Here is a 55780-nt window from a genome sequence, read left to right on the forward strand (position 1 = left end):
CTTTTTTTTCCCCCCTCCCCCCCCTCCCCCCCCCCCCCCCCCCCCCCCCCCCCCCCCCCCCCCCCCCCCCCCCCCCCCCCCCCCCCCCCCCCCCCCCGTCACCGGCAGCCGAACAGCCCCGCGCAGCGGCCCCGCCCGCCGCAGGCGAACCCACAACAACCCCCACGGCGGGAAAGCCGACAACGTGGGAGGCAGCCCAAGCGCACGCGTCACGGCGCCAGGACGTCCAGTTCCGCCATCGCCCCCGCCGTGATCTCGCGCGTCAATCGTTCCGCGCGGTCCGCGTCGCCCGTGCGGACCGCCTCGGCGACCTGGACGTGGAGGGTGACCGCGGCCGGGTCGGGGTCGGTGAACATCACGTGGTGCTGGGTGCGGCCGGTCAGGACGGCGGCGACGACGTCGCCGAGGCGGGCGAACATCTCGTTGCCGGAGGCGGTGAGGATCACCCGGTGGAAGGCCATGTCGTGGACGAGGTAGGCGTCGAGCTGCTGGCCGCGTGAGGTGGCGACCATGCCCATGGCGTGTTCGGTGAGTTCGGCGCACTGGGCGGGCGTGGCGTGCTGGGCGGCGAGCCCCGCGGCGACCGGTTCGACGGCCGAACGCAGCACGGTCAGCGAGCGCAGCTGCCGGGGGCGGTCGCGGCCGGCCAGCCGCCAGCCGATCACCCGCGGGTCGTAGACGTTCCACTCCTCGGTGGGCCGGACGGTCACCCCCACGCGGCGCCGGGAGGCGACCAGCCGCATGGATTCCAGTACCCGGATCGCCTCGCGGATGACCGTGCGCGAGACGTCGAAGCGCTGCTCCAGTTCGTCCGTGCGCAGGATCGTGCCCGGAGGGTAGTCGCCCGCGGTGATCGCGGGTCCGAGGGACTCCAGCACACGGGCGTGCAGCCCCTTCCCCTCGTTTTCCATGGGGCAAGCCTACGTTCCCGCACTCCGGCCAATTAAGTATGACGTTTGCGTCACAGGGGCTTGAATACGTCGTACCTAATGGGTTTCAGTGGGGCGCACGAGGTCGAGGAAGACAGCGAGGTAACAGGGGATGAGCACGCCCGACGCCACCCGCGACGTCATCGTCGTGATGGGTGTGGCCGGTACCGGCAAGACCACGATCGGCCCGCTGGTGGCCGCCGAGCTGGGCGTGCCGTACGCCGAGGGCGACGACTTCCATCCGCCGGCCAACATCGCCAAGATGTCGGCGGGCGTCCCGCTGGACGACGACGACCGGGGCCCCTGGCTCGACGCGATCGGCCGCTGGGCGCACGGCCGGGCCGGGCGGGGCGGGGTCGTCAGCAGCTCCGCGCTCAAGCGCGCCTACCGCGACCGGCTGCGCGCCGCCGCCCCCGGAATCGTCTTTCTGCACCTCACCGGCGAGCGCGCGCTGATCGAGGCGCGGATGGCCGAGCGCAAGGGCCACTTCATGCCGGCCGCGCTCCTGGACTCCCAGTTCGCCACGCTCGAACCGCTCGGGCCGGACGAGGCGGGCGTCGCCGTGGATGTGTCCGGTACCCCGCAGCAGATCGCCGGGCGGGCGGTGGCCGCGCTGCGCGCCGCCGCACCCGCCGGATAGCACCGGGCCCCGCCCGGACCCGCACCACCACCCCCCGCTCCTCCCCGTACGTCCAAGCAAGGGAATCGCCGTGACTCATCTCAGCGTGGAGATGCTCGCAGCGGACGCGACCGAGCCGATCACCTCGGCCGGTCACGCACAGCTGGGCATCGCCGTCCTGGCCGGCATAGCCGTCATCGTCCTGCTCATCTCCAGGTTCAAGCTGCACGCCTTCCTGTCGCTGATCATCGGCTCGCTGGTGCTCGGCGCGGTGGCCGGTGCGCCGCTCGACAAGGCCATCGCCAGCTTCTCCGCCGGGCTGGGGACGACCGTCGCGGGCACGGGCGTGCTGATCGCGCTCGGCGCCGTCCTGGGCAAGCTGCTCGCCGACTCCGGTGGCGCCGACCAGATCGTGGACACGATCCTGGCGAGGGCGTCAGGCCGTGCCATGCCCTGGGCGATGGTGCTGATCGCCGGGATCGTCGGACTGCCGATCTTCTTCGAGGTCGGCATCGTGCTGCTGATCCCCGTGGTGCTGCTGGTCGCCAAGCGCGGCAACTTCTCGCTGATGCGGATCGGCATCCCGGCGCTGGCCGGACTCTCCGTCATGCACGGGCTGATTCCGCCGCACCCCGGTCCGCTAGTGGCGGTCGACGCGGTCGGCGCGAACCTCGGGATCACCCTCGCGCTCGGCGTCGTCGTCGCCGTCCCGACCGCGATCATCGCCGGTCCGGTCTTCTCCCGTTACGCGGCCCGGTGGGTGGACATCCACCCGCCGGAGCGGATGCTCCACACCCCCGCGGACTCCGCGGACACCGCGGCCGGGCGCACCGGTGACGGCCTTCAGAAGCGGCCCGGCTTCGGGATCACCGTCGCCACCGTGCTGCTGCCGGTCGTGATGATGCTGGCCAAGGCGCTGGTGGACATCGTCGTCGACGATCCCGAGCACACCGTCCAGCGGGTCTTCGACGTCGTCGGCTCGCCGCTGATCGCGCTGCTGACCGCCGTGGTCGTCGCGATGTTCACGCTCGGCCGGGCGGCCGGGTTCACCCGCGGCAAGGCCGCCGCCACGGTCGAGCGGTCGCTCGCCCCGATCGCCGGTGTGCTGCTGATCGTCGGTGCGGGCGGCGGCTTCAAGCAGACCCTGGTGGACGCCGGCGTCGGCCAGATGATCCTGGACGTCTCCAAGGGCTGGCACATATCCACGCTGCTGCTGGCCTGGCTGATCGCGGTCGCCATCCGGCTCGCGACCGGCTCCGCGACGGTGGCCACCATCTCCGCCGCCGGGCTTCTCGCCCCGCTCGCCGCGGAGTTGAGCACCACGCACGGCGCGCTGCTGGTGCTGGCGATCGGCGCCGGCTCGCTCTTCTTCAGCCATGTCAACGACGCCGGCTTCTGGCTGGTCAAGGAGTACTTCGGCATGAACGTCGGCCAGACGCTGAAGACCTGGTCGGTGATGGAGACCCTGATCTCGGTGGTCGGGATCGTCTGCGTGCTGCTGCTCTCCCTGGTCCTGTAGGGCGGACCACCGCCCCGGGCGCCCCACCCCCCTCAGGCGCCCGTTCCCGGCACGAGGCCGTACGAGCGGATTCCCGCTGGTACGGCCTCGTGCGCATGTCGGGTCAGGCGGCGGGCCGGGCGGCGCCGACGTACGACGCCAGGGCCGCGGTCAGCTGCGCGGTGGCGTCCCCGGCCGGTGCGGCGAGGGCGACGTAGCCGTCCGGGCGGATCAGGAACACGGTGGGGCCGGCACCGTACGCGTCGCGGACATGGCCGTCGGTGTCGACCAGGTCGGGCGACGGGCCGCCCACGCGGACGACGCGCAGCAGGTCCGGGTCGGCCGGCAGCGCACCGGTGTCCAGGCCGGTGTCGCCCAGCGTCAGCACGGTGAAGTGCGGGCCCCGGTAGGCCTCGAAGAGCCGGATGGGCTTTCCGTCGGCGGTGTGGCACGGGGCGTCGGGGGCGCGGTGGCCGGCGCGGAGCGCGTCCTGGTCGAGGTCCGTGCGCAGCTCCCGGGTCAGCGGGCCGTCGGGGTAGCCGAGATCGAGCTGGTGCAGGTCCCGGCCGCGGCGCATCTCGCCGGAGCGGTGCAGCCGGGTGCTGGTCTGGAGGATGTGCTCGGCTATCGGGCGGCGCTCGGCCTGGTAGCTGTCCAGGAGGGTGTCGGGCGCGCCGTGGCGCAGCACCTGGCCGAGCTTCCAGCCGAGGTTGTAGGCGTCCTGGACGCTGGTGTTCAGGCCCTGGCCGCCGGCCGGGGAGTGGATGTGGGCCGCGTCGCCGGCCAGGAAGACCCGGCCCTCGCGGTAGGAGTCGGCCATCCCGGCCTTGGGGCGGTAGACGGAGGACCACAGGACCTCGCCGATCTGCTCGACGGCCAGGTGGGTGTGCCGGGCGAGCGCGGCGCGTACGGCCTCGGGCGCGGTGTCGGGCTGCTCGGTGAACGCGGCCGTGAGGGTCTGGAAGTAGTCGGTGCCGACAAGGGGGAGGGCCGCCGCGAAGCCCCCGTTCGGCAGCTGCCAGCGGTGCCAGTGGTCCCGGTCGAGGCCGTCGATCCGGACGTCGGCGAGCAGCGCCGCGCCGGGCTCCAGTGCCGGGCCGCTCATATTCGTGCCGAGGGCCCGGCGGACGGTGCTGCGTCCGCCGTCGGCGGCGACGAGGTAGCGGGCGTGTACGGTGCGCGCTTCGCCGTCGGGGCCCCGGAGTTCGGCCGTCACCGCGTCCGAGTCCTGGTTGAACGCGGTGAGTTCGGTGCCGAAGAGCACCTGGCCGTCGAGCTCCCACAGCCGCTCGTGCAGCAGCTCCACGTTGCGGAACTGCGGCAGCATCAGGGCGTTGGAGTGGGGCGCGGAGGGCGTCGGGTCGACCCGCTCGATCATGTCGTGGACCTGGGTGATCCGCCCGTCCTCCCAGAGCGCCATCCGCGGGTAGCGCCCGCCGGCCGCCCGTGCGGCGTCCAACAGGCCGAGGTCCTCGTAGACCTCCTGGGTGCGCGGCTGCACTCCGGTGCCGCGGGCGCCGAGGGAGAGGTGTTCCTGCCGCTCGACGATCAGGGCGCGCACCCCGCGGCGGGCGAGGTCGATGCCGAGGGCGAGGCCGGTCGGGCCCGCTCCGGAGACGAGTACGTCGACGTCGGTAACACCGGCACTGTCCTTAACGTTGTTAAGTTCCATGGCTGGGAGGATGCCCTTAACGGTGTTAAGTTGTCAACATGGTTTCGCGTATCGATCGCCGACAGGTCGTGGACACCGCCCTGCGGCTGCTGAACGAGGTGGGTCTCGACGGGCTCACGCTGCGCCGGATCGCCAAGGAGCTGAACGTCCAGGCGCCCGCCCTCTACTGGCACTTCAAGAACAAGCAGGAGCTGCTGGACGAGATGGCCACCGAGATGCTGCGCCGGATGACCGCGCCGCTGATCGGGCCGGGCGGCGAGGCGGCGGGGATGGGCGACACCTGGCAGGAGGCGCTGCTGACCACCTGCCGCAGGCTCCGGCGGGAACTGCTCGGCTACCGCGACGGCGGCAAGGTCTTCAGCGGGACGCGGATGACCGACGAGAGCTACGCACTGCCGCTGCAGAACCTGTTGGGCCGGCTCACGCGGACCGGCATCCCGCTGGGCATGGCGGCGCGGGCCTGGTGGACCGCGTACAACTTCACCATCGGGCTGGTCATCGAGGAGCAGTCGGTCTACCCGGAGCCGGGCGAGCCGGAGGCCCGCGGGCCGGAGAGCCGCGACCCGGCCTACGACCTGGAGCGTCGCGAGCAGCAGCTGGGTGCGCGCTATCCGCTCGCGGCGCAGGCGGGCCAGGAGATGTTCGGCGACCTGGAGCGCAGCTTCGAGGACGGGCTGCGGTTCATCGTCGCGGGGATCGAGGCGACGGCCGCCAGGGCATAGGCCCTGGCGGGCCGTCTTCGGTCAGCGGGGATCGATCGCCCGCTTGAGGCGTGGCGTCAGCGGGCGCTCGACGAAGCGGTGCAGCAGCCAGGCCAGCAGCAGCATCAGGCCCACGGTCAGCGGCAGCGTCGCGTACGACGGCAGGCCGAGGGTGCGGTGCAGGGCGCCGACGACGACCCAGCCCAGGTGCTCGTGGACGAGGTAGAAGGGGTAGGTCAGCGCGCCGGCGACGGTCAGCCAGCGCCAGTTCGCCCAGCGGAACCTGCCCAGGGCGACGGCCGCGACCAGCGCGAAGCCGACGGTGACGACGGCGACGATGCCGGCCGCCGAGCGGTAGGAGAACGCGGTGGCCGACGGCACGTGCCACAGTCCCGCGACCGCGTAGTGCTGCCCGATCAGCCAGCTGACCAGCACTGTCGCCCAGGCGATCGGATCGCGGGCGCCGTAGCGGTGCAGGAGGTACAGGCCGATGCCGCCGATGAAGAAGGGCGCGTACTCGGGCATCAGGACGGTGTCGAGGAACGGCTCGTGGGCTGCCTGCGCGAGCGCGGCAGCCAGCGTCCAGCCGGCGCAGAACAGCACGACGCGGCCGCGGGTGGCGCCCGGCAGGACGACGCAGAGCGCGAAGAGGGCGTAGAAGCGCATCTCCGCCCAGAGGGTCCAGCACACGCCCAGGACCCGGTGGACGCCCAGCGGCTGCTGCAGCATGGTCAGATTCGTCAGCACCTCGCTGGGCGAGAGCGCCTTGTAGGCGACCCAGGGGAGCGCGAAGACCGCGGTGACCAGGAGGATCGCCGCCCAGTACGCCGGATAGAGCCGGGAGATCCGGCCGGCGACGAACGCGCGCAGGCTGCGGCCCCAGCCGCTGAGGCAGATCACGAAGCCGCTGATCACGAAGAAGATCTGCACGCCCAGGCAGCCGTAGGCGAACAGCGGCGCGGCGGTGGGGAACTGGTGGGCGGGGGAGCCGCCCCAGGCCTGGGCTATCTCGCCGCCGCGCCCCGCGTAGTGGTACCCGGCGACCATCAGGGCGGCGAGCAGCCGCAGCCCGTCGAGGGCGCGCAGCCGCGACGGTCCGCCGCGGCTGCGCACGCGTATGACGGGCTGCGGCGCGGGGGCACCGCGGTCCGGTGCTGGGGCGGGCGCACCGGCCGTCAGCTGGGGGGTGGTCATCCGAACGCGGCCCGCTTCTTCAGCCGCCGCTGTACCGCCCGCGCACTGCGCGCGACCCTGCGGACGGTGGCGTTGCGCGGGATGAACGCCAGCTGGGACGGGATCGCGCCGGGCAGCGCCAGCGCGGTCAGCCGCCGGCGCTTGAAGTAGCGCCAGGTGACCTGGTCGAGGTGGGCGGCGAGATAGCGCTCGGCGGCCGGGCGCAGCTGCGGGTAGATCTGGTGCTGCATCGCATAGCCCACCGCGGTGAGAAGCCCCTCGATCTCCCGGGGGGTGGCCGGTGTGCGGGGCCCGCCGTCCGCGCCGCGCTCGTCGAGGCCCGGTACCAGGGCGTCCACGATCGTGACCGGGATGCGATTGCTGTTCTGGTACGGGGTCAGGCGCTCCAGCAGCAGACCGGTGCCGGTGCGGGCGGTGTCCAGACCGTAGAAGGTGGCCGCGGTCAGCAGCGCGGTGGAGAAGCAGCCGACCACCAGGGCGGGCCGGACCCGCTGGTAGAGCACCTCGGCCAGGACCGGGCTGTCCAGCACCGTCAGCGCGATGTCCAGCTTCTCGGCCTCCCGCTCCAGCATCCGCGACCAGCGGGCCGGCGCGGACGGGTGCGGCTTGAAGACGATCTCGCGGTGGCCGCGCTCGGCGGCGCCGCGCACCATCCGCACATGCAGCTGCTCCTCCTCCTCGGGTGTGAGGATGCCGAGCGCGGAGAGGTACTGGCCCAGCAGCAGCGCGGCGCCCTCGGGGACGTCCAACGGGCCGCCGGCGTCGGAGATCTCGCCGAGCACCTTGGTGAAGGCGTCGGTCGGCACGGTCTGCGGCTCGACGCCGAACTCGGTCAGCAGCAGCGGCGTCAGCCCCGGCACCAGGTCCAGGTGCAGCAGCCGGTCGATCCGGGTGCCGACCAGCGGGTCGAGCTTGTTGCGGGTGGGGCCGTAGCTCATCAGGCCGTCGGCGTAGACGTCGATCGGTGCGTCCGGGAACAGCTGGCAGATCGCCAGCGCCGGGTTGACCTGGATGGACTCCACGACCAGATGGACGTGGTCGTCGCCAAGTCCCCACAGCAGGCGCAGATACCGCTCCCACAGGGGGACGTCGTCCGCGCGCGGGGACCAGCCGCCGGGGTGGAAGGGGCTGATCGTCTCGTTCCAGGACAGCACGCGGTCGAAGCGGCCGCGCAGCCGGTCGAAGCCGGGCATGGTGTCCAGCGACGCGGTGGTCTCCGGGGTCGTGGCGTTGTTGCTGAGCAGCAGCAGCCTGCGGTCGGCCGGTGCGAAGCAGTCGGCGTCCAGCGCGGCGGCGAGCGTCGCCGCGCCGTAGAGCGTGGACGCCACGAAGATCTGGGTACGCGGTCGGGTGGGCATCAGGCGGCGACCTCCGCCGGGACCGGGCGACGGCGCAGCCGCCGCAGCCGGGACGCGCGCTGCACATCCATCGAATCCAGGGCTTCCTTCAGTACGTCCTGCGGCATGCGTTTCATGGCCGCGGCGCTCATCGAGCGCAATTTACGGGCGACCTGCGGCTCGAATCTTTCGATCGAACCGAGATGGTGGGAAATGATCGCGCAATAGGTGCGCACCGCCTTGGGCAGCAGTACATCCGCATCGCGATCTTGCGCGGTTTCCTCGATCACCTGGTCGAATGCGCGGATGAAGTCCAATTGGCGCACGTCGCCGATCTGTGTGAGCGAGGAGGCCACCCCGCGCCGGTAGAAGACGCCGAGCAGCCCGACCACCGCCATGGACCGCGTCTCGCGGTGCAGCCGCCAGATCCACGGACGGTCCTCCGCGGTACGCAGCCCGTCCCGGAAGTGCAGCACCCCGTCGTCCAGCAGCCGGCGGTGGTACATCCCCGCCCACGCGAAGGCGTAGTCGACGGAGGTGGAGCGGTCGGCGGGCAGGATGACGTCGCGCGGGTTCATCACCACACCGCGCCGGCCGTGCGGCACGCGGTGCACGGTGCGGGCCCGCGCGGTGCACTGGACATGGTCGGTGCGCACGAAGTCACACCCCAACTCCTCTATAGCGGCCAGGAGTTCGGCGAAGTAGCCGGGGGCGAGCCAGTCGTCGCCGTCCAGGAACGTCAGATACTCGCCGCGGGCCGCGTCCAGACCCGTGTTGCGGGCGGTGGCCAGACCGCCGTTCTGCTCGTGCCGCAGCACTCTGGCGCCCGGCAGCTCGCGCTCGGCGCGCGCGAGGATCTGCGGGGTCTCGTCGCGCGAGCAGTCGTCGACGAGCAGGAATTCAAAGTCCTCACGGGCGTTCGCCGCCAGGCTTTTCAGGGTGTCGGGCGCGTATGTCTGCACGTTGTAAAACGGCACGATGACGGAGAGCTTAACCACCCGGGTGACGTTAGGTGCGGAGCCGGCATTCGTCTTTACGCGGTGCGGGCACCCAGGTGAACGAAGAATGGCGGGATGGTTAACCAGGCCGGTTATCGGGCCGGTTCGCCATTCGTCGACCCGCTGTTAACCCTTTGTTGCGGCCCAGTTGGCCCGCCAAACGGAATGCCTTCCTAGCGTCTTCGACGTGCCATCACGTACCACTTCTTCGCCGCGAGTCGCCGTGCTCGCCGACTCGGATACCCGATGGAAATGGGGCGCTTTGACAGCGTACCGGATCCAATCGGACATCCGACTCGACGGGTATCTGCTCCGCGGCCGCGCCACGCCCACGGTCCGCCAGCTCGACGAGGTCGGCGCCCGTGCGGATTCGCTGCGCGAAATCAGGGGAGTCGACTTCGTGCGGTCCGTCGACCGCACGCGGTACGACGTCGTCGTGCTGGCCTGCGTGGGCGGCGCGGTGCAGGCGATGCTGCACGGCCTGGCCCGCGCCTGGGACGCCGCCGAGCGCCGCCCCGTCGTCGTCACCGGCTATGTCGGCGTGGTCTACGAAAAGCTCGCCGACGGACTGCTGCTGCGGCACGGCGCGGACGTCGTGCTCGCCAACTCCCGCCACGACGCGGACCGTTTCCGCGAGGTCTACCGCGGCGTCGGCGCCGACGACGACAGCGTCGTCGAATGCGCCCTGCCCTTCCTCGGCGGCGACCGCTACACCGGCGAGGGCGACCCCTACACCGTGGTGTTCGCCGCCCAGCCCTCCGTCCCGGAGAGCCGCGCGGACCGAACGTACCTGCTGCGCCGTGCCGTTGAGCACGCCCGCAGGCACCCCGACCGCGAGGTGCTGATCAAGCTCCGCAGCAAGCCGGGCGAGCACACCACGCACATCGAGGAACTGCCCTACCAAAAGCTCGCCGCCAAGGCCCCCGGCGGACTGCCCGCCAACTGCCGCCTGGTGTACGGCAACATGGGCGAGGTCCTGGACCGCACCGACCTGATGGTCACGGTCAGCTCGACCGCCGCACTGGAGTCGCTGCACCGCGGCATCCCCACCGCCGTCCTGACCGACCTCGGCATCCGCGAATCCCTCGGCAACCACCACTTCCTCGGCTCCGGCTGCCTGGCCTCCTGGGACGAGCTGGACGCCGGACACCGGCCGGAGCCCGACCGGGAGTGGCTGGCCCGCCAGGGCGTGGCCGCGGACGGGGCATACGAGAAGGCCTTCGACGCCGCCCGCGCCCGGGTCACCGAGCTGCGCGAGGCCGAGCAGCTGCCGGCGATCGCCCCGTACTACACCCCCCGCACCGCACCCGGCTACCTCCCCGGCATCCTCGCCCGGCACGGCCTGGACCCGCAGGGCGAGCCGCTCCCCGGCTACGCCGACGCCCCCGAGGAGACCGGCGGACTGCGCCGGGTCGCCCGCGAGACCGTGCGCGAGGCCGCCCGCGGCGCCTATCGCCACGGCGTCCAGCGCGTCGCCCCCGCCATCCGCCGCTGGGGGCAGCTGTGACCGGCCCCGGTGCGACCTCCCCTGTGACCTCCCCAGGCCCCCGCCTCCCCAAGGAGCCCGCAATGCCACCCACAGTCGTGGCCGTCATCCCCGCCCGCGGCGGATCCAAGGGCGTCCCCGCCAAGAACCTCGCCGCCGTCGGCGGTGTGCCCCTGGTGGCCCGCGCGGTCCGCGAGTGCCGCGCCGCCCGCCTGGTGACCGACGTGGTGGTCTCCACCGACGACGCCGGGATCGCGGCCGCCGCCCGCGGCGCCGGAGCGGTCGTCGTACGGCGCCCCGGCGACATCGCCGGCGACACCGCCACCAGCGAGGCCGCGGTGCTGCACGCCATGGACGCCTACGAGGCCGAGCAGGGCACCACCGTCGACGCGGTGCTGCTGGTCCAGTGCACCAGCCCGTTCATCGTCCGCGAGGACATCGACGGGGTCGCCGCCGCGGTCGTCGAGGGCGGCGCCGACAGCGCGCTGACCGTCGCCCCCTTCCACGGCTTCGTCTGGCGCGACGCCGAACCGGCCGACGCCGGCACCGCCCCCGCCGCCGACGGCGGCCACGGCGTCAACCACGACAAGTCCTTTCGGCCCCGCCGCCAGGACCGCCCCCAGGACCTGCTGGAGACCGGCGCCGCCTACGCCATGGACGCGGCCGGCTTCCGCACCAGCGGCCACCGCTTCTTCGGCCGCACCGAACTCGTCCGCACCGACCCCGCCCGGGTGCTGGAGATCGACGATCCGCACGATCTCGCCCGCGCCCGCGCCCTCGCGCCGCTGCTGGACGCCCCCCGGCCCGGAGCCCTGCCCACCCGTGACGACATCGACGCGGTGGTACTGGACTTCGACGGCACCCAGACCGACGACCGGGTGCTGATCGACGCCGACGGACGGGAGATCGTCGCGGTGCACCGCGGCGACGGCCTCGGCATCGCCGCCCTGCGCAAGGCGGAGCTGAAGCTGCTGATCCTGTCCACGGAGACCAACCCGGTCGTCGCCGCACGGGCCCGCAAGCTGCAGGTGCCCGTCCTGCACGGCATCGACCGCAAGGACCTCGCCCTCAAGCAGTGGTGCGAGGAAGCGGGCATCGAGCCCGAGCGCGTGCTCTACGTCGGCAACGACGTCAACGACCTGCCGTGCTTCGACCTCGTCGGCTGGCCCGTGGCGGTCGCCGGAGCACACGACGTGGTGCGCGGCGCGGCCCGCGCGGTCACCGCGACGCCCGGCGGCAGCGGCGCGATCCGCGAGATCGCCGCCTGGCTGCTGGGCCCGTCCCTCTGACCCCACCCCTCTGACCCCACCCCCGCACACCCCCATATCCACACGAAGGAATCTCCCCATGAGCAGCAACTCCCGCCTCCGCACGCTCGGCGACCGTGAGGCCGGCCCCGGCCGCCCCGTCTACGTCACCGGCGAGATCGGCATCAACCACAACGGTGACCTGGAGAACGCCTTCGCGCTGATCGACGCCGCCGCCGACGCCGGCTGCGACGCGGTGAAGTTCCAGAAGCGGACCCCGGAGATCTGCACCCCGCGCGACCAGTGGGACATCGAGCGCGACACCCCCTGGGGCCGGATGACCTACATCGACTACCGCCACCGCGTGGAGTTCGACGAGGACGGCTACCGCGCCATCGACGACTACTGCAAGAAGCGCGGCATCGCCTGGTTCGCCTCCCCCTGGGACGTGGAGTCCGTCGCCTTCCTGGAGAAGTTCGACGTGCCCTGCTACAAGGTCGCCTCCGCCTCCCTCACCGACGACGAGCTGCTGCGCGCCATGCGCGCCACCGGCCGCACCGTCATCCTGTCGACCGGCATGTCCACCCCCAAGCAGATCCGGCACGCCGTCGAGGTCCTGGGCAGCGACAACATCCTGCTCTGCCACGCCACCAGCACCTACCCGGCCAAGGCCGAGGAGCTCAACCTGCGCATGATCAACACGCTGCAGGACGAGTACCCCAACGTCCCGATCGGCTACAGCGGCCACGAGACCGGCCTGCAGACCACCCTCGCCGCGGTCGCCCTGGGCGCCACCTTCATCGAGCGCCACATCACCCTCGACCGCGCCATGTGGGGCTCCGACCAGGCCGCCTCCGTCGAGCCCGGCGGCCTGTCCCGCCTGGTCCGCGACATCCGCACCATCGAGGAGTCCCTCGGTGACGGCGTCAAGAAGGTCTACGACAGCGAGCTCGGCCCGATGAAGAAGCTGCGCCGGGTCGCCGGCGTGGTCGCCGAGGCGGAGACCGCCGGCGCCGAGCCGGCGGCGGTCTGACGGCCCACGAGCCACACACGGGAGCCATGGTGAGCTCACCTGAAGGGACCCGCGCCGCGCCCGTCACACCCGGCGCAGGGATCCCGCCCCAGGAGACGACGGGTACTCCCGCCCGTCGTCTCCTGGGGGTGCCGCGGCAGCGCCACCGCACCGCACCCGCGGGCGACGGGCGGCGATCGGCCGCCCCGGACTCCGCCACCCTCGCCTTCGTCGAGAGCCCGGTGCAGCTGCTGAACGTCCTGGAATGGGCGCACGCGGCGACGGCGGAAGACGGCCGCGGCGGCACCGCCGACACCGGCCGGGCCACCGCGGCCCCGCTCGCGCTCACCGTCGTCGTGCTCTCCCCGCACGACCCGATGACCCGCGGCCAGCTGCGCAGGATGGCCGAACTCGCCCGCGACGAAGGCCATACGGTGCGCTGGGAGGAGGCCCGCGGCGGCCCCACCGCCCCGATGCGGACCGTCGGCGGACTCACCCCGCTGCTGCGCCGCGCCCACCGGGTCGTCATCGGCGACCCGTTCTCCCGCTACGTGCAGTTGCTGCTCACCCTCACCAAGGCACGCGACCTGGTGGTGGTCGACGACGGCACCGCCACCATGGAGTTCATCTCCCAACTCGCCCGCGGGGAGCGACTGGTGCGCTGGCACCGGCACGGCAGCGGCCGCGGCCCGCGGGACCTGGTCTTCGCGCCGTTCTCGGCCACCGCCCGCCGCCGGCTCACCCCAGCACCCGAGGGCGGCCGGCGCACCGTCGGGCTGTTCAGCTCGATGCCGGTCGAGGCCCCGCCGGGCGTGGCCGTCACCACCAACGAGTTCGCCTGGACCCGGGCGCGCTTCGGACCGCCCCGGGTCATGGGCGCCGCCGACATCGTCGGCACCTCGCTGGTCGAGACCGGGGTCGTCGACGCCGACCGCTACCTGGAGGCGGTCGGCACACTGGCCCGCCGGCACGGCGCCAGCCGCTACTTCGCGCACCGCCGCGAGAGCACCGAGAAGCTGCGCCGGCTGGCCGGTGAGACCGGCCTGGAGGTCGTACGGCCCGATCTGCCGCTCGAACTGATCGCCCGGCGCGGGCCCATCGGACGCCTGATCGTCAGCTTCCCCTCCACCGTCGTGCACACCCTGCCGCTGGCGCTGGTGGGTACACAGGTGAAGGTCGCGGTCTGCGACATCGATCCGCAGTGGCTTACGGCCAACGCCTCACCGCGCGCACAGGGGTTCCTCGACGGCGTCACCGGAACCGCCCGTGACGTGCAACGACTCCCGTTCACCCAGCGGATGGCCGCCGGATGACCGCTGCGCGAAGCCGTACTTCATACCCTTCCCATAAACCGTCCATGCGCCGAGCGGGCTAGATTTTCTTCCCCTAAGGGGCTGAACTTTTGTTGATCGAGGGACAGTTGCCCCATCGGGACCCGTAACCTTCAACAGGTGAACCAACTGATGTCCCGCGATACCGACGACGCCGACGCCCCCGCCGACACCGCCGGAGGGGCCTCGCTCCCCGGCGCCCTGCCCGACGCACTGGGCGCCGAACTCATCGCCTTCCGCCGCGACTTGCACCGGCACCCGGAGCTGGGCAACCAGGAGTTCCGGACCACCGCGGCGATCAAGGAGCGCCTGGAGCGGGCCGGGCTGCACCCCCGCGTCCTGGCCACCGGCACCGGCCTGATCTGCGACATCGGTACGGACACCGCCGCCGACGTCCCGCTGCTGGCCCTGCGCGCGGACATCGACGCCCTGCCCATCCCGGACACCAAGACCGTCGAGTACGCCTCCACCGTCCCCGGCCGCGCCCACGCCTGCGGCCACGACGTCCACACCACCGTCGTCCTCGGCGCCGGCCTGGTCCTGGCCGAGCTGGCCCGCGCCGGCGCGCTGCCCCGCCCGGTACGGCTGATCTTCCAGCCCGCGGAGGAGGTGCTGCCCGGCGGCGCCCCCGACGCGATCGAGTCCGACGTGCTCGAGGGCGTCGGCCGGATCCTCGCCGTGCACTGCGACCCGCGCGTCGACGCCGGCCGGATCGGGCTGCGCACCGGCCCGATCACCTCGGCCTGCGACCGGCTGGAGGTCGTCCTGGACGGGCCCGGCGGCCACACCGCCCGCCCGCACCTGACCACCGACATGGTCACCGCCGCCGCCCGGGTCGCCCTCGACGTGCCCGCGCTGATCGCCCGCCGGGTCGACGCCCGCGCCGGGCTCGCCGTCACCTGGGGCCGGCTGGCGTCCGGGCACGTCTGCAATGTGATCCCGCAGCGCGCCGAGCTGGCCGGCACCGTCCGGTGCCTCGAACTCGACGCCTGGCGCAAGGCCCCGGACCTGGTGCACGCGGCGATCGACGAGGTCACCGCCCTGTACGGCGCGAAGTCTCAGATCAACTACGTCCGCGGGGTGCCGCCGGTGGTCAACGAGGCGGACAGCGCCCAGCTGCTGATGGACGCCATGGCCGCCCGGCGCGGCATCCACAGCGTCGAGACCACCGAGCAGTCCCTGGGCGGCGAGGACTTCTCCTGGTACCTCGAACACGTCCCCGGAGCCATGGCCCGCCTCGGCGTCCGGCCACCCGGCGACCTCAGCCGTCACGATCTCCACCGCGGCGACTTCGACGTCGACGAGCGGGCGATCCAGGTCGGCGTGGAGCTCTTCACGGCCGCCGCGCTGCTGTCCCGCGGTTGAGTCAGACCCGACAGAATCGAACATTTCCGGCCGCCGTCGATCGCCTCGACGGCGGCCGTGGTGCTCGTCCGGGCGTCGTACGCCTCGAATCGATAACGGCTTTCAACCTGCCCTTTACCTGGCATCTACGCGCGTTACGATTCCGCGGAATCAGCGCCAATGGAGGCGCTACGAGTCGAAGGGGCCCCTCGTGCACCGGGTATCCAAGATCGTTGCCGCGGGCATCGCCACCGCGGCCCTCTCCGTTTCACTGACCGCCTGCGGCGAGTCCTCCACCGAGGCCGGTGGCAAGGACAAGGGTGTCGGGCTCGCCTTCGACGTCGGCGGCCGGGACGACCACTCGTTCAACGAGGCGGCGGCTCGTGGCGTGGACAAGGCCGAGAAGGACCTCGGTGTGAAGTCCAAGATGATGACCGCCAAGAACGGCGAGACCGAGGCGGACCGCGAGCAGCGGCTGTCCTCGCTGGCCGAGGCGGGCTTCAACCCGGTCATCGGGGTCGGCTTCAACTACGGCAAGTCCGTCAACAAGGTCGCCAAGCAGTTCCCGAAGACCACCTTCGGCGTCGTCGACTCCCCCTCCCAGGCCAAGAACGTCTACGGCATGGTCTTCGCCGAGCACGAGGGCTCCTACCTCGCCGGTGTCGCCGCCGCGCTGAAGAGCAAGACCCACAAGGTCGGCTTCATCGGCGGTGTGAACAACGCGCTGATCCAGAAGTTCCAGGCCGGCTTCGAGCAGGGCGTCAAGGACACCGACCCCAAGGCGAAGGTCACCTCCGAGTACCTCTACGCCAACGACGACAAGGGCTTCAACGACCCGGCCGCCGCGAAGGGCAAGGCCAAGGGCATGCTCGACGGCGGGATCGACGTCATCTACACCGCCGCCGGCCAGTCCGGCAACGGCTCGATCGAGACGGTCGCCGGCAAGAAGGGCGCCTGGGCGATCGGCGTCGACTCCGACCAGTACCTGCAGCCGGGCCTGGCCAAGTACAAGAACTCGATCCTCACGTCGGTGATGAAGAACGTCGACGTGGCGGTGTACGACCTGGTCAAGAGCGTCAAGGACAAGAAGCCGCTGAGCGGCGACAAGGCGTACACGCTCAAGGACAACGGCGTGCGGCTGTCCACCTCGGGCGGCTTCATCGACGACATCCAGGCCAAGATCGACGCGGCGAAGAAGAAGATCGCGTCGGGCGAGGTCAAGGTCAGCGACACGCCCGCCAAGTAGCTCCACCGCGGGGGGGGGGGGGGGGGGGGGGGGGGGGGGGGGAGAGAACCCCCCCCCCCCCCCCCCCCCCCCCCCTCCCCCCCCCCCCCCCCCCCCCCCCCCCCCCCCCCCCCCCCCGACCCGTTCGCCGGACCCAGCCGGCGTCCAGGCGATGTTCCGGCGTCAACGCTACGCGCGTAGCGAGGAGTTGGCGCGATATCGTCACCTCCCCGCTCCTCCTTACCACTCCCTGCTCCCGAGGAGAGTGCGCCATCAAAGCGTCCAGCAGTCCCCAGGCAGACAGCGCCCCCGCCGCGGCACCGGCGGTGGAACTCCGCGGGATCACCAAGCGGTTCCCGGGTGTCGTCGCCAACCACGACATCGACATCACCATCCGCCGCGGCACCGTGCACGCGCTGGTCGGCGAGAACGGTGCCGGCAAGTCCACGCTGATGAAGATCCTCTACGGCATGCAGAAGCCGGACGAGGGCACCATCAGCATCGACGGCGAACGGGTCAGCTTCCACAGTCCGGCCGACGCCATCGCCCGCGGCATCGGCATGGTGCACCAGCACTTCATGCTCGCCGACAACCTCACCGTCCTGGAGAACGTCGTTCTCGGCGGCGAGAAGCTGCACGGCATCGGCGGCAGGGCCCGCGCCGAGATCCTCAAGATCTCCGACCGCTACGGCCTCGGCGTCCGCCCCGACGTCCTCGTCGAGGACCTCGGCGTCGCCGACCGCCAGCGCGTGGAGATCCTCAAGGTCCTCTACCGCGGCGCCCGCACGCTGATCCTCGACGAGCCGACCGCGGTGCTGGTCCCGCAGGAGGTCGACGCGCTCTTCGACAACCTGCGCGAGCTCAAGGCCGAGGGCCTGACCGTCATCTTCATCTCCCACAAGCTGGGCGAGGTGCTCTCGGTCGCCGACGACATCACCGTCATCCGGCGCGGCACCACCGTCGCCTCCGTCGTCCCCAGCGAGACCACGCCCAAGCAACTCGCCGAGCTGATGGTCGGCAGCGAACTGCCCTCGCCGCAGACCCGCGAGTCCACCGTCACGGACGTGGAGATGCTCCGGGTCGAAGGGCTGAGCCTGGCCACCGCCGACGCGGAGGGAGTCGAGCGCACCGTCCTGAACGACGTGTCGCTGACCATCCGCAAGGGCGAGGTCCTGGGCATCGCGGGCGTGGAGGGCAACGGCCAGGCCGAATTGGTCGAGGCCATCATGGGCATGCGCGACCCCGACAGCGGCACCATCACGCTGGACGGCATCGACATCAGCCATCTGCCCACCCGCACCCGGCGCGAGGACGGCATCGGCTACATCCCCGAGGACCGCCACCGGCACGGCCTGCTGCTGGAGGCCCCCCTGTGGGAGAACCGCATCCTGGGCCATGTCACCGAAAAGCCCAACGCCAAGGGCCGGCGGCTGGACCTGAAGGCCGCCCGCGCCGACACCGAGCGGATCGTCCGCGAGTACGACGTCCGTACGCCCGGCATCGAGGTCACCGCGGCCTCGCTCTCCGGCGGCAACCAGCAGAAGCTGATCTTCGGCCGCGAGATGAGCCACCACCCCAAGCTGCTGATCGCCGCGCACCCCACCCGGGGAGTGGACGTCGGTGCCCAGTCGCAGATCTGGGACCAGATCCGCACCGCCCGCCGTGAGGGCCTCGCCGTACTGCTGATCTCGGCCGACCTGGACGAGCTGATCGGCCTGTCCGACGGCCTGCGGGTGATGTACCGCGGCCGGCTCGTCGCCGACGCGGACCCCGCCACCATCACCCCGGAGGAGCTGGGCTCGGCCATGACCGGCGCCGCCAGCGGCCATCTGACCCATTCCGACAGCGACACCGCCGCGGACTCGGAGCCGCGCCCGTCCCAGGAGGGAGAGTCCGAGTGAAGAAGCTCGACAAGAACAAGCTGATCCTGGGCATCGCCGCGCCCGTCCTGGCGATCGTCGCGGCGCTGGCCATCACCTCGGTGATCATCCTGGCCACCGGCAAGGACCCGATCCACGCCTACACGGTGATGGCCGACTTCGGCTCCAAGAGCGACAGCCAGGTCTGGATCATCAACAAGGCGGTCCCGTACTACCTGTCCGCGCTGGCCGTCGCCATCGGCTTCCGGATGAACCTGTTCAACATCGGCGTCGACGGCCAGTACCGCATCGCGGCGTTCTTCGCCGCGGTGGTCGGCGGTGCGCTGACCCTCCCCGGCTTCCTGCAGATCCCGCTGATCATCATCGTCGCGATGCTGGTCGGCTCGGTCTGGGCCGGTATCGCGGGCCTGCTGAAGACCACCCGCGGCGTCAGCGAGGTGATCACCACGATCATGCTGAACGCCATCGCGGCCGCCGTCATCGGCTACTTCCTCCAGGACGGCCGGCTCGCGATCAAGGACGGCAACCTCTTCCACACGCCGAACCTCCCGGCCTCCAGCCACTTCTTCACCATCCCCACCCAGCCCGCTCCGCTCGACGGCTTCCTCGTCGTCGCCGTCGTCGTCGGCTTCGCCTACTGGTTCGTGCTGGGCCGCACCCGCTTCGGCTTCGACCTGCGCACCGTCGGCCAGTCGGAGTCCGCGGCCGAGGCGGGCGGCGTCAACGTCAAGCGGATGATCGTCACCTCCATGCTGCTGTCCGGCGCCGCGGCCGGTCTGATCGGCATGCCGACGCTGCTCGGCGTCTCGTACAACTACGGCACCGACTTCCCCATCGGCATCGGCTTCACCGGCATCGCCATCGCGCTGCTGGGACGCAACCACCCGATCGGGATGGCCGCCGGCGCGCTGCTGTGGGGCTTCCTCGAACGCACCGGCACCCAGCTCGAGTTCGAGGACTACGAGCAGGAGATCGTCGGCGTGATGCAGGGCGTCATCGTGCTGTGCGTCGTCATCGCCTACGAACTCGTGCGCCGCTACGGCCTCAGACTCCAGCAGCGGCAGGTCGGCGAGGAGCTCGCCGCCCAGGCCCGCAAGACCGAGAAGGCGGAGGTGTCCTCGTGAGTACGAACCTCACGGCTCCGGTCGACCAGAGCCCCCATCACCACAAGCCCAAGACCCCCCGGGCCAGGCTCAGCTACCCCAAGGTCCTGCTGATCATCTCGGGCAGCCTGATCCTGCTCTCCCTGCTGCGGATCGTCACCGGCGCCAACAACCTGACCGAATCGGGCCAGTACATCGCCGCGCTCAACGCCGCCGTGCCGATCGGTCTGGCCGGCCTCGGCGGCCTGTGGGCCGAGCGCTCCGGCGTCATCAACATCGGCCTCGAAGGCATGATGATGCTCGGCGCCTTCTCCGCGGGCGCGGTGGGCTGGCAGCACGGCCCCTGGGCCGCGGCGCTGGCCGGCGTCGTCGGCGGTGCGCTCGGCGGGCTGCTGCACGCCGTCGCCACCGTCACCTTCGGCGTCGACCACATCATCTCCGGTGTCGCCATCAACATCATGGCGCTCGGCCTGACCCAGTTCCTGGCCAAGCTGTGGTTCGGCGCGGACGGCAGCGCGGCCGCGGCGGCCGGCGGCAACGACAAGCAGTCGCCGCCGATGCCGGACATGCCGACGTTCACCGTCCCCGGCCTGTCCGACTGGCTGCACTCCATCGAGCAGCACCACTGGTTCCTGGTCTCCGACACCGCCGGCATCGCCGGCTCCCTGGTCACCAACGTCTCCTGGCTGACCGTGGTGACCGCCGTCCTGTTCGTGCTCACCTTCTACGTCCTGTGGCGCTCCGCGTTCGGCCTGCGGCTGCGCTCCTGCGGCGAGGGCCCGATCGCGGCCGAGTCGCTGGGCGTCAACGTCTACCGCTACAAGTACGCGGCGGTGCTCGTCTCCGGTGCGCTGGCCGGCCTCGGCGGCGCGTTCCTGGCGATCTACGTCCACATCTACCAGGACGGCCAGACCGGCGGCCGCGGCTACATCGGCCTCGCCACCATGATCTTCGGCAACTGGCGGCCGGGCGGCGTCGCCATGGGCGCCGGCCTGTTCGGCTTCATGGACGCGCTCCAGCTGCGCGGCGGCGGCCCGACCGTCCACGCCCTGCTGCTCCTGCTCGCCGTGCTGCTGGTCGGCCTGGCGCTGTGGAAGCTGCGCGGCGGGCAGCGCACCCAGGCCGTGCTCAGCCTGGTCGCGGCCGCGCTGCTCGCCCTGTGGTACGCCACCACCGACACGGTCCCGCTGGAGATCGTCGGTGTCGCCCCGTACATCGCTACGCTGCTGGTGCTCTCGCTGGCCGCGCAGCGGCTGCGGCCACCGAAGGCGATCGGCAAGATCTACCGAAGAGGCCAGGGCAAGTGAACTCAGCTCCCGACTGGGAGTCACTGCGCGCACAGGCCCGGGACGCGATGTCCCGGGCCTACGCCCCGTACTCCGACTACCCCGTCGGCGCCGCCGCCCTCGTCGACGACGGCCGCACCGTCACCGGCTGCAACGTCGAGAACGCCTCCTACGGCCTGGGCCTGTGCGCCGAATGCGGCCTGATCTCCGCCCTGTTCGCCGGCGGCGGCGGCCGGCTCACGGCCTTCACCTGCGTCGACGGCGCCGGCGAGCTGTTGGTCCCCTGCGGCCGCTGCCGCCAGCTGCTGTGGGAACACGGCGGCCCGGAGCTCCTGGTGGACACCCCGGCGGGCATCCGCCCCCTGTCGGACCTGCTGCCGGACGCGTTCGGGCCGGGGCATCTGGCGGGGTGAGGGGCCTGGGGGCGGAGGGCTGACGGGCGAGGGGCGACAGCCCTTCTTGTACGGCCCTTAGGGGTGCCATCGCCCGATTAGGGCGTGGACCCCGCCACCCACCCCCGCCACCCACCCCATAGGCACCCGGCCGCCCGACTCGGGTGAGCGGACGGCCGACGGCCCCGGCTCTCTCGGGGACGAGAGCCGGGGCCGCAGGTCGATGCGACGTCAGGTATCAAACGTGTTGTGGCACGCGTCGCACGTGGCGGACTTACCGTTGTGGACCAGCCTGCCGCCACAACCTTCAACGGGGCACATGGGCGCTCACCTCCTCTCGACGCGTCGTTTCATTGGTGCGGCCCGACCGTCGCGGAAGGAGCGCCGTCCGCCGCCGCGTTGGTCATGTAGGCGGTGAAGAGCTGGAAGCCCTTCATCTCAAAGCGCCGGTCCCCGGTGAGTCCGGCGTGCTGGAGGCACCACCCCTGCGCATCATCGGCAGACTCGGTATCGACACAGCGTTCCCCACAGTCCAGACACTCACCGACGAACCGCACTTCCGAATCGGCCGCCAGCGTCCACTCGGCAAACCGGTAACGCGCCCTCATACCAGCCGCTCCGGACGCTCCGGGGTATCTCCGCCCGCCGTCTCCATGGCGTCGACGCACTCGGCGAGACCGCGCAGCATCGCCGCGATCTCCTCTTCGGTCAGGTCATCCATCCACGCCGTACGGGCCTTGACCTCCGCCCGCATCTGATCGAGCTGCCGGTACAGATCCCGGTACCTGATGTGCCGGTGCCATGCTTCCTCGGCCCGGTCACGCAGCCGCGACCACACGCCCGCGCTCACGGCTGCCCCGCCTTCGGGTGGGAATGGCTACGCAACTCGATGTTGCAGTCGATCACCTTCGACATGTCCCCGACGGCGCGCGCCGTCGCGCGCTGCCCGGCCAGGGCCGTGCACACATCGCACCCGGCAACCGGCACAGGCTCCGCCAACGGAACCGGATCCATCAGGTGAACGGGGCGGCAGCTGCGGGGCATCAGCCCACCACCTCCGCACCGTGAATCCAGCGCTGGCCTACGTCGATACCGTGCACAGCCTGCCGCAACACCCGGTGTCGGCCGTGCTGCGTCCGCTGTTCTCGCCGTTCCTCGGTAGTGAGGACGTACGGACGGACAAGGGCCGAGTCCTCGCCACGTAACAGCGTCGAATGCCTGATGGGTCCGCCGGGAAGCACTGGCCTTGGCGCGTCGGTGCACACTGCGGTGGGCACCGCGCGGGCCGACCGGTGACGGCCACCCGCGGGAAGCAGCAGCCGTAGCAGCAGGATGAATAATCTCGTTGTAGCGTTGGTCATGTTGTCAACTCCCTTGCAGTTGACGGCCACGCCCCCGGACGCATGCAGCGCGTCGCGGGGGTCCTCGCATTCGTCTTGCGAGGAGGGCCTGTCCTCGCTCTAGGCAACCCCTCCGCTACGGTCAGCGGTACTGTTGTGCCGGCAGCGGCTTTTAAGAGCTTTAAGTGTTCGTACGCACCGGGGAGTTGAGGGCTCATGGGCACTCGGGAACCCAACCGGCACCTTGAACGGCTTTACCGGCAGACCGGCTGGACGCTGCGGCAGTTCGTCCAGGCCGTGAATCGGGTCGGAACCGAGCGAGGTACCCCGCTCAAGTACCGCGAGCCCTCAGCCCATCAGTGGCGCCAAGGGCACCTGCCCAAGGAGACGGCCAGACCGCTGATCCTGGAAGCCCTGGCGCGGCAGCTGGGCCGTCCCATCACCCATGCCGAGGCCGGCTTCCCGACACCTGCCAGCAGCTCGGACGGCACTCCGAGTACGACCGAAGGGCTTATCGATCTCGGTAGGGGAGATATGGATCCCTCACGGCGTGGCGTCCTCGGTATAAGTCTCTTTTCCGTTGCGCTGGCCGTGCCCAATTGGCCAGAAGTGGCGGGACGAATGGAAGCCGTCCAGACCGGCCACACTCAGCGCATTGGCATGCCAGAGGTCGACATGGTTATTGCGATGACCGAACGACTGTCAGAACTCGACGACCAATTCGGAGGGCGGCACGCCCGCCCGATGGCTGCGGCTTTCCTGGTGAACACGGTAGCCCCGTATCTACGGGCGGAGGCCTCCGAATCCGTACGCAAGGCGATGATGTCGGCTGCTGCCGACTTGAGCTATCTCACCGGGTACATGGCCGTGGACGAATGCGCTCACGGCCTCGCGCAGCAGTATTACCTCAAGGCGTTGGAGCTCGCCGGAGCGGCAGAGGACCACTTGACGTACTGCACCACGCTGCGCGGGATGAGCGTTCAGGCCGTTGATCTAGGGCACGGCAGGGAGTCGAAGCGGCTCGCTGACGCTGCCGCTGCCGCGTCTCCACAAGCTGGTCCACGCATGCGGGCGTTCCTTGCCGGACAGCAGGCGCACGCGTCCGCGCAGATCGGCGAGCACGGTAACGCGCTGACGTACCTGCGAGAGGCCGAGGTGGCCATGGAGAAGGCTGAATCCCGTGGGAAAGCATTCGGCTCGTATGATCCATCGGCCCTGAACTACCACATCAGCCAGGTCCGGCACGAACTCGGCGATGTTCCCGGCTCCATCAAAGCCATGCAGGAATCGGACCAGGTGCGCTACAGCGTGTATCGCCGCGCCCGTGTACGGCATCGCGCAACCCTGGCTGAGCGTCAATTGGAAATCGGCCACCTGGAAGCAGCCTGTACGACATGGAATCTCGCTCTGGACGACTACCCTTTGGTTCAGTCGGGCCGGGCAGATCAACGCATGCGCACCATGTTCAAGCTGATCCGCCCCCACCTCAAGAATCACGCCGCACGGGAACTCCACGAACGCGCTCGGCTTGTGGCTCCAGCCTCACTCTTGGCCTAGGCCCTGTCCGGTGGAGCACTGCTGGAGGCGGCGCTTCCGTTTCGATGGCGAGCGTAGCCGTCGGCGTTCGCTCAGCCTCGATGCCGGCCGCCTCGCCTGAACGATCGCGAAGTGATCATCCCCGCCGCCCCGTTACCCTCCGGGGGAGCAGCCGCCGAAGCGTAGGGATGCCGAGATGGACGAAGAACCGCTGTCGGAATGGGCGGAGCGCCGGGACGCGAAGGTCGGACGGCTCCGCGCGATTCCCCTCGTCACCGGTGACGGGCCCAAAGGCTCGCATCTGAACCCGGACGCGCCCCGTGTCATCCAGCGATGGAACGGACACTCCTGGGAACCCCACGGCTTCGCGTCCGACCTCGCCGAGACAAAAAGGATCTTGTACCCCGAGGTCATCGAGCCCCCGGCCTCGGGGCCTGCGCCCCAGCTCGGCGCAGGCACGGGCAGGCACCGCAAGCCGCAGGCGCCACGGCCGGACCGCTAGGGACCGGCCAGTGACGAACATCCTCGACGACGAGCAGCGCTTGATCCGGGAGCGCGTTTCGCTCACGCAGCAGATCGACCGTGGAAGCACGGTGCTGTCGTCGCAGCTGGCGGGAGCGTTCCTCAACGTTCCCCGGCATCCGTTCGTCCCCGTCTTCTACCGGCGGGAGTCGGAACGGTTCATCCCCTGGCGAATCACCGACAGCGACGCGGACGCATGGCTCGCCGCCGTGTATGCGGACGACTCCCTCATCACCGAGGTGGACGGCGTACATGCCGAGCAGGCCGACCTGGGCGGAGTGTCCGGTGTGCCCACGTCGTCCTCGACCGCGCCGAGCCTCATGGCGGACATGCTCGACGCCCTCGACGTGAACGAAGGGGACGAGGTGTACGAGGCCGGTGCCGGCAGCGGCTACAACGCCGCACTGCTCTGCCACCTGGCCGGGGACGAACACGTCACCACCGTGGACCGCTCCGAAGCCCTCACGACCCTGGCCCGCGAACGGCTCAACGCCGTCGGCTTCGACCCACTGGTGGTCCATGGCGATGGCGCGCGCGACCTCCCGTCCGATGCGAGGTACGACCGCGTCATCGCCACGGCCTCCGTGCGTCGCATTCCGCCTCTGTGGCTGGAACGATGCCGCGTCGGCGGCATCCTGGTCGTTCCCCTCAAGGGCACCCTGGCTGGCGGTATGCTCGCGCGGCTTACGAAGCAGCCGGATGGCACTGCCGCCGGCCACATCCTGCACACCCCGGCCGCCTTCATGCCGCTCAAGAGCGGCGCCGAGGCGGAGGTGCGGGTACCCGAGATCCTCGACGGTCCATGCGGTGCTGCCGAGCTCTCCGGGCGTGTGCTGGACGACTGGACGTTCTCTTTCTTCGCCCAGCTTCATATGCCGCACGGCCTTGTCCGCACATACGGCCAGAGCGACGACGGCCTGCACGTCACCACGTTGTACGACCCCGCGGACGGCTCGGCGACCCGTATCGAGGACCTGCCGGAGGGGCCGTCGCTGGTGACCTCCACGGGACCGCGCAACCTGTGGGGACCGATCGAAGCAGCCCACCGGCGTTGGCGGCGACTCAACCGGCCGCGACGTGAGTGGTTCACCATCGAAGCAACCCCCGCCGAGCAGACCGTGAGCTATACGGCGCCGGACGGGCAGGTGCACCGCTGGGCGATCTAGTCGATATTCGCGCCCCCGCGACACCAGCGACAGCAGCGAGGGGGGACGGGCGCCGCACCCTGGGGACCGCCCCCGGGCCCGTCGCCAGCCGTCGCCCGCCCCGCGCCCCACCGCGAACCATCCGTCCGTCCGCGTCTGGCCACCCCGCGTCTATGCGTGTAGAACGGACCTACCCGTTCGAAAGGAACCGTCCATGGACGCCATCTCCGTCATCCGCACCAAGCGCGACCGCGGCGAGCTGACCCCCGACCAGATCGACTGGGTCATCGACGCCTACACCCGCGGCGAGGTCGCCCATGAACAGATGTCGTCCCTGGCGATGGCCATCTTCCTCAACGGCATGAACCGCAAGGAGATCGCCCGCTGGACCGCCGCCATGATCGCCTCCGGCGAGCGCATGGACTTCTCCGGCCTGCCCCGACCCACCGCCGACAAGCACTCCACCGGCGGCGTCGGCGACAAGATCACCCTCCCGCTCGCCCCGCTCGTCGCCGCCTGCGGCGCCGCCGTGCCCCAGCTCTCCGGCCGCGGCCTCGGCCACACCGGCGGCACCCTCGACAAGCTGGAGTCCATCCCCGGCTGGCGCGCCCAGCTCACCAACGACGAGATGCTCGACATCCTCCGCGGAGCCGGCTCGGTGATCTGCGCCGCCGGCGACGGCCTGGCCCCCGCGGACAAGAAGCTCTACGCGCTCCGCGACGTCACCGGCACCGTCGAGTCCATCCCCCTCATCGCCTCCTCCATCATGTCCAAGAAGATCGCCGAGGGCACCGGCTCCCTGGTCCTGGACGTCAAGGTCGGCTCCGGCGCCTTCATGAAGAACCTCGACGACGCCCGCGAACTCGCCTCCACCATGGTCGAGCTGGGCACCGACCACGGTGTGCGGACGGTCGCGCTGCTCACCGACATGGCCACTCCCCTGGGGCGGACCGTCGGCAACGCCCTCGAAGTCCGCGAATCCGTCGAGGTGCTGGCCGGGGGCGGCCCCCGGGACGTCGTCGAGCTGACCCTCGCGCTCGCCCGCGAGATGCTCGACGCGGCCGGTCTCCAGGACGCCGACCCGGCCAAGGCGCTGGCCGACGGCTCCGCCATGGACCACTGGCGCCGCATGATCTCCGCCCAGGGCGGCGACCCCGACGCCCCCCTGCCGGTGGCCCGCGAACAGCACACCGTCACCGCCACCGCCACCGGCACCCTCACCGCCCTCGACGCCTACGCGGTCGGCCTCGCCGCCTGGCGCCTGGGCGCCGGCCGCGCCCGCAAGGAGGACCCGGTGCAGGCCGGAGCCGGCATCGAACTCCACGCCAGGCCCGGCGACCACGTCACCGCCGGCCGGCCCCTGCTGACCCTGCACACCGACACCCCCGAGAAGATCCCGTACGCCCTGGAAGCCCTCGCCGGCGGCATCGTCATCGGCCCGGAGGACACCGCCTTCACCGCGGGCCCGGTGGTGCTGGAACGCATCGGCTGACGGCCCCAACTCCCCGGTGTCCACCGCCTGTTGAAGCCGGGCGGTGGGCACCGTCGCATTCCGGCCAGATTCCGGAAACAGCCTCCGGCGTCTCGTAGGATTGTTCAACAACCCCTAGTCTCGGGGCCCTTGGCGGTGCGGCGAGAGACGGGGGTGATCTTTCGTGCCGGAAGAGGACCAGGACGCGACGCGGCACACGGAGCAGACCTGGGAGTACCCGTTCCCCGAAGGGGCCGGGTCGGACGCCTTCATGGCGGCGTTCAAGAAGGCGGCGGTCCCCGAGCAGTGGCGAACGCTGCGGACCGAAGTGTGGCCGCTGGTACTGCTGGACACCGGCGGCAGCCCGGACACCGCGGCCCGGCGCGCCCACCGTGTCCTGCAGGGCCTGGCCGACGCGCTCGGCGGAGAGGAGGACAAACGCCTCGCCTACGCCAGACCGCAGCTCGACCAGGAACCGGCGGGCCCCCGGCCCACCGACGCGGCCCGCCCGCCCGAACCGGACTTCCTGACCGTCCGCATCGGCGGCCTGCTGCAGTCCGGCACACCGCCGGAGACCGGACGGCTGCGGCTGCGCAACCTGCGGCTGATGACCGAACTGGTCCGCTGGGCGCAGCGGACACCGGACGACGCCGATCTCACCGCGCGCACCCTGCGCGACCACCTCTACGACCTGCGGGCCGCCGCCACCGACGGCGGACTGCCGCACCTGCTGGCCAAACTGAGCCGCACGCCGGTCCCCGCGCTGCCCGAGGGACAGCCCGCCGCGGCGCAGTCCACCGTGGAGCTGGTGTGGACCCACCTCGCGGGGCCGCTGCTGTACGGCCTGCCGAGGTGGTGCTGGTCGACGTGGTGGAGCTGGCGGCTGGTCACCTCCAAGCGGGGCTGGTACGCCCACTGGCGCCCGGTCAGCAGATCCGGCTCGTTCTTCGACAAGGGGGCGCAGTTCCTGCGGCGGCAGATCGTACGGCTGCGCAAGCCCGACGATCCGGCGGCGCGGCGGGCGGCCCTGCGCGACTTCGAGGAACTGCTGCTGCGGGCGCTGCTGGCGGACCTCCACCGGGCGGGTCCCGGCCGTCTGCTGCCCTGGCGCCGCCGCCGGCGCACCCGCCGGGTGGTGCTGCTCGACCTCCCCGCCGCCGAGACGCCCGCGAAGGCGGCGACCCGCCGCTTCCTCGACACCTGCCAGGCCGTCCAGGGCATCGCGGGCAGCGCCTCCCTGCTGGTCGTCGGCGCCGGCGCGGCGACGGACTACACCGACGCCCGATGGCGCCGCTGCCGCGACCTCAAGGAGACCGCGCGCGAGCTGTCGGCCGCCGCCGGGCCGGCGCCGCAGCCGCTGGTCGGCGCGCTGCCGCAGCAGGACTTCAGCCGGGACGGGATGCTGGTCCACCCCGTGGAACCGCCGGAGTTCCGGATCCGGCCGGCGACCGAACTGGGCTGCGAACTCGTCGCCGGCTGCCTGGCGCTGGGCCTGCTGGCGAACCTCCTGTGGCCGGTGCTCTTCCCGCCGGCCCCGGACTGCCTGGAGGGGGCGGTGGTCACCGGGCAGGCCCCACCGCGGCCCGGGCCCGCCGGGGCGCACGGCGAATCGCCCCGCGAGCAGTACGACGACGTCGTGCGCTCCATCGGCCGCCTCAACCGCAAGGCGCTGTACGCCGAGCGCACGCACCACAAACCGGTGCGCCGGGTCGTCTATCTGGGCAGCGGTGTGGCCGACGACCCCGACCTCGTCGTGATGAACGGCGCGATCCCCGAACTGCGCGGCATCTGGCTGGCCCAGGCCAAGCGGAACCAGGACGCGATGGCAGACCCCCACCGGGTGCTGCTGTACGTCGACATCCGCGACACCGGCAAGCACTTCGAGCACGTCGTCGACCAGGCCCGCGGCGTGGTCCGCCAGGCCGCCGCGCACCGCGACGACGCCGGCAGCGACACCGTCGTCGGCGTCGTGGGATTCCGGGAGAGCCGGCAGTCGACCCGGGAGGCGGCGAAGGTGCTCAGCGACGGAAGGGTCCCGGTCATCGGCACCACCGCGACCGCCGACGCCATGCAGAGCGCCGGCGACTTCTACCGGCCGATGTCCCCGGACAACAGCCGGGAGACCCGGATCGCCGCGCAGTTCGCCCGCCACGGGCGGATCATCCAGACCGGGCCGGGCCGGTGCGAGACGGCCGACCGGGCGGTGGTGGTGAAGGACCCCGGCGACCTCTACAGCAACGAACTCGGGGCGAAGTTCGCGCAGGCCTTCGGCGGCGCCCGGCAGACCACACTGGAGTTCCCGGGCCGCCCGCGCACCGGCACCACCGCCCAGGACACCGCCGAGCGGATCTGCGACCTGCTCCACACCCACCCGCGCACCGTCGTCTACTGGACCTCCAGGGTCGACGCCTTCACCTCCTTCATGAATTCCTACGGCCCCGACTCGGGCTGCTCCGGAAGAGCGCTGACCGTCATCGGAGGCAACGAACTCACCAGCGCCGCACTGGGCGGCCAGTACCTGGACGACGTCCGGCTGCGGCTCTACCACACCGTGCACGTGCTGCCCGACGGCCATCCGCAGGAGAACGACCAGGCACGGCAGTTCATCGCCGACTACATCAGGGCCTACACCGCCCACGACCCCTGGATCAACGACGGCCACGAGGCGCTGGCCCACGACGCGCTGTGGCTGCTGTCCCTGGCGGCGGACCGGGAGTACGCCAGCACCCGGGACGTCACCGCGAAGGCGGTCAAGTCCAAGCTGGACGAGGGCGTGCACTTCCAGGGCGTCAGCGGCGACATCCGTATCCCGGCCCGGCACGGGTCCGCGCCCCCGCTGGACAAGGCGCTGGTGATGCTGCACCACACCCGCGAGGGCCAGAAGCTCGTGCTGTACTGCGGCGCCTTCCGGCAGGACCGGGGGCCCGTGACGCGCTGGGGCCCCGACGGGCGGTACGCCTGCCCCCAGGACGACCCGAACTGAGCCGCCCCCGGTACGCGAAGGGCCCGCCCCACCAGGACAGGTGGCGGGGCGGGCCCTCCGGCTCGTGGAGCGGTTGCTACGCGGCCTTCCCCAGGTGGAGCAGCCGGCGCTCGGCGACCGCCTTGCGCGTGGCGTACAGCGTGATCGAGGCGGCGCCCAGCATCGCGGCCAGCCCCAGGACGACGGTGCCGTCCCAGCCGACCGCGTGGAAGGCGGCGGCACCGAGCGCGCCGCCCAGGCTGCTGCCGACGTAGTACGCGCACTGGTAGAGCGCCGATGCCTGGGCGCGGGCCGTCTTGGCGGTACGGCTCACCGCGGACGAGGCCACCGCATGGCCCGCGAAGAAACCGGCGGTGATCAGAACGAGGCCCGCCAGCACCGCGGCCACCGAGTCGGCCAGCGTCAGCAGCAGACCCGTCGACGTGGTGCCGACCGCCAGGTAGAGGGCGCCGCGCCGGCCGACCCGGGCCACCAGCTGACCGGCCGCGGCCGAGGAGACCGTACCGACCAGGTAGACCACGAAGATCGAACCGACGATGCCCTGCGGGAGGTGGAACGGCTCGGACACCAGGCGGTAGCCGATGACCGTGTAGACCGCGCCGAAGACCGTCATGAACAGCCCGCCGATGCCGTAGAGCCGGCGCAGCAGCGGATCGGAGAGGTGACCGCCCAGCGTACGGGCCAGCGCCCGCGGCCCCACCGCACGGGACGTGAAGTGCCGGGCCCTGGGCACCAGCAGCCGGAACGCCACCGCGCACAGCACCGCCATCACACCCACCGCGCCGAGCGCGGCCCGCCAGCCCCAGGCCTGGGCGACCCAGCCGGTCACGATCCGGCCGGACATCCCGCCGATGCTGTTGCCCGCCACGAACAGACCGATGGCACCCACCAGCGCCTTGGCGCGTACCTCCTCCGCCAGGAAAGCCATCGCCGAGGCCGGCAGCCCGGCCAGCGCGACGCCCTGCACGGCGCGCAGCGCGATCAGCGCGCCGATCGACGGCGCGAACGGCACCAGCAGCGCGATCAGCGTGGCCACCGAAAGGGACACGGTCATCAGCGTGCGCCGCCCGAGCCGCTCGGAGACGGCGCTGAGCGGGATCACCCCGAGCGCCAGGCCGAACGTGGCCGCGGACACCGTCCAGCTCGCCTGGTCCGGGCTCACCCCGAGGTCGCTGGAGATCGCGGGCAGCAGTGCCTGTGTGGAATACAGGAGGGCGAAGGTGGCCACTCCCGCGGCGAAGAGGGCGAAGCTCATCCGGCGGTAGCCGGGGCCGCCCGGCCGCAGCTTGCCCGATTCGGGGTCGGGCGCGGCGGCGGAGGAAGAGGAGTCTGTGGACGACTGGGGAGAGGCGGCCGCACGGTCGGTGACGGACGCCCCGGTATCAGCGGGAGGCATGCTTCGAAGGTAGGCCCGGTCAGTTCATGCGTCCAATGCATGGAAACTGCATAATCGATTCTATGATGCATGAGCGCAGGTCGCAGGGGTCGCTGTTGCAAGGTCGCAACAGAAAAGAAGTGCCGCAGGACAAGCGCCCCGGCGCTGACACCGGCGTGGACACCGGGGAAGCCGCCGAACTGGGCGGCGACTCGTGGGCGACGCTCCTCGCCCCGCGGATCGCCCAGTTCACCGCCGTCGCCCGGCACGAGCACGTCACCCGCGCCGCGCAGGAGCTCGGCATGCCGCAGCCGACGCTCAGCCGCGCCATCGTCCGCCTGGAGGACGACCTCGGCGTCGCGCTCTTCGCCCGGCACGGCCGCACCCTCTCCCTCACCCCGGCCGGACGTGCCTTCCTCGCCTCCACCGAGCGGGCGTTGACGGATCTGGAGCGCGCGACGGAGTCCGTACGTGCCGACGTCGACCCCGCGGCCGGGAAGGTCGCCTTCGGCTTCCTGCACACCCTCGGGCCCGAGACCGTCCCCGGCCTGATCCGCAGCTTCCGCGTCGACCATCCGCGGGTGCGCTTCCAACTCGTCCAGAACTACGGCGAGGCGATGATCGAGCGGCTGCGCGCCGGCGACCTCGACCTGTGCCTGACCTCGCCGGTCCCGGACTACCCTGACCTGGTCGCCCGCCGGCTCGACGAGCAGAAGCTGCGCCTGGTCGTACCGGACGAGCATCCGCTGGCCGCGCGCAAGCGCATCCGGCTCGCGGAGGCCGCCGGCGAACTGTTCGTCACCCTCGAACCGGGCTACGGACTGCGGCGGATCACCGACGCGCTGTGTGCCGAGGCGGGCTTCACCCCGCGGGTCGCCTTCGAGGGCGAGGAGGCCGAGACGCTGCGCGGCCTGGTGGCGGCCGGCCTGGGCGTCGCCCTGCTGCCGCCACCCGCCGTACCGCGCCCCGGCGTCGTCGAACTGACCGTGACGGCCCCCCGCGCGGTCCGGGAGATCGGGGTGGCCTGGCTGGACGGCCACCCCGACACCCCACCGGTGGCCGAGTTCAAGAAGTTCCTCCTGAGCCGCCGCGGAAGACTCCTTCCCCGCTGACCCGGGAGGGAAGGCGGGCACCCGCCCAGCAGGACATCTGGCTCAATGTCTCAGCGACGCCCCGAAGCCCGAGGCCAGCGGCATCCGCAGGCCCAGGGGAGGGGGTGCGGCCAGGGCGTCCTTGATCGGACGGGCGTAGTCGCGGGTGAAGAGCGAGCCGAGGAGGAAGTCGGCGGCCAGGGCGTGGACTTCGGCGCGGTGCTGGTGCAGTGAGTGGCCGTCGGAGTGGACCTCGAAGCGGCAGGTGTCACGGTTGACCTTCTTGGCGCGCTCGGCGTAGCGGTACGACAGGTCGGGGTCGTGGCGCTCGTCGTTGGTGCCGTGGACGAGGAGTACCTGACGGCCGATGAGCTGCTTCACCGGATCGGGCTGCCCGTTGTGCCGGAGGGGATCGGGCAGCCAAGGGGCGATCGCCAGCACGGAGTTGACGGCGGGGTGTCCCGCGGCGTGCAGGGCGGCGCGGGCGCCCATGCCTGTACCGACGAGGCAGACGGGGACATCGCCGTAGCGGCGCACCACCTCGTCCAGGGCCCAGGCGGCATCGCATGCGGGGTGGGCCTCGGTGCCGTTCCAGCCGCGGCAGCGGTAGTGCACGACATGGGCGGTCAGGCCCTCGCCGCGGCCCGCCTTCGCCAGCCGGGCCGCGAGGGGGCGTACCGCCAGTGCGGATACCGGTGACGGGCGCCGCACCCCGGTCGGTCCGCCTCCGGGCAGTAAGAGGGCGACCCCGCTCACCGCCTTCGCAGTTCCGCCCGCTCCCAGCGGTTTTCCCAGCCGGGCCTCGCGCGTCGGCAGTGCTTGCTGAGCCATGACGAGAACGATGGCAGAAGGAGGCGTGCGCGCCACCCTGTGTACGGGTCACTGTTACGTATCGTTCGGTGAGATCTACGCGCGTAGGGGCTAGAGTGCCGAAATGACGAGCGAGACCACCACCCTTCCGACCCCTGAACAGATCCGCCGCGCCCCCAAGGTGCTGCTCCACGACCACCTCGACGGCGGCCTGCGCCCCGCGACGGTCGTCGAGCTGGCCCGCGCCAACGGCTACGAAGGACTGCCCGAAACCGATCCGGAGAAGCTCGGGATCTGGTTCCGCGAGGCGGCCGACTCCGGTTCGCTGGAGCGCTACCTGGAGACCTTCGCGCACACCTGCGCCGTCATGCAGACCCGCGACGCGCTGGCCCGGGTGGCCGCCGAGTGCGCCGAGGACCTGGCCGCCGACGGCGTGGTCTACGCCGAGATCAGGTACGCGCCCGAGCAGCACCTGGAGCAGGGGCTGACCCTCGAAGAGGTCGTCGAGGCGGTCAACGAGGGCTTCCGTGAGGGCGAACGGCGGGCCCGCGAGAACGGCCACCGCATCCGCGTCGGCGCCCTGCTGACCGCCATGCGGCACGCCGCCCGCGCCCTGGAGATCGCCGAACTCGCCAACCGCTACCGCGACAGCGGCGTCGTCGGCTTCGACATCGCGGGCGCCGAGGCCGGCTACCCCCCCACCCGCCACCTCGACGCCTTCGAGTACCTCAAGCGCGAGAACAACCACTTCACCATCCACGCCGGTGAGGCCTTCGGCCTGCCGTCGATCTGGCAGGCGCTGCAGTGGTGCGGTGCCGACCGCCTCGGCCACGGCGTCCGGATCATCGACGACATCGAGGTCGCCGACGACGGCTCGGTCAAGCTCGGCCGGCTCGCCTCGTACGTACGGGACAAGCGCATCCCGCTGGAGATGTGCCCCACCTCCAACCTCCAGACCGGCGCGGCCCCCTCCTACGCGGAGCACCCCATCGGCCTGCTGCGCCGGCTGCAGTTCCGACTCACGGTCAACACCGACAACCGGCTGATGAGCGGCACGAACATGTCGCGGGAATTCGAGCACCTGGTCAAGACATTCCGATACACGCTCGACGACATGCAGTGGTTTACGGTCAATGCGATGAAATCAGCGTTCATTCCTTTCGATGAACGTCTCGCCATGATCAATGACGTCATCAAGCCCGGTTACGCAGAACTGCGGGCCGAATGGCTCTTCCGCCCGGCGCCCACGGCCTCGCCTGTGAGCAGCGGTTCTGACTCCGAGTAACGGGATAGCGCGAGTCTATAGCGTAACGGCCGGTGGTATGTCCACCGGCCGTTTTTGCTTTCCTCGTGGCTGTTTGCGGCGCCGGTTGCCGCCTCACTAGGTTGATTTGCCGGTCAAGCCCCCATCAATTGAGGACGTAATTCGATGAAGCAGGGAACCATCAAGACTCTCGGTGTCGCCGCTGTCGGCGCCGCCATCGCCGTCACCGCGGCGGGCGCCGCCAGCGCCGCGCAGGTGGGCACCCCGGACGCCAAGGGCGTGCTCAAGAACCTGCCGGTGAAGGACACCGGCAAGGTCCTCAAGGGCACCAAGACGCCGGTCGGCAACGTCAAGACGCCGCTGAACTCCCAGGGCAACCTGCTGGGCGGCCTGCCGACCAACGCCGTCTCCAAGGCCCTGGGCAGCTGATCCCGCTCCCCGCTCCGCCCTCCAGGGACGCGTGACGTGCCGTGCCCCGGTCGTATGCCCTCGCAGATACGGCCGGGGCGCCGTCATGTCCGGGCCCGGAGCTGCCGCGGCGGACTACCAGCCGGTGGCGCCGGCGGCGGCCTTCCGCTCCGAGGGCAGGAGTATCCACAGCGCGAGGTAGAGGAGGAACTGCGGGCCGGGCAGCAGGCACGACACCAGGAAGATCACGCGCATCGTCGCCGGGGTCGTACCGAAGCGACGGGCCAGACCCGCGCACACTCCGGCGATCATTCGGTTGTTGCTCGGGCGGACCAGTGCGGCGGCCATGATGGGCGACTCCTTTTCGACTTCGTGGGGCGTTTGCCCCGATGTCTCAAAGGTAGGTCCGGCCGCCCGACAGCGCGTCAGCCTGCGGAGCCAGTCCGACCCTGGGGATCCTCGGGGTCGCACCCCCGAGATCCTCGTACCGGCGGCGGAGCCGGGACCGGGCCCCAGGGACGACCAGCAGGTGCACCAGCGCCACTCCGAGGGTGTTCAGCAGCACCGCGTCGACGTCGGGGACCCGTCCGGGTACCCCTGACTGCAGCAGCTCGATGGCCAGCGCGATCATCGCGCCGGCGAAGACGGTACGGGTCAGCGACACCAGCGGCGAGACGTTCAGCCGCCCGGCCGAGAGCGGGAGCAGCACCCCCAGCGGCGCCAGCAGCAGCACCGGGCCGCCCAGGTGCCCCAACGCCTCCCACGTCAGGCCGTGTGCCAGCTCCGCCCTGATCGTCGCCAGCGGCCGGAGGTTCGCGGCGGGCACCCATGGCACCGAACGAGGACGCAGCGTGAGCCAGCCGACGATCAGCAGATGCGCCACGAGGAGAAGGAGTCCGGTGACGCGCATACGGGGGGCGGCGGTGGTGCCGGGGCCATGACGCTGCACAAAGGCCAGGACGCCGGTAGTGGGGGCCGCGGTTCCGCCCCATTGCACCCGTCTTGGCCGCACCCCGGTCCGGCCGCGCCCCACGGCCGCCGGCTCGCTCAGTCCCGCTGCGACAGCGGGTCCCCCCACCCGGCGTGCTCCGCGATGTCCGGGTGGGCCAGCACATCGGCGGAGCAGTCGTAGCGCTGCGCCGTGTCGTCGCCCGGTCCGCCCAGCACGGCCGCGCGCGCACGCCCCAGCGCCGGGCTCGCGCCGTAGGTGCACACCAGCTGCGCCAGCGCGAAGGACGGCAGGTCGTCCGGCCGGATGCTCAGCCGCAGCGCCTCCGCCGGGTCGCTGCGGCGCGGCCCGTCGACCTTCAGCCCCTGGGGCAGCGCGCTGCTGAACCCGGCCGTCTCCTCGTCCGCCGACGGCGTGCGCTGCAGCTCGACCAGGAGCGTACGGGCGGCCCGCAGCCGCGGATCGGCGGCCGCCGTGTCCTTCGACGGCGTGGTCCGCTCGACCTGCACCAGCGCCGAACCGCACACCAGATAGACGGCGGTCCGCGTGCCGCCGGTCGTGCCCGGAGACGCTTCGCCCGGCGCCTTGCAGCTCACCCGCGAGGGCGCGCCGCCCGCGTCGACCGGCACGGACGTGCCCCGGATCCCGCAGCCCGCGGCGGCCAGCGCGAGTGCCGCCGCACCGGCGGCACGCCGCCACCTCTTTCCGGTCGGTGTCATCGCTCGCCCTCCGTGCCCCGGGCCGTGGCGTCGTCGCCGGCGAGCCGGGAGGCGTCCATCGGCAGCCGCAGGGTGAAGACCGCGCCGCCTTCGGGGAGGTTGGCCGCGGTGATCTCGCCTCCGTGGATGTGCGCGTTCTCCAAGGCGATCGACAGGCCCAGGCCGCTGCCCTCGGACCGCGGGCGGGACGCGCTCGCCTTGTAGAAGCGGTCGAAGACGTGCGGGAGGACCTCTTCCGGGATGCCGGGCCCGTGATCGCGTACGCGGATCACCAGCTCGCCGCTGCCGGGCCGGCCGGTGTCCGCGGTCTGCTCGGCGGGCCCGCCGGCGACGCTCTCGGGCGCCTGCGCCTGCGCCTGCGCCGCGCCGGGCACGGCCGCACCGCCGGCCTCGTCCTCGCCGGCCGCGTCCCGTACGCGCTGCTCGGCGCCGCCCCCGTCCTCCGTGTGGACCGACACCCGCACCGGCGACCCGCCGTGCTTGAGGGCGTTGCCGATGAGGTTCGCCAGGATGACGTCGAGGCGCCGCGGGTCCAGCCGGGCCACGATGCCGCGGTCCGCGTCCAGGTCCACCGCGTCCAGCCAGGCCCGCGCGTCGATACAGGCGGTGACCTGGTCGGCGACGTCGACGTCGTCCAGCACCAGTCGGGCCGTCCCCGCGTCGAAGCGGGTGACCTCCATGAGGTTCTCCACCAGGTCGTTGAGCCGGCGGGTCTCGCTGACCACCAGCTGGACGGCGGGCGCGATCATCGGGTCGAGGGAGTCGGCCTCCTCCTCCAGCACCTCGGAGACCGCGGTGATCGCCGTCAGGGGCGTGCGGAGTTCGTGCGACATGTCGGCGACGAAGCGGCGGGAGGCCGCCTCGCGGGCGCTCAGCTCCTCGACCCGCTGCTGGAGCCGCTCCGCCGTACGGTTGAACGTACGCGACAGATCGGCGAGTTCGTCCGTGCCGGTCACCCGCAGCCGGGTCTCCAGCCGCCCCTCGCCCAGCTGCCGCGCCGCATGCCCCAGCCGCTGTACGGGCCGCAGCACGGTCGTCGCGGCGGCCTGGGCCAGCAGCGCGGAGCCGACCAGCGCCAGCGCGGTGGCGATGCCCAGCGACCAGGCCAGCGAGTTGAGGTCCTGCCGCTCGGCGGCCAGCGACTTCATCATGTAGCCGGTCGGTCCGCCGCCGATCACCTTGGCGCCGGCGACGAGGTAGGGGGTGTCCCCGACCTGCTTGCGCTGCCAGTACAGATGGTGCGCGGAGGGGTTGGACTCGTCGACCGGGCGCACTTCGTTGACCGCGCCGCGCAGCGCGTCGGGCACGCTGCGCAGCGTCAGCAGGTCCTTGTCCGTGGTCGCGGCGCAGTCCTTGCCCTCGCGGTCCACGCCGATCAGCAGCACCGCGTAGTTCTGCGGCCCGCCGGCTATCTGCCGCGCCGCGTCCTGCAGTTCGGTGCACCGGGGGCGCAGCGGCAGCGACCGCGTGCTGTCCTCCAGCGACTTGCGGAAGTCCTTGAGGACGGCGTTCTGGGTGCGGTCCAAGACGGTGTTGCGGTTGAGCCAGTAGGCGATGCCGGACGCGGAGACCGCGGCGGTCAGCGCCACCAGCGCGAAGACCACGACCAGCCGCAGCCGCAGGCTCGTCCAGCGCAGCAGTCCCGAGGCCCGGCCGAGCAGTCGCGGCACCTGCCGTGCGGACGCGGCCGCGGCGTCCGCGCCGTCGTCCGCCCTCCCGCCGCTGTGGGAACGTTCCGTCACTGCGGGGAGTCCAGCCGGTAGCCGACGCCGCGGACCGTGCGGATCAGTGTCGGCGAGGACGGTACGTCCTCCACCTTGGCGCGCAGCCGCTGCACACAGGCGTCCACCAGGCGGGAGTCGCCCAGGTAGTCGTGTTCCCACACCAGCCGCAGCAGCTGCTGCCGGGACAGCGCCTGGCCGGGGCGGCGGCTCAGCTCCAGCAGCAACCGCAGCTCGGTCGGGGTCAGTTGCAGATCCTCGCCGTTCTTGGTGACGGTCATCGCCGAGCGGTCGATGACCAGCGAGCCGAACGTCGCCGAGTCGCTGGACTCGCGCTCGCCACGGCGCAGCACGGCCCGGATGCGGGCGTCCAGCACCCGTCCTTGGACCGGTTTGACGACGTAGTCGTCGGCGCCGGACTCCAGTCCCACCACGACGTCGATGTCGTCGTTGCGCGCGGTGAGCAGGATGATGGGCAGCTGGTCCGTACGCCTGATCCGCCGGCACACCTCGAAGCCGTCGATGCCCGGCAGCATCACATCCAGCACGATCAGGTCCGGGCGCTGCTCGCGCAGCAGCTTCAGGCCGTCCTCGCCCGTCGCCGCGGTCACCACACGGTGACCCTGGCGGGACAGCGAGAGTTCGAGGGCCGTGCGGATGGCGTCGTCGTCCTCGATCAGCAACAGGAAAGGCACGGCAGCCATTCTGTCCCATGGGACGCCTGGACATCGACCTGTGTCTGGTGCGTGGTGTCGGGCCGGGGCGGAGCCGTGGGTGGTTGCGGTCGGAGTGGGGGCGACCGTATGCGGGCCGCCGGGGCCTGTGACAGGTCTGTGACAGTCGGCGGACAACGCGATGAAACTGGCTTGGCAGTCTTTTGGGCACCGGGAGAGATCAACACCCGGGGGACACCGAGTGAGCTGGCTCTACGACGGGGGGCGCGAGATGAACACACTGCACGGTACGACTTCCAGCGCAGTTATCACGCGACTTCACGACGTCGTAAGGACCACGGAGAAGTCCGGTGCCGTGAGCGGGCGGGGGTGCGCTCGCGGCACCGGGCGTCAGCGGCTGCCTTTCATGGTGGCCATCGACGCCACGAAGGTGGCCGTCGACGGGGGAAGCACGGGCCACGGGGGAGACGCGGCCCACGGGGGAGCGGAGTACGGGGAGGCCACGGGGGAACGGCGTTCCGCGTCGGAGGCGGCCGAGGCCGAAGCGGCCTTCACCGCCTACGTCCAGGAGCGCCGCGCCTCCCTGTACGCCACCGCCTACCACCTGACCGGCGACCGCTACGAGGCCGAGGACCTGCTGCAGAGCGCGCTGTTCTCGACGTTCCGCGCCTGGGACCGGATCAGTGACAAGGCGGCGCTCGGCGGCTATCTGCGGCGCACGATGACGAATCTGCACATCAGCGCCTGGCGCCGCCGCAAGCTCAACGAGTACCCGACCGAGGAGCTGCCGGAGACGGCGGGCGACGTGGACGCGATGCGCGGCACCGAGCTGCGTGCCGTGCTGTGGCAGGCGCTGGCGCGGCTGCCCGAGACGCAGCGCACCATGCTGGTGCTGCGTTACTACGAGGGCCGTACGGACCCGGAGATCGCGGACATTCTCAACATCAGTGTCGGCACGGTGAAGTCGAGCATCTGGCGCGCCCTGCGCCGGCTGCGTGAGGACGAGGTCCTCAGCTTCGGCCGTGACGAGGAGGAGTCCTTCGGCCAGCTGGTGGCCTGAAGGACCGGGGGAGCCCGAGGGGAACGGGAACGCCCGAGGGGGATGGAGGGGATACGGGGGAACCGGCTCGGGCGGAGCGATCCGCGGGAGCCGGGCGTATCGGGGGATACGGGGGAGCACGGGGGAAGGAAGCGGGTTCGGGCGGCCGGGGGGTCTGCCCGAGCCCGCTTCCGCGTGTTCCGCGACTGCCGTAGGTGGCCTCCGGCCGCGGGTCAGGAGCCCACGGCCGCGCCCGCCGGGTCCACCGCCCCGGCCGCCCATATGCGGTCCAGGGCCTCCGGCTTGGCGCAGGCGTGGGCGCCCAGGGCCGTCTGGCGGGCGACGATGGAGCGTTCGCTGCGCATCAGGCGCAGGCCGCGGCGCACCAGGTACGGGGCGGACTTGCGGCCCTCGCGCAGATCGCGGACCAGCCGGCGGCGGAAGGTGGTGGCCGGGTGGCCGCGCAGGCACAGGGCGTCGGCCAGCAGACCGGCCGCGCGGCAGGCGGCGATGACGTCGGCGGCGAACACGCCCTCCGCGATGAACAGCCCGGCGCCTGCGAGGTCGAGCCGGGCCGTGCCGACCCGGGCGCTGGCGGAGATGTCGTACACGGGAACGTCGCAGCGCCCCGTGCGGCACAGCGCGGCGATGGCCGCGACGGCGGTGTCGGCGTCCCAGGAGAGCGGTGAGTCCCAGTCGGCGCCGCCGCCGTCGGGGAGTTGGGGCAGCGTCGGGTCCGTCGCCTCCTTGTAGAAGTCGTCGAGGTTGAGGACGGGCAGGCCGCTGCGTGCGGCCAGGGACGTCTTGCCGGAGCCGGAGGGGCCGGTCAGCAGGACGACGCGGGCGGGGACGCCGGGGGTGCCTGACGGCTCAAGCGGGGTCGAGGGCTTGAGGGAGGACGGCCGGGCGGGAGAGTGGGAGCTCACGGGTAGCCATTGTCGCGTATTGCGCTGTGTGGGCTACCCCTGGCGCGCGAGGTGGATCGGGAACCCGGGCCTCAACTACGCTGCGAATCGAGTTGGTTACCGAGCGCACATGCTCGTGCAGCCTTTCGATCCATAGGCAGGTGGCACAACATGCTCTTCCCGGTACGTCCCAAGTCCGGCCGCGCCCCGCGCACGTTGCTGCGCGTCGGCCTGGTGGTCTCCGCGGCCGGCGCCGCGATCGCCGCGGGCGGTGCGGCGGCGGCGAGCGCGGCCCCGGCGTTCACCCCCTCGTTCGTCCCCTCGTCCACCCCGTCGTTCGTCCCGTCGAGCGGCGGCACCGACACCGGCGCCATGACCACGGCGCTGACCGGCGCGACGGTGCGGTCCACGTCCGGCGGCCTCGGCCCGGTCAAGGACCTCAGGCTGAACCCCCTGGCGGACACCTCCGTCGACCCGCTCGACAACGCCGTCGCCACCAAGGTCGCCGACTTCAAGCCGATGAGCACCAAGCAGGTGACCGGCACCCTGTCGAAGGGCGGCGGCGCGCTCAGGACCCTGCCGGTGGTCGGGCGGGCGACCCGGGTGCTGCCGGGCTGAGACCCGCCCCGGCCGGGTGCGCTCGTCGTCCGGCACCCGGCCGGGGCGTGCTCAGCGTCCGTAGAAGGCGCCCACCAGCGCCTCCATGTCCCGCTGGAAGGAACAACTGAGCGCGATCCACGAGCCGTCGGTGAAGACCAGGTCGAACCGGCCCCGTGGGAACGTCGTGCGCGGCTTGGGCCGCAGCTGCGCGATGTCCGTGCGCGGCACCTCCACCGCGACCTCGATTTCCGGCGCCCGCTCCCGCCAGCCGGTGGCGTGGTCCGTGACGACGATCAGCCGGCGGTCGGTGACCGCCTGGTGGCGGGGCTCGCCGCCGGCGTTGGTGACCTGGACGTGGAAGCGTCCGGCCAGGCTCGTCCAGCCGCCCTCCATGGGCTTGCCGTACATCGCGTACTGCGTGGCGTCGTCCAGCGCGTCCTCGACGGCCTCCTGGGCCTCGTTGATGCCCTCCGCGATGTTTCCGGCGACGCGCGTCACCGGGTTGTTCGCCAGCCGGCTGCGCGCCACCGCCCCGAGCGGCCGCGACGCCTTCTCCACGGCGCTGCCGAGCACCCCCGGACCCGCTTCTCCAGCTGCGGCTTCCTCCGCGGCACGCGCAGGTGGGCGGGGACGAGGGGGAGCGCCGGATACGCCTCGTACTGAACGGCCCGCAGCAGCACCTCACCGGGCTGGAGGAACTGCCGGCAGGGGGTCTCGTGATCGGGCCTGGGCATGCGGTCGTTCCTCTCCACGGCCAAGATCGATTCTACGGGGGGTGCGGACAGCGGTGCGGGGCCCCACCCCGCAGGAGGTGAGGCCCCGCACGCCGGTTCGCCGGCGCCGATCGGGCACCGGTCCGGCGCCCGATCGGTACGTCCCGGTCTAGACGCCCATCGGGTGCCAGACCGTCTTCGTCTCCAGGAAGGCGGTCAGACGGGAGGTGCCCGGGTCGGCGGTGAAGTCCACAGGCTGTGGACGAAGTACGCGCTTGAGGTTGTCGGCCGCCGCGACCTCCAGGTCGCGGGCCAGGTCGGCGTCCGCGCCCGTCAGGTCCAGGGCGTTGACGTCCTGGTGCGCGGCGAGCGGGGCCGCGATCTCGGCCGTCTTCCCGGACAGCACGTTGACCACGCCGCCCGGCACGTCCGAGGTGGCCAGCACCTCGCCCAGCGAGAGCGCGGGGAGCGGGGCCTTCTCGGAGGCGACGACCACGGCGGTGTTCCCGGTCGCGACGACCGGGGCGATCACCGAGACCAGGCCGAGGAAGGAGGAGTCCTGGGGGGCCAGGACGGCCACCACACCCGTCGGCTCGGGGGTCGAGAGGTTGAAGAACGGGCCCGCGACCGGATTCGCGCCGCCCACGACCTGGGCGATCTTGTCGGTCCAGCCCGCGTACCAGACCCAGCGGTCGATCGCCGCGTCGACCTGGGCCGCGGCCTTGGACTTGGAGATGCCCTCCGCGTCCGCCACCTCCCGTACGAACTGGTCCTTGCGGCCCTCCAGCATCTCGGCGACGCGGTAGAGGACCTGGCCGCGGTTGTACGCGGTCGCGCCCGACCAGCCGCCGAACGCCTTGCGCGCGGCCACGACCGCGTCACGGGCGTCCTTGCGGGAGGAGAGGGGGGCGTTGGCCAGCCACTTGCCCTTGGAGTCGGTCACCTCGTACACCCGGCCGCTTTCGGAACGCGGGAACTTCCCGCCCACGTACAGCTTGTAGGTCTTCAGCACACTGAGACGATCAGACATTGAGGTACGCCTCCAGGCCGTGGCGGCCGCCCTCGCGGCCGGAGCCCGACTCCTTGTAGCCGCCGAACGGCGAGGTCGGGTCGAACTTGTTGAACGTGTTGGACCAGACGACGCCCGCGCGCAGCTTGCCGGCGACGGAGAGGATGCGGGAGCCCTTCTCGGTCCAGATGCCGGCGGAGAGGCCGTACTGGGTGTTGTTGGCCTTGGCGACCGCCTCTTCCGGGGTGCGGAAGGACAGCACCGACAGCACCGGGCCGAAGATCTCGTCGCGGGCGATGGTGTGCGCCTGGGTGACGTTCGTGAAGAGCGTCGGGGCGAACCAGTAGCCGGAGGTGGGCAGTTCGCAGGCGGGGGACCAGCGCTCGGCGCCCTCGGCCTCGCCGGTCTCGGCGAGCGCGGTGATCCGGGTCAGCTGCTCGGCGGAGTTGATGGCGCCGATGTCGGTGTTCTTGTCGAGCGGGTCGCCCAGACGCAGGGTGGCCAGCCGGCGCTTGAGGCGCTCCAGCAACTCGTCCTGGATCGACTCCTGGACCAGCAGGCGGGAGCCCGCGCAGCAGACCTGGCCCTGGTTGAAGAAGATGCCCGTGACGATGCCCTCGACGGCCTGGTCGATGGGCGCGTCGTCGAAGACGATGTTGGCGCCCTTGCCGCCCAGCTCCAGGGTGAGCTTCTTGTCCGTGCCGGCGACCGTGCGGGCGATCTCCTTGCCGACGGCCGTGGAGCCGGTGAAGGCGACCTTGTTCACGTCCGGGTGGGCGACGAGGGCGGCGCCGGCGTCCCCGTACCCGGGAAGGATGTTGACGACGCCCTTGGGCAGACCCGCCTGCCGGCAGATGTCGGCGAAGAACAGCGCGGAGAGCGGGGTGGTCTCGGCGGGCTTCAGCACGACCGTGTTGCCGGTGGCGAGCGCCGGGGCGATCTTCCAGGCCAGCATCAGCAGCGGGAAGTTCCACGGGATGACCTGGCCCGCGACACCCAGCGGCGCCGGGTTGGGGCCGAAGCCCGCGTGGTCGAGCTTGTCGGCCCAGCCCGCGTAGTAGAAGAAGTGCGCGGCGACCAGGGGGAGGTCCGCGTCGCGGGTCTCCTTGATCGGCTTGCCGTTGTCCAGGGTCTCCAGGACGGCCAGCTCGCGGGAGCGCTCCTGGATGATCCGGGCGATCCGGAAGAGGTACTTGCCGCGCTCGGCGCCGGGCAGCGCCGACCACTTCTCGAACGCCTTGCGGGCGGCCTTCACGGCGCGGTCCACGTCCGCGGCGCCGGCCTGCGCGACCTCGGAGAGGACCTCCTCGGTGGACGGCGAGACGGTCTTGAAGACCTTGCCGTCGGCGGCCTCGGCGAACTCGCCGTCGATGAACAGGCCGTAGGACGGCGCGATGTCGACGACCGCGCGCGACTCGGGCGCCGGTGCGTACTCGAAGAGATTGGCCATGGTCAGTCCACCGTGACGTAGTCGGGGCCGGAGTAGCGGCCGGTGCTGAGCTTCTGGCGCTGCATCAGCAGGTCGTTGAGGAGGCTGGAGGCGCCGAAGCGGAACCAGTCGGCGGTCATCCAGGGCTCGCCGAGCGTCTCGTTGACCGTCACCAGGTACTTGACCGCGTCCTTGGTCGTACGGATACCGCCGGCCGGCTTGACCCCGACCTGGACGCCGGTGGCGGCGTGGAAGTCGCGCACCGCCTCCAGCATCAGCAGCGTGACCGGCAGGGTGGCGTTCACCGCGACCTTGCCGGTGGAGGTCTTGATGAAGTCGGCGCCGGCCAGCATCGCCAGCCAGGAGACCCGCCGGACGCTGTCGTACGTCTGGAGCTCGCCGGTCTCGAAGATGACCTTGAGGTGGGCGGCGCTGCCGTCGGGACGGGCGCACGCCTCCTTGACGGCCTTGATCTCCTCGAAGACCGCCATGTAGCGGCCGGCGAGGAAGGCGCCCCGGTCGATCACCATGTCGATCTCGTCGGCGCCGGCCGCGACCGCGTCACGGGTGTCGGCGAGCTTGACCGGCAGCGCGGCGCGGCCGGCCGGGAAGGCGGTGGCCACGGACGCGACGTGGATGTCGGGAGCGCCGCCGGCGAGCAGCGCCTCCTTGGCCGTCGCGACCATGTCGGGGTAGACGCAGATCGCCGCGACCTTGGGGCTGGTGCGGTCGGTGGGGTCGGGGTGGATGCCCTTGGCGCACAGCGCCCGGACCTTGCCCGGGGTGTCCGCGCCTTCGAGGGTCGTCAGGTCGATCATCGAGATGGCGAGGTCGATGGCGTACGCCTTCGCCGTCGTCTTGATCGAGCGGGTGCCGAGGGTGGCGGCGCGGGCCTCGAGGCCGACCGCGTCGACGCCGGGGAGGCCGTGGAGGAAGCGGCGCAGCGCACCGTCGTCGGCGGTCACGTCCGCCATTGACGCCAGACGCCCCGCGGCTTCCTTGCCGTATGCGGGAACAGTGATGGGCATGGTCACGAGGGGAGCATATCTACGCGCGTAGCGCAATGTCATCCCCCCTGAGGGCCGAATCCCGCCGCCCGCCCGAATGATGCCGTAACGCAATGTCCGACATCCGGACGGTCGGGCAGAATCGGCGGCATGACGAGCCAGGAACGCGCCACCCCGCCGCAGCAGCAGTACGCCGAGCGCACCTACCGCTCGCCGGCGGCCCTCGTCGGCGGTGTGCTGCTCCTGCTGCTCGGCCTGTGGCTGGGCGGCGACGCGCTGCTGCGGGGCGACGCCCACACCAGGCTGACCGCGGCGTTCGCGCTGCTCCTCGGGGTGCCGCTGGTGGCCGCCTACACCCTGCGGCCACTGGTGCGGGCGAACGAGGACCGGCTGCTGGTGCGCAATCCGTTCCGCACGATCACGCTGCCGTGGGGCGCCGTGGAGGGACTGCGGGCATCCTTCTCCACCGAGGTCGCCACGACCGGCGGCGCCAAGTACCAGCTGTGGGCCATCCCGGTCTCGCTGCGCCAGCGCAAGAAGGCCAACCGGCAGGCGATGCGCGGCGCGGGCGCGGCCGGGCCCCGGTTCGGGCCGAACGCCGACGCCGGCGGCCCGGTGCCGCGCGCGATGGCCGACCAGTCGCTGGACGAGCTGCGCGAGCTGAAGGAGCGGGCGGCGGGGCGTGAGGGCGCTCAGGGGGAGCCGGTGGTGCGGTGGGCGTATGCGGTCATCGCGCCGTGCGTGGTGGGGGTTGTTGGGCTTGCGGTGATGATCGCGCTCTGAGGGGCGTGGGGCTTATTCGTAGCGGGGCAGGCCCTCGGTGGAGATCGTCCATTCCTCGATGGTGACGTCTTCGCCGTAGAGGAAGTCCCTGCGCGTGGCGTAACGGGGGCCATCGGGGGTCGAGTGGATGTCGGAGAGGACGGCTCCCTTGCCCTCGCGCGGATCGAAGACCACATAGACGGGGATGCCGAGCAGCGGGTAGTCCCGCATCTTGCTCACCCAGTCGTTGTCGGGGTTGGAGCGGGAGACGATCTCGATGGCGGCGATGAGGGTGCGGGGGTCGAAGGAACCCTCGCCCTCCATGTCCGCCCAGGCGATCACCATCACGTCGGGGCGGCGCATGATGCCTTCGGGTGCGTTCTCGACATCGGGTTCCCCCGTGTGGGCCACGAGCTCTTCCGGCATGACCCTTTCCAGGCGCTTCCGGAGGCGTAGCGCGGTGAGGGTGTGTGGCATGACGGGCGACACCTTGTCGAGGACGATCCCTTCCTTCGTGATCTCGAATCTGCCCGGAAGCGTGTCGTCCGCCGCCTCAACGAATTCCTTCATCGCCTGGTAGAGAGGGGTGCCTCGCCGGGCATCGTCCGGGGCCATGTTCAAGCGGCCTTTCTGTGGTCGTTTCGGCAGTCGCGGCAGCGGCCCGGTTCGGGTGCGCGGAAGGCGCGGTCGCAGCCTTCGCAGTTCTGGAGCGGGTCGCGGCGGGGCACGACCGGGACGGCCGGTAGGGGCGGCGGCAGCAGCGCGGTGAGGCGGTGTTCGAGCAGGCCGACCGGGTGCTTCAGGTCGTCGGGGAGGCGTGCGGTCAGGGCGTTTCGTACGGCATCGGGGGCGGCTCCGCGTTCTAGCCAGGCGGCCACTGCCGGGGTCAGGTGGCGTACGTCCCGTTCGGCGAGCAGCAGCCGTGGTGCATTGCGGTGCAACTCCGCGAGGAGGGCGGCGGCGGTGCGGTGATGTTCTGGGGCAGGGGTACGCGGCTTGGGGAGCGGTTCCCGCTGTAAGGGGGCGGGCGCTGGGGGTCGGGTGGCTTCTGGCGCGGGCTTCGGGGGCAGCGTCTGTGTCGGCTTCTGGGGCCGCTCGGGTGCGCGGGTCGGCCTGGGTGCCGCAGTGACGGCCGAACCCGGCTGGTTGTACGAGACCGTGCGGGTGACGACCTTGCCGCCGGGGAGACGTTCCCGAGTGCGCTTCAGATAGCCGTGGGCCTCCAGTTCCCGCAGGGCTCCGGCGATGCGGTGCTCGCTCTCGGGGAAGCGGGCCGACAGGAACTTGATGCCGACCAGGGCGCCGACGGGCAGCGACTGGATGTGGACGGCGAGCCCGATCGCGAGGAGGGACAGCTCGCGGTGCTGGGCGAGGTGGTTGCCGACGACCGTGTAGCGGGTGGTGTGCCGGATGTTGACGTGGACGACACCGGATCGGGCGGTCGGGCGGGGAACGGGAGACGTGGCGCGCGAGGGCGCGCTAGGGTGCTGCAAAGCCATCGGGAAGCCCTAACTTCCTGGGTGGTCAGGCCCTCGATCGGGATTCGCAGTCCCGGCCGGGGGCCGTCGCATGTCTGGAGTTGTTGCGGCGAGCATATGCCGGTGAACCCGCTGGAAATCCAGCCCAGTTGGCCGATGTCACCTGTGTGAGTGACGGGAGGCTGTAGGGGTTGGGAAGGGTATTTCCCCGGGGTCTTTCCCCGGTCTCTTTAAGCCTTGATGTCGTGGCGCGCCGCGTCGTGGTCACCCGCGTCGTGCTCCATCGGGTTGCGCTCCACCGGGTCGCGGCCGGTGCGATGCGGTGGACGGCGTGGCGAACGGCGCTGTGAACAGGGCGATTTCCGCCCACACCGTCTTGCAGGGGACGGGCCCCGGGGTGACGCCCCAGCGGTCGGCGAGCGCCCCGACGAGGAGCAGCCCGCGGCCCGACTCGCTGTCGGCTGCTGGGTGCTCCGGGTGCTCCGTGAGGACGGGCAGCCGCTCGGCACGGGCGTCGGTCACCTCGATGCGCAGGGTGCCGCCGTGCACGGTCAGCATGAGCCGGAAGTCCCGTCCCGTTACGCGTCCGTGGAGTACGGCGTTGGCGGCGAGTTCGGCGATGACGTGGGCGGCGGTGTCCATGGGGAGCCTCCAGGAGCGGAGTTGCTCGGTGGCGAGCAGCCGGGCGAGCCGGGCGCCTCGGCGGGTGGAGGAGAGCTGGACCGTGAACTGCCGGGTGCGGGTACCGGTTTGGGGGATTCCTTGGTTCATGTCACTCAGCGTGGCGATGCGTGCGTACCGTGCACAGCGGTGGCGCCCTTGCGTACGGAGGTTGTCCCGGGCTTGTCCGGTGCTGTCCCGGCTGTCCGGAGTGACATCGCGGTGAGTCGGGGCGTTGACCTGGAACGGATCTCGGAGGTGGGCGCGGATGAGCGTGGACGGCGAGGGCGTGGGGACCGGGGAGACCGGGGAGGACGAGCCGGGCTGGGACGTCGATCCGGACGACGAGTCGGGGGCGGCGGTGGTCGCGACGGTGGGCCGCCAGCTCAAGGCGTGGCGCGAGGCGGCCGGGCTGCGGGCCGCGGAGTTCGGGGCGGCGATTGGGTACGGGGAGGACCTGATCTACAAGGTGGAGGGTGGGCGGCGCATCCCCCGGCCGGAGTTCCTGGACAGGGCGGACGAGGTGTTGGGGGCGGGCGGGAAGCTGGCCGCCATGAAGCGGGATGTGGCGGAGGCCCGGTATCCGAAGAAGGTACGGGACCTGGCGAAGTTGGAGGCCAGGGCAGTCGAGGTCGAGGCGTACGGCAACCACAACATCCACGGATTGCTACAGACGGAGGAGCACATGCGCGCTCTGTTCGCCGGGTGGCTACCTGCCTATTCAGCGGACGAGATGGACCGCATGGTGGCTGCTCGGATGGCTCGACGGTCCATTTTCGAGCGTTCCCCTGCACCGGTGCTCAGCTTCGTGCAGGAGGAGGTGACCCTTCGGCGCCCAGTTGGGGGCACAATGGTGATGCGCCGACAACTCGAACACCTATTGGAAGTGGGGCAGTTGCGGAATGTGTCGATCCAGGTGATGCCGACTAACTGCGAGGAGCACCCTGGGACCGGTGGGCGGATCCAGGTGCTGAAGTTCCCGGACGGCACGGCGGTGGGCCGATCCGAAGGGGCGTTCGCCGGTCGTGCGGTCTCAGACCCGAAGCACCTCAGGATCCTTGAGCTGCGCTATGGGATGATCCGGGCTCACGCTCTCACGCCACGGGAGTCACTGGCCTTCATCGAGCAAGTGCTGGGGGAAACATGATCCGCAAGCTTTCTGCCGGGGACCGTTCCGACCTGGAGTGGTTCAAGAGCAGTTACAGCGACAGCGGTGACGGCAACGACTGCGTCGAGGTGGCGACTTCCTCCGGCGCGGTGCACATCCGTGACTCCAAGGACAAGCCGGGCCCGCAGCTCGTGTTCACGCCGGCCGTGTGGGCCGACTTCGTGACATACGTGGGAGAAACATGATCCACAAGCTTTCCACCGGGGATGGTTCCGAGCTGCAGTGGTTCAAGAGCAGCTACAGCGACAGCAGCAACCCCAACGACTGCGTCGAAGTCGCCAGCGCCCCCGGCCTCATCCACGTCCGCGACTCCAAGAACACCCAGGGGCCGCGCCTCGGCTTCACGCCCGGCGCGTGGGCCGACTTCGTGACGTACGTGGTCGAGCGCTGAAGCTGAAGACGACCGAACGCAACGCGCCCCGTCCCCGGTGAACCCGGGAGCGGGGCGCATGGCGTGGGAAGAGCAGGAAGCTCTCAGATCCCCGCCGCCGTAGACAGATCCTCCTTGATGGCCGCCAGTGTCCCGGCCGCCCGGCCCCGGGCCTCCGGCAGCCCGTCGGCCGACTCCACCGGCACCACGACCTCCAGGTAGCACTTGAGCTTGGGCTCGGTGCCGCTGGGGCGGACCACGACGCGGGCGGCCTCGATGCCGGCCTCCGGTGCGCCGGAGAGGTAGTAGCGCAGGCCGTCGGTCGGCGGCAGCGCTTCGGTGCCCTCGTTGAGGTCGTCGGCGCGGTGCACGGTCAGGCCCGCCAGCGAGGTCGGCGGCTGCTCGCGCAGCCTGCGCATCGCGTCGGAGATCAGCGACAGGTCCTCGACGCGGACCGAGAGCTGGTCGGTGGCGTGCAGACCGTGCTGCACGGCCAGCTCGTCCAGCAGGTCCGGCAGGCCGCGCCCGGCCGCCTTCAGCTCCGCGGCCAGTTCGGCGATCAGCAGGGCGGCGGTGATGCCGTCCTTGTCGCGTACGCCCTGCGGGTCGACGCAGTAGCCGAGCGCCTCCTCGAAGGCGTAGCGCAGGCCGTTCACCCGGGCCAGCCACTTGAAGCCGGTCAGCGTCTCCTCGTACGGCAGCGAGGCGCCGGCGGCGATGCGGGACATCAGCTGGGAGGAGACGATCGTGGTGGCGAAGGTGCCGGCGGCGCCCTTGGCGACCAGGTGGGCGGCGAGCAGTGCGCCGACCTCGTCGCCGCGCAGCATCCGCCAGCCCTCGGGCGTGCCGGGGGCCGGGACGGCGACGGCGCAGCGGTCCGCGTCGGGGTCGTTGGCGATGACGATGTCCACCCCGCCGGCGCCCTGGGACCGGGCGGTGGCGAACGCGAGGTCCATCGCGCCCGGCTCCTCCGGGTTGGGGAAGGCGACCGTCGGGAAGTCCGGGTCCGGCTCGGCCTGCTCCGCGACGACCGCGGGGGCCGGGAAGCCGGCCCGGTCGAAGGCGGCGAGGAGGGTGTCGCGGCCGACGCCGTGCATCGGCGTGTAGACGACCTTCACGTCCCGGGGGGAGCCGGGGGTCAGCACGGCGTCGGTGCGCGCCAGGTAGGCCGCGAGGACGGTGTCGTCGAGCGTCTCCCAGCCGGACTCGGGGCGCGGTACGTCGGCCAGCGAGCGGACCGCGGCGATCTCGGCGGCGATCTCGCCGTCCGCGGGCGGCACGATCTGCGAGCCGTCGCCCAGGTAGACCTTGTAGCCGTTGTCGCGCGGCGGGTTGTGGCTGGCGGTGACCTCGACGCCGGCGACCGCGCCCAGGTGCCGTATCGCGAAGGCCAGTACGGGCGTGGGCAGCGGGCGCGGCAGCAGCGCGGCGCGCAGGCCCGCGCCGATCATCACGGCGGCGGTGTCGCGGGCGAAGTCGGCGCTCTTGTGGCGCGCGTCGTAGCCGATGACGACCAGTCCCGAGCCCTGGCCCTTGGCCTTGAGGTACGCGGCGAGGCCGGCCGCGGCCCGGATGACCACCGAGCGGTTCATCCGCATCGGGCCCGCGCCCAGCTCACCGCGCAGCCCGGCGGTGCCGAACTGCAGGGTGCCGGCGAACCGAGCGGCCAGCTCCGCCGCGAGGTCGGCGTCGTCGGCGGCTTCGATGAGCTTGGACAGCTCGTCCCGGGTCTCCGGGTCGGGGTCCTCGGCCAGCCATGCCTGGGCCTGGTTGATCAGCTCCGCGGGATCGGTAGCCACGTGATGCTCCTGACGGTGGATACGGGTGGGGGGCGCTGGGGGTGCCCTTGAGCGGGGGCTGGTCCCGGCTCGTCACGCTTACCCCGTACGTACGGGAAGGGAGCCGCAGAACCGGCCATTGGCGGGTCGCGGGGCGGGCGGTGGGGGGGGGGGGGGGGGGGGGGGGGGGGGGGGGGGGGGGGGGGGGGGGGGGGGGGAAAGCGGCGGGACGGTGGAGTAGTCGGGCGCGGGGGGGGGGGGGGGTGGTGTGTGGGGGCTTTTTGCTTTCTTCCCCCCCCCCCCCCCCCCCCCCCCCCCCCCCCCCCCCCCCCCACCCACGCACCCGCCGTGTCCGTGACCGTGGCGCTCACGGCGCCGCGGTGGCTCAGAGCTTGCCGAGCACCTGGGCGAGCAGGCTGCCCATCGCGGTCGCGGAGTCGCGGCCGGCCTGGAGCACCTCCTCGTGGTTGAGCGGCTCGCCCGTCATGCCCGCGGCGAGGTTCGTCACCAGGGACAGGCCGAGCACCTCGGCGCCCGCCTCACGGGCGGCGATGGCCTCCAGGACGGTGGACATGCCGACCAGGTCGGCGCCCAGCGTGCGGATCATCTTGATCTCGGCCGGGGTCTCGTAGTGCGGGCCGGGGAACTGGGCGTAGACGCCCTCCTCCAGGCTCGGGTCGACCTCCTTGCACAGCGCGCGCAGCCGCGGCGAGTACAGGTCGGTCAGGTCGACGAAGTTCGCGCCGACGATCGGGGAGGTGGCGGTGAGGTTGAGGTGGTCGCTGATCAGGACCGGCTGGCCGGGGCGCATGCCCTCGCGCAGACCACCGCACCCGTTGGTGAGCACGACGGTCTTGCAGCCGGCCGCCACGGCGGTGCGGACACCGTGCGCGACGGCGGCCACGCCGCGGCCCTCGTAGTAGTGGGTGCGGCCCAGGAAGACCAGCGCCCGCTTGGCGCCGACCTGGTAGGAGCGGATCTTGCCGCCGTGGCCGGCGACGGCCGGGGGCGGGAAGCCGGGCAGCTCGGTGACGGGGAATTCGTGCTCGGGCGCGCCCAGGGCCTCGGCGGCCGGGGCCCAGCCGGAGCCCATCACCAGGGCGACGTCGTGGGTCTCGGCGCCGGTCAGCTCCCGCAGGCGGGCGGCGGCGTCGGCGGCGGCGCCCTGCGGGTCGCGCGCGATGTCCGGGGTAACAGATGCGTTCACGCGGACGAGGGTAGCCGCTAATCCCCTACGCGCGTAGATGTCGCTGCCCACGGTGCTGGGATCGTTGTCTTGTGGCATTTGCCAAACGCCCGTCGCCCGGGCGCGTCGCGACACCCGTACGGCCGCGTCCCGGCCCCGGCCCCGGCCGCTCCTCAGCAGGGCCGCTTGCGCAGCTCCATCACATAGTCGTGCGGGGCGCCGGCCGACTCGGCGGCGTCCGCGATCTCGCCCAGGTAGCGGGCGGAGGGCAGTCCGCCCTCGTAGCCGTTGAGCACGTAGATCCAGGCCGTCTCGTCGCCTTCGAGGGTGTGCACCCGCACCCGCATCCGCCGGTAGATCTCCATGCCGACGCCCTCCCAGCGGTCCAGGGACTCCTCGTCCATGGGGGCGACGTCGTAGAGCGCGACGAAGAGCTGGGAACCCGGGTCCTCGACGACCGTCGCCAGCGCGCCCTCCCAGCCCATCTGCTCGCCGCCGAAGGTCAGCCGCCAGCCGTTGAGCCAGCCGGTGCCGCGCAGCGGCGAGTGCGGTGCGCGGCGGGACATCAGCCGCGCGTCGAGGTTGCCGGCGTACGCGGCGTAGAGCGACATGGTTCCGAGGGTACGGGAGGTTGCCCGCCGGGCTCGTGGTACCGGAGGTTCGTACGAGGGGGCGGTGCGGAGGGCGTCCGGGCGGCTGCGGGGCGCACACGGCGCCCCCGGGCGAGAGGGAGCTTCGGGCGTGCGGGACAATGGAGTACGTGACTCGGATCGTGATCATCGGTGGCGGACCCGGCGGATACGAAGCAGCCCTGGTGGCGGCCTCTCTCGGCGCGGAGGTGACCGTCGTCGACTGCGACGGTCTGGGCGGGGCGTCGGTGCTCACCGACTGCGTGCCGTCGAAGACCCTCATCGCCACGGCCGAGGTGATGACGACCTTCGACTCCTCGTACGAGGAGCTGGGCATCATCGTCGAGGACGACACGCCGCACATCGACCGGCCGGCCCGGGTCGTCGGCGTCGACCTCGGCAAGGTCAACCGGCGCGTCAAGCGCCTGGCGCTCGCCCAGTCGCATGACATCACCGCTTCCGTGACCCGCGCCGGCGGCCGGGTCATGCGCGGCCGCGGCCGGCTGGAGCCGGGCCAGGCGCCGGACGGTTCGCGCAAGGTGACGGTGACCGCCGCCGACGGCACGTCCGAGGGCCTGATCGCGGACGCGGTGCTGATCGCCACGGGCGCGCACCCCCGCGAGATCCCCGACGCGCTGCCCGACGGCGAGCGGATCTTGAACTGGACGCAGGTCTACGACCTCGACGAGCTGCCCGAGGAGCTCATCGTGGTCGGTTCCGGTGTCACCGGCGCCGAGTTCGCCGGTGCCTACCAGGCGCTCGGCTCCCGCGTCACCCTCGTCTCCTCCCGTGACCGCGTGCTGCCGGGTGAGGACCCGGACGCCGCCGCCGTACTGGAGGACGTCTTCCGCCGCCGCGGCATGAACGTCATGGCGCGCTCGCGGGCGCAGTCCGCCAAGCGGGTCGGCGACCGCGTCGAGGTCACCCTCGCCGACGGCCGGACGATCTCCGGTACGCACTGCCTGATGGCGGTCGGCTCGATCCCCAACACCGAGGGCATCGGCCTGGAGGCGGCCGGCGTCAAGCTCAAGGACTCCGGCCACGTGTGGACCGACAAGGTCTCGCGCACCACAGCCCCCGGCGTGTACGCGGCCGGCGACTGCACCGGCGTCTTCGCGCTGGCGTCCGTCGCCGCGATGCAGGGCCGGATCGCGATGTACCACTTCCTCGGCGACGCGGTGACCCCGCTGAACCTCAAGACCGTCTCCGCGAACGTCTTCACCGACCCCGAGATCGCCACCGTCGGCTACTCCCAGGCCGACGTCGACAGCGGCCGGATCGACGCCCGGGTGGTGAAGCTGCCGCTGCTGCGCAACCCGCGCGCGAAGATGCAGGGCATCCGCGACGGTTTCGTGAAGCTCTTCTGCCGTCCGGGCACGGGCATCGTCGTCGGCGGTGTGGTGGTCTCCCCGCGCGCCAGCGAGCTGATCCACCCCATCTCGATCGCGGTCGACAACAATCTGACCGTCGAGCAGATCGCCAGCGCCTTCACGGTCTACCCGTCGCTGTCCGGCTCGATCGCCGAGGTCGCCCGCCAGTTGCACTCCCGTAAGACCGGCGAGTAGGGCCTGTCCGACAGGCAACCGATAAAGAAGCGACACCCCGGCGCCCATTGGCGATTGAAAACTTTGTGCCCCCAGTGAGCACTGGGGATGAAACGTGCCTGCACGGGCCGGCGGCCCGGCTGCGGGGGGGAACCGCCGCCACACCCGCCGCCAAAGAGGACGACCCAGAAACAAAAACGCGGGGCCGCCCGGCAGCTTTGCCGGTCTTCGACCCACCCGC

General features: G+C 71.6%; 54 protein-coding genes. 29 read left to right on the plus strand and 25 right to left on the minus strand.

Translation table 11 applies throughout. The features are described 5' to 3' along the window. Positions 1-209 precede the first annotated feature (209 nt). The gene (locus AC0680_RS20845) at positions 210-911 is read right to left on the minus strand and encodes a FadR/GntR family transcriptional regulator (protein WP_478630764.1); all 702 of its coding nucleotides are present in this window, start codon (positions 909-911) and stop codon (positions 210-212) included. A 130-nt stretch (positions 912-1041) separates the two neighbouring features. On the opposite strand from AC0680_RS20845, the gene AC0680_RS20850 reads away from it, so the two are divergent. Further along, complete coding sequence (locus AC0680_RS20850; protein WP_478630766.1) at positions 1042-1569, plus strand: gluconokinase; 528 nt, start codon at positions 1042-1044, stop codon at positions 1567-1569. Between the two features lie 70 nt (positions 1570-1639). Then, entirely contained in the window at positions 1640-3067 is a 1428-nt protein-coding gene (locus AC0680_RS20855) for a GntT/GntP/DsdX family permease (RefSeq protein WP_478630768.1), read from the plus strand. A 103-nt stretch (positions 3068-3170) separates the two neighbouring features. On the opposite strand, the gene AC0680_RS20860 is transcribed toward AC0680_RS20855, so the two are convergent. Further along, on the minus strand, positions 3171-4718 hold the full coding sequence (locus AC0680_RS20860; protein ID WP_478630771.1) for an FAD-dependent monooxygenase: 1548 nt from the start codon (positions 4716-4718) through the stop codon (positions 3171-3173). A 38-nt stretch (positions 4719-4756) separates the two neighbouring features. Here AC0680_RS20860 and AC0680_RS20865 point away from each other — a divergent pair, with 38 nt between their 5' ends. Continuing rightward, on the plus strand, positions 4757-5440 hold the full coding sequence (locus tag AC0680_RS20865) for a TetR/AcrR family transcriptional regulator C-terminal domain-containing protein (RefSeq protein WP_478630772.1): 684 nt from the start codon (positions 4757-4759) through the stop codon (positions 5438-5440). A 21-nt stretch (positions 5441-5461) separates the two neighbouring features. On the opposite strand, the gene AC0680_RS20870 is transcribed toward AC0680_RS20865, so the two are convergent. The 3 genes from AC0680_RS20870 to AC0680_RS20880 are packed head-to-tail and all read right to left on the minus strand — an operon-like array spanning position 5462 to position 8948. Continuing rightward, the gene (locus tag AC0680_RS20870; RefSeq protein WP_478630774.1) at positions 5462-6613 is read right to left on the minus strand and encodes an acyltransferase family protein; all 1152 of its coding nucleotides are present in this window, start codon (positions 6611-6613) and stop codon (positions 5462-5464) included. Continuing rightward, positions 6610-7971: a polysialyltransferase family glycosyltransferase gene (locus AC0680_RS20875; RefSeq protein ID WP_478630776.1), complete on the minus strand. Its 1362-nt coding sequence runs from the start codon at positions 7969-7971 to the stop codon at positions 6610-6612. Before AC0680_RS20875 ends, AC0680_RS20870 begins: the two co-directional genes overlap by 4 nt. After that, the gene (locus tag AC0680_RS20880) at positions 7971-8948 is read right to left on the minus strand and encodes a glycosyltransferase family 2 protein (RefSeq protein ID WP_478630777.1); all 978 of its coding nucleotides are present in this window, start codon (positions 8946-8948) and stop codon (positions 7971-7973) included. Before AC0680_RS20880 ends, AC0680_RS20875 begins: the two co-directional genes overlap by 1 nt. Positions 8949-9171: 223 nt before the next feature. On the opposite strand from AC0680_RS20880, the gene AC0680_RS20885 reads away from it, so the two are divergent. From AC0680_RS20885 to AC0680_RS20930, 10 genes are all read left to right on the plus strand, one after another. Next, positions 9172-10455, plus strand: a complete 1284-nt coding sequence (locus AC0680_RS20885) for a DUF6716 putative glycosyltransferase (protein ID WP_478630908.1) — start codon at positions 9172-9174, stop codon at positions 10453-10455. A 62-nt stretch (positions 10456-10517) separates the two neighbouring features. Next, a complete protein-coding gene (locus AC0680_RS20890) occupies positions 10518-11723 on the plus strand; it encodes a cytidylyltransferase domain-containing protein (protein WP_478630780.1) in 1206 nt (401 codons plus the stop codon). 58 nt (positions 11724-11781) lie between these two features. Continuing rightward, positions 11782-12714, plus strand: a complete 933-nt coding sequence (locus AC0680_RS20895; RefSeq protein WP_478630783.1) for an N-acetylneuraminate synthase family protein — start codon at positions 11782-11784, stop codon at positions 12712-12714. A 128-nt stretch (positions 12715-12842) separates the two neighbouring features. Then, positions 12843-14006, plus strand: coding sequence for a hypothetical protein (locus AC0680_RS20900; RefSeq protein ID WP_478630785.1), 1164 nt, complete (start codon positions 12843-12845; stop codon positions 14004-14006). Positions 14007-14156: 150 nt separating this feature from the next. After that, positions 14157-15389 carry an amidohydrolase gene (locus tag AC0680_RS20905; RefSeq protein WP_478630911.1) on the plus strand — a complete coding sequence of 411 codons (1233 nt, stop codon included), beginning with the start codon at positions 14157-14159 and terminating at the stop codon, positions 15387-15389. 190 nt (positions 15390-15579) lie between these two features. After that, on the plus strand, positions 15580-16614 hold the full coding sequence (locus AC0680_RS20910; protein ID WP_478630787.1) for a BMP family lipoprotein: 1035 nt from the start codon (positions 15580-15582) through the stop codon (positions 16612-16614). Positions 16615-16865: 251 nt separating this feature from the next. Continuing rightward, positions 16866-18494 (plus strand): ABC transporter ATP-binding protein, encoded by a 1629-nt coding sequence (locus AC0680_RS20915; protein ID WP_478630914.1) that lies wholly within the window; start codon positions 16866-16868, stop codon positions 18492-18494. Next, on the plus strand, positions 18491-19597 hold the full coding sequence (locus AC0680_RS20920; protein WP_478630789.1) for an ABC transporter permease: 1107 nt from the start codon (positions 18491-18493) through the stop codon (positions 19595-19597). Before AC0680_RS20915 ends, AC0680_RS20920 begins: the two co-directional genes overlap by 4 nt. Then, positions 19594-20883: an ABC transporter permease gene (locus AC0680_RS20925; RefSeq protein WP_478630792.1), complete on the plus strand. Its 1290-nt coding sequence runs from the start codon at positions 19594-19596 to the stop codon at positions 20881-20883. Before AC0680_RS20920 ends, AC0680_RS20925 begins: the two co-directional genes overlap by 4 nt. After that, complete coding sequence (locus AC0680_RS20930; RefSeq protein ID WP_478630793.1) at positions 20880-21275, plus strand: cytidine deaminase; 396 nt, start codon at positions 20880-20882, stop codon at positions 21273-21275. Before AC0680_RS20925 ends, AC0680_RS20930 begins: the two co-directional genes overlap by 4 nt. Positions 21276-21604: 329 nt before the next feature. Here AC0680_RS20930 and AC0680_RS20935 read toward each other — a convergent pair whose 3' ends face one another. Next, positions 21605-21862 (minus strand): DUF7848 domain-containing protein, encoded by a 258-nt coding sequence (locus AC0680_RS20935; RefSeq protein WP_478630795.1) that lies wholly within the window; start codon positions 21860-21862, stop codon positions 21605-21607. Then, a complete protein-coding gene (locus tag AC0680_RS20940; protein ID WP_478630798.1) occupies positions 21859-22104 on the minus strand; it encodes a hypothetical protein in 246 nt (81 codons plus the stop codon). Before AC0680_RS20940 ends, AC0680_RS20935 begins: the two co-directional genes overlap by 4 nt. A 214-nt stretch (positions 22105-22318) precedes the next feature. Between AC0680_RS20940 and AC0680_RS20945 the strand changes: the two genes are divergently transcribed. From AC0680_RS20945 to AC0680_RS20970, 6 genes are all read left to right on the plus strand, one after another. Beyond that, positions 22319-22459: a hypothetical protein gene (locus AC0680_RS20945; RefSeq protein ID WP_478630799.1), complete on the plus strand. Its 141-nt coding sequence runs from the start codon at positions 22319-22321 to the stop codon at positions 22457-22459. A gap of 351 nt (positions 22460-22810) precedes the next feature. Continuing rightward, positions 22811-24151: a tetratricopeptide repeat protein gene (locus AC0680_RS20950; RefSeq protein ID WP_478630800.1), complete on the plus strand. Its 1341-nt coding sequence runs from the start codon at positions 22811-22813 to the stop codon at positions 24149-24151. A 175-nt stretch (positions 24152-24326) separates the two neighbouring features. Then, positions 24327-24632: a DUF6087 family protein gene (locus AC0680_RS20955; protein WP_478630803.1), complete on the plus strand. Its 306-nt coding sequence runs from the start codon at positions 24327-24329 to the stop codon at positions 24630-24632. A 10-nt stretch (positions 24633-24642) separates the two neighbouring features. Continuing rightward, entirely contained in the window at positions 24643-25818 is a 1176-nt protein-coding gene (locus AC0680_RS20960; RefSeq protein ID WP_478630806.1) for a methyltransferase domain-containing protein, read from the plus strand. A 193-nt stretch (positions 25819-26011) separates the two neighbouring features. Next, positions 26012-27289, plus strand: coding sequence for a thymidine phosphorylase (locus AC0680_RS20965; protein ID WP_478630808.1), 1278 nt, complete (start codon positions 26012-26014; stop codon positions 27287-27289). Positions 27290-27452: 163 nt separating this feature from the next. Continuing rightward, a complete protein-coding gene (locus tag AC0680_RS20970) occupies positions 27453-30251 on the plus strand; it encodes a type 1 periplasmic-binding domain-containing protein (protein ID WP_478630810.1) in 2799 nt (932 codons plus the stop codon). 76 nt (positions 30252-30327) lie between these two features. On the opposite strand, the gene AC0680_RS20975 is transcribed toward AC0680_RS20970, so the two are convergent. Then, positions 30328-31647: an MFS transporter gene (locus AC0680_RS20975; RefSeq protein ID WP_478630813.1), complete on the minus strand. Its 1320-nt coding sequence runs from the start codon at positions 31645-31647 to the stop codon at positions 30328-30330. A 62-nt stretch (positions 31648-31709) separates the two neighbouring features. Here AC0680_RS20975 and AC0680_RS20980 point away from each other — a divergent pair, with 62 nt between their 5' ends. Then, positions 31710-32738 (plus strand): LysR family transcriptional regulator, encoded by a 1029-nt coding sequence (locus AC0680_RS20980; protein ID WP_478630815.1) that lies wholly within the window; start codon positions 31710-31712, stop codon positions 32736-32738. Between the two features lie 42 nt (positions 32739-32780). Here AC0680_RS20980 and AC0680_RS20985 read toward each other — a convergent pair whose 3' ends face one another. Further along, positions 32781-33548: an alpha/beta fold hydrolase gene (locus AC0680_RS20985; RefSeq protein ID WP_478630818.1), complete on the minus strand. Its 768-nt coding sequence runs from the start codon at positions 33546-33548 to the stop codon at positions 32781-32783. Positions 33549-33651: 103 nt separating this feature from the next. On the opposite strand from AC0680_RS20985, the gene AC0680_RS20990 reads away from it, so the two are divergent. Together AC0680_RS20990 and AC0680_RS20995 are read left to right on the plus strand one after the other, a co-directional pair. Beyond that, positions 33652-34812, plus strand: coding sequence for an adenosine deaminase (locus tag AC0680_RS20990; RefSeq protein WP_478630820.1), 1161 nt, complete (start codon positions 33652-33654; stop codon positions 34810-34812). Positions 34813-34956: 144 nt separating this feature from the next. Next, positions 34957-35220 carry a hypothetical protein gene (locus tag AC0680_RS20995; protein WP_478630823.1) on the plus strand — a complete coding sequence of 88 codons (264 nt, stop codon included), beginning with the start codon at positions 34957-34959 and terminating at the stop codon, positions 35218-35220. 114 nt (positions 35221-35334) lie between these two features. On the opposite strand, the gene AC0680_RS21000 is transcribed toward AC0680_RS20995, so the two are convergent. From AC0680_RS21000 to afsQ1, 5 genes are all read right to left on the minus strand, one after another. Then, entirely contained in the window at positions 35335-35547 is a 213-nt protein-coding gene (locus AC0680_RS21000) for a PspC domain-containing protein (RefSeq protein WP_478630826.1), read from the minus strand. A gap of 46 nt (positions 35548-35593) precedes the next feature. Then, positions 35594-36109, minus strand: coding sequence for a VanZ family protein (locus tag AC0680_RS21005; RefSeq protein ID WP_478630916.1), 516 nt, complete (start codon positions 36107-36109; stop codon positions 35594-35596). Positions 36110-36246: 137 nt separating this feature from the next. After that, positions 36247-36867, minus strand: coding sequence for a hypothetical protein (locus AC0680_RS21010; protein ID WP_478630828.1), 621 nt, complete (start codon positions 36865-36867; stop codon positions 36247-36249). Continuing rightward, positions 36864-38609, minus strand: a complete 1746-nt coding sequence (locus AC0680_RS21015) for an ATP-binding protein (RefSeq protein ID WP_478630831.1) — start codon at positions 38607-38609, stop codon at positions 36864-36866. Before AC0680_RS21015 ends, AC0680_RS21010 begins: the two co-directional genes overlap by 4 nt. Next, a complete protein-coding gene (afsQ1, locus tag AC0680_RS21020) occupies positions 38606-39283 on the minus strand; it encodes a two-component system response regulator AfsQ1 (RefSeq protein ID WP_026169550.1) in 678 nt (225 codons plus the stop codon). Before afsQ1 ends, AC0680_RS21015 begins: the two co-directional genes overlap by 4 nt. A gap of 250 nt (positions 39284-39533) precedes the next feature. On the opposite strand from afsQ1, the gene AC0680_RS21025 reads away from it, so the two are divergent. After that, positions 39534-40322, plus strand: coding sequence for a SigE family RNA polymerase sigma factor (locus AC0680_RS21025; protein WP_478630833.1), 789 nt, complete (start codon positions 39534-39536; stop codon positions 40320-40322). A gap of 212 nt (positions 40323-40534) precedes the next feature. On the opposite strand, the gene AC0680_RS21030 is transcribed toward AC0680_RS21025, so the two are convergent. Then, a complete protein-coding gene (locus AC0680_RS21030) occupies positions 40535-41227 on the minus strand; it encodes a uridine kinase family protein (RefSeq protein WP_478630835.1) in 693 nt (230 codons plus the stop codon). Positions 41228-41377: 150 nt separating this feature from the next. Here AC0680_RS21030 and AC0680_RS21035 point away from each other — a divergent pair, with 150 nt between their 5' ends. Then, the gene (locus AC0680_RS21035; protein ID WP_478630837.1) at positions 41378-41824 is read left to right on the plus strand and encodes a hypothetical protein; all 447 of its coding nucleotides are present in this window, start codon (positions 41378-41380) and stop codon (positions 41822-41824) included. A 51-nt stretch (positions 41825-41875) separates the two neighbouring features. On the opposite strand, the gene AC0680_RS21040 is transcribed toward AC0680_RS21035, so the two are convergent. The 4 genes from AC0680_RS21040 to deoC all read right to left on the minus strand — a co-directional run bounded on the left by AC0680_RS21040 (position 41876) and on the right by deoC (position 45985). Then, positions 41876-42379, minus strand: a complete 504-nt coding sequence (locus AC0680_RS21040) for a hypothetical protein (RefSeq protein ID WP_478630839.1) — start codon at positions 42377-42379, stop codon at positions 41876-41878. 309 nt (positions 42380-42688) lie between these two features. Beyond that, positions 42689-43549: an aldehyde dehydrogenase family protein gene (locus AC0680_RS21045; protein ID WP_478630841.1), complete on the minus strand. Its 861-nt coding sequence runs from the start codon at positions 43547-43549 to the stop codon at positions 42689-42691. Beyond that, positions 43542-44978, minus strand: a complete 1437-nt coding sequence (locus tag AC0680_RS21050) for an aldehyde dehydrogenase family protein (RefSeq protein WP_478630843.1) — start codon at positions 44976-44978, stop codon at positions 43542-43544. Before AC0680_RS21050 ends, AC0680_RS21045 begins: the two co-directional genes overlap by 8 nt. 2 nt (positions 44979-44980) lie before the next feature. Next, complete coding sequence (gene deoC, locus AC0680_RS21055) at positions 44981-45985, minus strand: deoxyribose-phosphate aldolase (RefSeq protein ID WP_478630918.1); 1005 nt, start codon at positions 45983-45985, stop codon at positions 44981-44983. A gap of 129 nt (positions 45986-46114) precedes the next feature. Here deoC and AC0680_RS21060 point away from each other — a divergent pair, with 129 nt between their 5' ends. Further along, positions 46115-46747, plus strand: a complete 633-nt coding sequence (locus tag AC0680_RS21060) for a PH domain-containing protein (protein WP_478630846.1) — start codon at positions 46115-46117, stop codon at positions 46745-46747. 12 nt (positions 46748-46759) lie between these two features. Here the strand turns inward: AC0680_RS21060 and AC0680_RS21065 are convergent, their stop codons facing one another. From AC0680_RS21065 to AC0680_RS21075, 3 genes are all read right to left on the minus strand, one after another. Further along, on the minus strand, positions 46760-47347 hold the full coding sequence (locus AC0680_RS21065; RefSeq protein WP_478630849.1) for a Uma2 family endonuclease: 588 nt from the start codon (positions 47345-47347) through the stop codon (positions 46760-46762). Then, positions 47344-48225, minus strand: coding sequence for a helix-turn-helix domain-containing protein (locus AC0680_RS21070; RefSeq protein WP_478630852.1), 882 nt, complete (start codon positions 48223-48225; stop codon positions 47344-47346). The genes AC0680_RS21065 and AC0680_RS21070 overlap by 4 nt, the downstream gene beginning before the upstream one ends. A gap of 243 nt (positions 48226-48468) precedes the next feature. After that, positions 48469-48975, minus strand: a complete 507-nt coding sequence (locus tag AC0680_RS21075) for an ATP-binding protein (protein ID WP_478630853.1) — start codon at positions 48973-48975, stop codon at positions 48469-48471. 157 nt (positions 48976-49132) lie between these two features. On the opposite strand from AC0680_RS21075, the gene AC0680_RS21080 reads away from it, so the two are divergent. Genes AC0680_RS21080 through AC0680_RS21090 form a run of 3 tightly spaced genes read left to right on the plus strand, consistent with a single transcriptional unit; the run spans position 49133 to position 50423 of the window. Continuing rightward, entirely contained in the window at positions 49133-50011 is an 879-nt protein-coding gene (locus AC0680_RS21080; protein ID WP_478630856.1) for a helix-turn-helix domain-containing protein, read from the plus strand. Next, positions 50008-50217 (plus strand): DUF397 domain-containing protein, encoded by a 210-nt coding sequence (locus tag AC0680_RS21085; protein ID WP_478630858.1) that lies wholly within the window; start codon positions 50008-50010, stop codon positions 50215-50217. The genes AC0680_RS21080 and AC0680_RS21085 overlap by 4 nt, the downstream gene beginning before the upstream one ends. Next, positions 50214-50423, plus strand: a complete 210-nt coding sequence (locus AC0680_RS21090; RefSeq protein ID WP_478630861.1) for a DUF397 domain-containing protein — start codon at positions 50214-50216, stop codon at positions 50421-50423. The genes AC0680_RS21085 and AC0680_RS21090 overlap by 4 nt, the downstream gene beginning before the upstream one ends. 83 nt (positions 50424-50506) lie before the next feature. On the opposite strand, the gene AC0680_RS21095 is transcribed toward AC0680_RS21090, so the two are convergent. The 3 genes from AC0680_RS21095 to AC0680_RS21105 all read right to left on the minus strand — a co-directional run bounded on the left by AC0680_RS21095 (position 50507) and on the right by AC0680_RS21105 (position 53977). After that, positions 50507-52201, minus strand: a complete 1695-nt coding sequence (locus AC0680_RS21095) for a phospho-sugar mutase (protein WP_478630863.1) — start codon at positions 52199-52201, stop codon at positions 50507-50509. A 364-nt stretch (positions 52202-52565) separates the two neighbouring features. Continuing rightward, the gene (locus AC0680_RS21100) at positions 52566-53387 is read right to left on the minus strand and encodes a purine-nucleoside phosphorylase (RefSeq protein ID WP_384442674.1); all 822 of its coding nucleotides are present in this window, start codon (positions 53385-53387) and stop codon (positions 52566-52568) included. A 152-nt stretch (positions 53388-53539) separates the two neighbouring features. Then, positions 53540-53977 carry a gamma-glutamylcyclotransferase family protein gene (locus tag AC0680_RS21105; RefSeq protein WP_384442678.1) on the minus strand — a complete coding sequence of 146 codons (438 nt, stop codon included), beginning with the start codon at positions 53975-53977 and terminating at the stop codon, positions 53540-53542. Positions 53978-54117: 140 nt separating this feature from the next. Between AC0680_RS21105 and AC0680_RS21110 the strand changes: the two genes are divergently transcribed. Next, positions 54118-55560: an NAD(P)H-quinone dehydrogenase gene (locus AC0680_RS21110; protein ID WP_478630868.1), complete on the plus strand. Its 1443-nt coding sequence runs from the start codon at positions 54118-54120 to the stop codon at positions 55558-55560. Positions 55561-55780 lie beyond the last annotated feature (220 nt).

Source organism: Streptomyces sp. NPDC043738, assembly GCF_056436545.1.

Bases quoted from the DNA above. Each gene is read 5' to 3' on its own strand.
- AC0680_RS20905 (WP_478630911.1), top strand. From the start codon at position 14,157: ATGTCCCGCGATACCGACGACGCCGACGCCCCCGCCGACACCGCCGGA.
- AC0680_RS20860 (WP_478630771.1), bottom strand. From the start codon at position 4,718: ATGGAACTTAACAACGTTAAGGACAGTGCCGGTGTTACCGACGTCGAC.
- AC0680_RS21080 (WP_478630856.1), top strand. From the start codon at position 49,133: ATGAGCGTGGACGGCGAGGGCGTGGGGACCGGGGAGACCGGGGAGGAC.
- AC0680_RS21060 (WP_478630846.1), top strand. From the start codon at position 46,115: ATGACGAGCCAGGAACGCGCCACCCCGCCGCAGCAGCAGTACGCCGAG.
- AC0680_RS21005 (WP_478630916.1), bottom strand. From the start codon at position 36,109: ATGCGCGTCACCGGACTCCTTCTCCTCGTGGCGCATCTGCTGATCGTC.
- AC0680_RS21045 (WP_478630841.1), bottom strand. From the start codon at position 43,549: ATGTCTGATCGTCTCAGTGTGCTGAAGACCTACAAGCTGTACGTGGGC.
- AC0680_RS20875 (WP_478630776.1), bottom strand. From the start codon at position 7,971: ATGCCCACCCGACCGCGTACCCAGATCTTCGTGGCGTCCACGCTCTAC.
- AC0680_RS20955 (WP_478630803.1), top strand. From the start codon at position 24,327: ATGGACGAAGAACCGCTGTCGGAATGGGCGGAGCGCCGGGACGCGAAG.
- AC0680_RS20865 (WP_478630772.1), top strand. From the start codon at position 4,757: ATGGTTTCGCGTATCGATCGCCGACAGGTCGTGGACACCGCCCTGCGG.
- AC0680_RS20895 (WP_478630783.1), top strand. From the start codon at position 11,782: ATGAGCAGCAACTCCCGCCTCCGCACGCTCGGCGACCGTGAGGCCGGC.
- AC0680_RS21010 (WP_478630828.1), bottom strand. From the start codon at position 36,867: ATGACACCGACCGGAAAGAGGTGGCGGCGTGCCGCCGGTGCGGCGGCA.
- AC0680_RS21000 (WP_478630826.1), bottom strand. From the start codon at position 35,547: ATGGCCGCCGCACTGGTCCGCCCGAGCAACAACCGAATGATCGCCGGA.
- AC0680_RS20995 (WP_478630823.1), top strand. From the start codon at position 34,957: ATGAAGCAGGGAACCATCAAGACTCTCGGTGTCGCCGCTGTCGGCGCC.
- AC0680_RS21105 (WP_384442678.1), bottom strand. From the start codon at position 53,977: ATGTCGCTCTACGCCGCGTACGCCGGCAACCTCGACGCGCGGCTGATG.
- AC0680_RS20850 (WP_478630766.1), top strand. From the start codon at position 1,042: ATGAGCACGCCCGACGCCACCCGCGACGTCATCGTCGTGATGGGTGTG.
- AC0680_RS21070 (WP_478630852.1), bottom strand. From the start codon at position 48,225: ATGGCTTTGCAGCACCCTAGCGCGCCCTCGCGCGCCACGTCTCCCGTT.
- AC0680_RS20965 (WP_478630808.1), top strand. From the start codon at position 26,012: ATGGACGCCATCTCCGTCATCCGCACCAAGCGCGACCGCGGCGAGCTG.
- AC0680_RS21050 (WP_478630843.1), bottom strand. From the start codon at position 44,978: ATGGCCAATCTCTTCGAGTACGCACCGGCGCCCGAGTCGCGCGCGGTC.
- AC0680_RS21090 (WP_478630861.1), top strand. From the start codon at position 50,214: ATGATCCACAAGCTTTCCACCGGGGATGGTTCCGAGCTGCAGTGGTTC.
- deoC (WP_478630918.1), bottom strand. From the start codon at position 45,985: ATGCCCATCACTGTTCCCGCATACGGCAAGGAAGCCGCGGGGCGTCTG.
- AC0680_RS20890 (WP_478630780.1), top strand. From the start codon at position 10,518: ATGCCACCCACAGTCGTGGCCGTCATCCCCGCCCGCGGCGGATCCAAG.
- AC0680_RS20980 (WP_478630815.1), top strand. From the start codon at position 31,710: ATGATGCATGAGCGCAGGTCGCAGGGGTCGCTGTTGCAAGGTCGCAAC.
- AC0680_RS20950 (WP_478630800.1), top strand. From the start codon at position 22,811: ATGGGCACTCGGGAACCCAACCGGCACCTTGAACGGCTTTACCGGCAG.
- AC0680_RS20870 (WP_478630774.1), bottom strand. From the start codon at position 6,613: ATGACCACCCCCCAGCTGACGGCCGGTGCGCCCGCCCCAGCACCGGAC.
- AC0680_RS20985 (WP_478630818.1), bottom strand. From the start codon at position 33,548: ATGGCTCAGCAAGCACTGCCGACGCGCGAGGCCCGGCTGGGAAAACCG.
- AC0680_RS20935 (WP_478630795.1), bottom strand. From the start codon at position 21,862: ATGAGGGCGCGTTACCGGTTTGCCGAGTGGACGCTGGCGGCCGATTCG.
- AC0680_RS21075 (WP_478630853.1), bottom strand. From the start codon at position 48,975: ATGAACCAAGGAATCCCCCAAACCGGTACCCGCACCCGGCAGTTCACG.
- AC0680_RS21085 (WP_478630858.1), top strand. From the start codon at position 50,008: ATGATCCGCAAGCTTTCTGCCGGGGACCGTTCCGACCTGGAGTGGTTC.
- AC0680_RS20845 (WP_478630764.1), bottom strand. From the start codon at position 911: ATGGAAAACGAGGGGAAGGGGCTGCACGCCCGTGTGCTGGAGTCCCTC.
- AC0680_RS21025 (WP_478630833.1), top strand. From the start codon at position 39,534: ATGAACACACTGCACGGTACGACTTCCAGCGCAGTTATCACGCGACTT.
- AC0680_RS21110 (WP_478630868.1), top strand. From the start codon at position 54,118: ATGGAGTACGTGACTCGGATCGTGATCATCGGTGGCGGACCCGGCGGA.
- AC0680_RS20975 (WP_478630813.1), bottom strand. From the start codon at position 31,647: ATGCCTCCCGCTGATACCGGGGCGTCCGTCACCGACCGTGCGGCCGCC.
- AC0680_RS21035 (WP_478630837.1), top strand. From the start codon at position 41,378: ATGCTCTTCCCGGTACGTCCCAAGTCCGGCCGCGCCCCGCGCACGTTG.
- AC0680_RS20990 (WP_478630820.1), top strand. From the start codon at position 33,652: ATGACGAGCGAGACCACCACCCTTCCGACCCCTGAACAGATCCGCCGC.